The organism is Pseudomonas trutticola BRTCR10 (genome assembly GCF_056155105.1).
Genome location: NZ_CM149552.1, coordinates 2,320,073 through 2,374,317 on the forward strand (window position 1 = coordinate 2,320,073; position 54,245 = coordinate 2,374,317).

At 59.0% G+C, this 54,245-nt stretch carries 60 protein-coding genes, 1 tRNA gene and 1 pseudogene (2 of these 62 running past the window's edge); 35 read left to right on the forward strand and 27 right to left on the reverse strand.

The genetic code is table 11. The features are described 5' to 3' along the window. The 9 genes from thrS to ACVVH8_RS10380 form a co-directional block, all read left to right on the forward strand. On the forward strand, positions 1-133 hold the 3' portion of the coding sequence (thrS, locus tag ACVVH8_RS10340; RefSeq protein ID WP_103304894.1) for a threonine--tRNA ligase. It extends 1,790 nt beyond the left edge of the window; 133 of the gene's 1,923 nt are visible here — the last part of the coding sequence; its start codon lies off the left edge, out of view; it ends in the stop codon at positions 131-133. Then, on the forward strand, positions 133-684 hold the full coding sequence (gene infC / locus ACVVH8_RS10345; RefSeq protein ID WP_171057393.1) for a translation initiation factor IF-3: 552 nt from the start codon (positions 133-135) through the stop codon (positions 682-684). Before thrS ends, infC begins: the two co-directional genes overlap by 1 nt. Positions 685-744: 60 nt before the next feature. Then, positions 745-939, forward strand: coding sequence for a 50S ribosomal protein L35 (gene rpmI, locus ACVVH8_RS10350; RefSeq protein WP_002553160.1), 195 nt, complete (start codon positions 745-747; stop codon positions 937-939). Between the two features lie 28 nt (positions 940-967). Continuing rightward, complete coding sequence (gene rplT / locus ACVVH8_RS10355) at positions 968-1,324, forward strand: 50S ribosomal protein L20 (RefSeq protein WP_007913489.1); 357 nt, start codon at positions 968-970, stop codon at positions 1,322-1,324. A gap of 109 nt (positions 1,325-1,433) precedes the next feature. Next, a complete protein-coding gene (pheS, locus tag ACVVH8_RS10360; RefSeq protein WP_003226365.1) occupies positions 1,434-2,450 on the forward strand; it encodes a phenylalanine--tRNA ligase subunit alpha in 1,017 nt (338 codons plus the stop codon). A 26-nt stretch (positions 2,451-2,476) separates the two neighbouring features. After that, complete coding sequence (gene pheT, locus ACVVH8_RS10365) at positions 2,477-4,855, forward strand: phenylalanine--tRNA ligase subunit beta (RefSeq protein ID WP_475229853.1); 2,379 nt, start codon at positions 2,477-2,479, stop codon at positions 4,853-4,855. Between the two features lie 3 nt (positions 4,856-4,858). After that, positions 4,859-5,161: an integration host factor subunit alpha gene (gene ihfA / locus ACVVH8_RS10370; RefSeq protein ID WP_002553164.1), complete on the forward strand. Its 303-nt coding sequence runs from the start codon at positions 4,859-4,861 to the stop codon at positions 5,159-5,161. Beyond that, on the forward strand, positions 5,142-5,498 hold the full coding sequence (locus ACVVH8_RS10375) for a MerR family transcriptional regulator (RefSeq protein WP_003179985.1): 357 nt from the start codon (positions 5,142-5,144) through the stop codon (positions 5,496-5,498). Before ihfA ends, ACVVH8_RS10375 begins: the two co-directional genes overlap by 20 nt. A gap of 89 nt (positions 5,499-5,587) precedes the next feature. Beyond that, a tRNA-Pro gene (locus tag ACVVH8_RS10380) sits at positions 5,588-5,664 on the forward strand. Positions 5,665-5,733: 69 nt separating this feature from the next. Here the strand turns inward: ACVVH8_RS10380 and ACVVH8_RS10385 are convergent. The 7 genes from ACVVH8_RS10385 to ACVVH8_RS10415 all read right to left on the reverse strand — a co-directional run bounded on the left by ACVVH8_RS10385 (position 5,734) and on the right by ACVVH8_RS10415 (position 9,065). Further along, positions 5,734-6,915, reverse strand: a complete 1,182-nt coding sequence (locus tag ACVVH8_RS10385; protein ID WP_475231148.1) for a tyrosine-type recombinase/integrase — start codon at positions 6,913-6,915, stop codon at positions 5,734-5,736. Continuing rightward, entirely contained in the window at positions 6,801-7,202 is a 402-nt protein-coding gene (locus tag ACVVH8_RS10390) for a hypothetical protein (RefSeq protein WP_475229856.1), read from the reverse strand. Before ACVVH8_RS10390 ends, ACVVH8_RS10385 begins: the two co-directional genes overlap by 115 nt. Positions 7,203-7,246: 44 nt before the next feature. After that, a complete protein-coding gene (locus tag ACVVH8_RS10395) occupies positions 7,247-7,438 on the reverse strand; it encodes a hypothetical protein (protein ID WP_475229859.1) in 192 nt (63 codons plus the stop codon). Positions 7,439-7,489: 51 nt separating this feature from the next. Beyond that, entirely contained in the window at positions 7,490-7,807 is a 318-nt protein-coding gene (locus ACVVH8_RS10400) for a hypothetical protein (protein ID WP_475229861.1), read from the reverse strand. Further along, positions 7,804-8,067, reverse strand: coding sequence for a hypothetical protein (locus ACVVH8_RS10405; protein ID WP_475229864.1), 264 nt, complete (start codon positions 8,065-8,067; stop codon positions 7,804-7,806). Before ACVVH8_RS10405 ends, ACVVH8_RS10400 begins: the two co-directional genes overlap by 4 nt. Positions 8,068-8,125: 58 nt before the next feature. Next, the gene (locus ACVVH8_RS10410; protein WP_475229866.1) at positions 8,126-8,404 is read right to left on the reverse strand and encodes a phiTE_015 family protein; all 279 of its coding nucleotides are present in this window, start codon (positions 8,402-8,404) and stop codon (positions 8,126-8,128) included. Positions 8,405-8,477: 73 nt separating this feature from the next. Beyond that, positions 8,478-9,065 (reverse strand): hypothetical protein, encoded by a 588-nt coding sequence (locus tag ACVVH8_RS10415; protein ID WP_475229869.1) that lies wholly within the window; start codon positions 9,063-9,065, stop codon positions 8,478-8,480. A 446-nt stretch (positions 9,066-9,511) separates the two neighbouring features. Between ACVVH8_RS10415 and ACVVH8_RS10420 the strand changes: the two genes are divergently transcribed. After that, positions 9,512-9,904 (forward strand): hypothetical protein, encoded by a 393-nt coding sequence (locus ACVVH8_RS10420; protein WP_475229871.1) that lies wholly within the window; start codon positions 9,512-9,514, stop codon positions 9,902-9,904. Here ACVVH8_RS10420 and ACVVH8_RS10425 read toward each other — a convergent pair. Continuing rightward, complete coding sequence (locus ACVVH8_RS10425; RefSeq protein ID WP_475229874.1) at positions 9,890-10,546, reverse strand: phiTE_072 family protein; 657 nt, start codon at positions 10,544-10,546, stop codon at positions 9,890-9,892. The two genes, ACVVH8_RS10420 and ACVVH8_RS10425, sit on opposite strands and share 15 nt — an antisense overlap. Before the next feature lie 337 nt (positions 10,547-10,883). Between ACVVH8_RS10425 and ACVVH8_RS10430 the strand changes: the two genes are divergently transcribed. Further along, complete coding sequence (locus ACVVH8_RS10430; protein ID WP_475229876.1) at positions 10,884-11,060, forward strand: hypothetical protein; 177 nt, start codon at positions 10,884-10,886, stop codon at positions 11,058-11,060. A gap of 1 nt (position 11,061) precedes the next feature. On the opposite strand, the gene ACVVH8_RS10435 is transcribed toward ACVVH8_RS10430, so the two are convergent. Continuing rightward, positions 11,062-11,985 (reverse strand): DNA cytosine methyltransferase, encoded by a 924-nt coding sequence (locus tag ACVVH8_RS10435; RefSeq protein WP_475229878.1) that lies wholly within the window; start codon positions 11,983-11,985, stop codon positions 11,062-11,064. A 251-nt stretch (positions 11,986-12,236) separates the two neighbouring features. Then, positions 12,237-12,332 (reverse strand): annotated as a pseudogene (locus tag ACVVH8_RS10440) (DNA cytosine methyltransferase); the annotation flags it as partial. Positions 12,333-12,415: 83 nt separating this feature from the next. Here ACVVH8_RS10440 and ACVVH8_RS10445 point away from each other — a divergent pair. Next, complete coding sequence (locus tag ACVVH8_RS10445; protein WP_475229881.1) at positions 12,416-12,643, forward strand: hypothetical protein; 228 nt, start codon at positions 12,416-12,418, stop codon at positions 12,641-12,643. Here the strand turns inward: ACVVH8_RS10445 and ACVVH8_RS10450 are convergent. After that, positions 12,606-12,980 carry a hypothetical protein gene (locus ACVVH8_RS10450; protein ID WP_475229884.1) on the reverse strand — a complete coding sequence of 125 codons (375 nt, stop codon included), beginning with the start codon at positions 12,978-12,980 and terminating at the stop codon, positions 12,606-12,608. The two genes, ACVVH8_RS10445 and ACVVH8_RS10450, sit on opposite strands and share 38 nt — an antisense overlap. Before the next feature lie 181 nt (positions 12,981-13,161). Here ACVVH8_RS10450 and ACVVH8_RS10455 point away from each other — a divergent pair, with 181 nt between their 5' ends. After that, positions 13,162-13,881: a hypothetical protein gene (locus ACVVH8_RS10455; protein ID WP_475229887.1), complete on the forward strand. Its 720-nt coding sequence runs from the start codon at positions 13,162-13,164 to the stop codon at positions 13,879-13,881. Positions 13,882-13,995: 114 nt separating this feature from the next. Here ACVVH8_RS10455 and ACVVH8_RS10460 read toward each other — a convergent pair whose 3' ends face one another. Further along, complete coding sequence (locus ACVVH8_RS10460; RefSeq protein WP_475229889.1) at positions 13,996-14,301, reverse strand: hypothetical protein; 306 nt, start codon at positions 14,299-14,301, stop codon at positions 13,996-13,998. 16 nt (positions 14,302-14,317) lie between these two features. Between ACVVH8_RS10460 and ACVVH8_RS10465 the strand changes: the two genes are divergently transcribed. Together ACVVH8_RS10465 and ACVVH8_RS10470 are read left to right on the forward strand one after the other, a co-directional pair. Beyond that, positions 14,318-14,524 carry a YceK/YidQ family lipoprotein gene (locus tag ACVVH8_RS10465; protein WP_249412114.1) on the forward strand — a complete coding sequence of 69 codons (207 nt, stop codon included), beginning with the start codon at positions 14,318-14,320 and terminating at the stop codon, positions 14,522-14,524. Positions 14,525-14,624: 100 nt separating this feature from the next. Further along, positions 14,625-14,873, forward strand: coding sequence for a YceK/YidQ family lipoprotein (locus ACVVH8_RS10470; RefSeq protein WP_213028164.1), 249 nt, complete (start codon positions 14,625-14,627; stop codon positions 14,871-14,873). 104 nt (positions 14,874-14,977) lie between these two features. Here ACVVH8_RS10470 and ACVVH8_RS10475 read toward each other — a convergent pair whose 3' ends face one another. Both ACVVH8_RS10475 and rtcR read right to left on the reverse strand, forming a co-directional pair. Continuing rightward, positions 14,978-15,256 carry a hypothetical protein gene (locus ACVVH8_RS10475; RefSeq protein ID WP_475231150.1) on the reverse strand — a complete coding sequence of 93 codons (279 nt, stop codon included), beginning with the start codon at positions 15,254-15,256 and terminating at the stop codon, positions 14,978-14,980. 84 nt (positions 15,257-15,340) lie between these two features. Continuing rightward, the gene (gene rtcR / locus ACVVH8_RS10480) at positions 15,341-16,942 is read right to left on the reverse strand and encodes an RNA repair transcriptional activator RtcR (RefSeq protein WP_475229892.1); all 1,602 of its coding nucleotides are present in this window, start codon (positions 16,940-16,942) and stop codon (positions 15,341-15,343) included. A gap of 204 nt (positions 16,943-17,146) precedes the next feature. Here rtcR and ACVVH8_RS10485 point away from each other — a divergent pair, with 204 nt between their 5' ends. The 5 genes from ACVVH8_RS10485 (at position 17,147) to ACVVH8_RS10505 (ending at position 22,575) form a co-directional block, all read left to right on the forward strand. Further along, positions 17,147-18,694: an RNA-binding protein gene (locus ACVVH8_RS10485; RefSeq protein ID WP_475229895.1), complete on the forward strand. Its 1,548-nt coding sequence runs from the start codon at positions 17,147-17,149 to the stop codon at positions 18,692-18,694. A gap of 338 nt (positions 18,695-19,032) precedes the next feature. Beyond that, the gene (locus ACVVH8_RS10490; protein WP_475229897.1) at positions 19,033-20,259 is read left to right on the forward strand and encodes an RtcB family protein; all 1,227 of its coding nucleotides are present in this window, start codon (positions 19,033-19,035) and stop codon (positions 20,257-20,259) included. Between the two features lie 14 nt (positions 20,260-20,273). Continuing rightward, positions 20,274-21,062, forward strand: coding sequence for a nucleotidyltransferase domain-containing protein (locus ACVVH8_RS10495; RefSeq protein WP_103304910.1), 789 nt, complete (start codon positions 20,274-20,276; stop codon positions 21,060-21,062). 8 nt (positions 21,063-21,070) lie between these two features. Next, positions 21,071-22,096 (forward strand): RNA 3'-terminal phosphate cyclase, encoded by a 1,026-nt coding sequence (gene rtcA, locus ACVVH8_RS10500; protein ID WP_475229900.1) that lies wholly within the window; start codon positions 21,071-21,073, stop codon positions 22,094-22,096. 149 nt (positions 22,097-22,245) lie between these two features. Then, positions 22,246-22,575 (forward strand): hypothetical protein, encoded by a 330-nt coding sequence (locus tag ACVVH8_RS10505; RefSeq protein ID WP_103304912.1) that lies wholly within the window; start codon positions 22,246-22,248, stop codon positions 22,573-22,575. 56 nt (positions 22,576-22,631) lie between these two features. Here ACVVH8_RS10505 and ACVVH8_RS10510 read toward each other — a convergent pair whose 3' ends face one another. Together ACVVH8_RS10510 and ACVVH8_RS10515 are read right to left on the reverse strand one after the other, a co-directional pair. Further along, entirely contained in the window at positions 22,632-23,045 is a 414-nt protein-coding gene (locus ACVVH8_RS10510; protein ID WP_103304913.1) for a VOC family protein, read from the reverse strand. A gap of 164 nt (positions 23,046-23,209) precedes the next feature. Continuing rightward, positions 23,210-23,890, reverse strand: a complete 681-nt coding sequence (locus ACVVH8_RS10515; RefSeq protein WP_475229902.1) for a hypothetical protein — start codon at positions 23,888-23,890, stop codon at positions 23,210-23,212. A gap of 35 nt (positions 23,891-23,925) precedes the next feature. Between ACVVH8_RS10515 and ACVVH8_RS10520 the strand changes: the two genes are divergently transcribed. Then, a complete protein-coding gene (locus ACVVH8_RS10520; protein WP_475229904.1) occupies positions 23,926-25,737 on the forward strand; it encodes an ABC transporter ATP-binding protein in 1,812 nt (603 codons plus the stop codon). Here the strand turns inward: ACVVH8_RS10520 and ACVVH8_RS10525 are convergent. The 3 genes from ACVVH8_RS10525 to ACVVH8_RS10535 form a co-directional block, all read right to left on the reverse strand. After that, complete coding sequence (locus tag ACVVH8_RS10525; protein WP_213028172.1) at positions 25,734-26,678, reverse strand: alpha/beta hydrolase; 945 nt, start codon at positions 26,676-26,678, stop codon at positions 25,734-25,736. The genes ACVVH8_RS10520 and ACVVH8_RS10525 overlap by 4 nt on opposite strands. A gap of 112 nt (positions 26,679-26,790) precedes the next feature. Beyond that, complete coding sequence (locus ACVVH8_RS10530; RefSeq protein ID WP_475229907.1) at positions 26,791-27,789, reverse strand: NAD(P)H-quinone oxidoreductase; 999 nt, start codon at positions 27,787-27,789, stop codon at positions 26,791-26,793. A 60-nt stretch (positions 27,790-27,849) separates the two neighbouring features. Beyond that, positions 27,850-29,124, reverse strand: coding sequence for a YbfB/YjiJ family MFS transporter (locus tag ACVVH8_RS10535; RefSeq protein WP_213028174.1), 1,275 nt, complete (start codon positions 29,122-29,124; stop codon positions 27,850-27,852). Positions 29,125-29,235: 111 nt separating this feature from the next. Here ACVVH8_RS10535 and ACVVH8_RS10540 point away from each other — a divergent pair, with 111 nt between their 5' ends. Together ACVVH8_RS10540 and ACVVH8_RS10545 are read left to right on the forward strand one after the other, a co-directional pair. Beyond that, entirely contained in the window at positions 29,236-30,111 is an 876-nt protein-coding gene (locus ACVVH8_RS10540) for a LysR family transcriptional regulator (RefSeq protein WP_475229910.1), read from the forward strand. A gap of 184 nt (positions 30,112-30,295) precedes the next feature. Continuing rightward, positions 30,296-30,772 carry a hypothetical protein gene (locus ACVVH8_RS10545; protein ID WP_475229913.1) on the forward strand — a complete coding sequence of 159 codons (477 nt, stop codon included), beginning with the start codon at positions 30,296-30,298 and terminating at the stop codon, positions 30,770-30,772. Positions 30,773-30,821: 49 nt separating this feature from the next. Here the strand turns inward: ACVVH8_RS10545 and ACVVH8_RS10550 are convergent, their stop codons facing one another. Then, the gene (locus tag ACVVH8_RS10550; RefSeq protein ID WP_213028176.1) at positions 30,822-31,544 is read right to left on the reverse strand and encodes a pirin family protein; all 723 of its coding nucleotides are present in this window, start codon (positions 31,542-31,544) and stop codon (positions 30,822-30,824) included. A 221-nt stretch (positions 31,545-31,765) separates the two neighbouring features. Here ACVVH8_RS10550 and ACVVH8_RS10555 point away from each other — a divergent pair, with 221 nt between their 5' ends. Together ACVVH8_RS10555 and ACVVH8_RS10560 are read left to right on the forward strand one after the other, a co-directional pair. Next, on the forward strand, positions 31,766-32,716 hold the full coding sequence (locus ACVVH8_RS10555) for a GlxA family transcriptional regulator (protein ID WP_475229916.1): 951 nt from the start codon (positions 31,766-31,768) through the stop codon (positions 32,714-32,716). A gap of 90 nt (positions 32,717-32,806) precedes the next feature. Next, positions 32,807-34,276, forward strand: a complete 1,470-nt coding sequence (locus ACVVH8_RS10560) for an ATP-binding protein (RefSeq protein ID WP_475229918.1) — start codon at positions 32,807-32,809, stop codon at positions 34,274-34,276. Here ACVVH8_RS10560 and ACVVH8_RS10565 read toward each other — a convergent pair. Further along, positions 34,241-37,165: an ATP-binding protein gene (locus ACVVH8_RS10565; protein WP_475229920.1), complete on the reverse strand. Its 2,925-nt coding sequence runs from the start codon at positions 37,163-37,165 to the stop codon at positions 34,241-34,243. The genes ACVVH8_RS10560 and ACVVH8_RS10565 overlap by 36 nt on opposite strands. 354 nt (positions 37,166-37,519) lie before the next feature. On the opposite strand from ACVVH8_RS10565, the gene ACVVH8_RS10570 reads away from it, so the two are divergent. Beyond that, positions 37,520-38,089, forward strand: coding sequence for a flavodoxin family protein (locus ACVVH8_RS10570; RefSeq protein ID WP_213028768.1), 570 nt, complete (start codon positions 37,520-37,522; stop codon positions 38,087-38,089). Between the two features lie 34 nt (positions 38,090-38,123). Here the strand turns inward: ACVVH8_RS10570 and ACVVH8_RS10575 are convergent, their stop codons facing one another. Beyond that, on the reverse strand, positions 38,124-38,579 hold the full coding sequence (locus ACVVH8_RS10575; protein WP_213028179.1) for a helix-turn-helix domain-containing protein: 456 nt from the start codon (positions 38,577-38,579) through the stop codon (positions 38,124-38,126). Positions 38,580-38,831: 252 nt separating this feature from the next. On the opposite strand from ACVVH8_RS10575, the gene ACVVH8_RS10580 reads away from it, so the two are divergent. From ACVVH8_RS10580 to ycaC, 6 genes are all read left to right on the forward strand, one after another. Beyond that, a complete protein-coding gene (locus ACVVH8_RS10580) occupies positions 38,832-39,824 on the forward strand; it encodes an MBL fold metallo-hydrolase (RefSeq protein WP_475229923.1) in 993 nt (330 codons plus the stop codon). A 56-nt stretch (positions 39,825-39,880) separates the two neighbouring features. Continuing rightward, complete coding sequence (locus ACVVH8_RS10585; RefSeq protein WP_103304927.1) at positions 39,881-40,804, forward strand: LysR family transcriptional regulator; 924 nt, start codon at positions 39,881-39,883, stop codon at positions 40,802-40,804. A 207-nt stretch (positions 40,805-41,011) separates the two neighbouring features. Beyond that, positions 41,012-41,428, forward strand: coding sequence for a DoxX family protein (locus ACVVH8_RS10590; RefSeq protein ID WP_475229925.1), 417 nt, complete (start codon positions 41,012-41,014; stop codon positions 41,426-41,428). Further along, positions 41,421-42,047, forward strand: coding sequence for an antibiotic biosynthesis monooxygenase (locus tag ACVVH8_RS10595; RefSeq protein ID WP_103304929.1), 627 nt, complete (start codon positions 41,421-41,423; stop codon positions 42,045-42,047). The genes ACVVH8_RS10590 and ACVVH8_RS10595 overlap by 8 nt, the downstream gene beginning before the upstream one ends. Before the next feature lie 31 nt (positions 42,048-42,078). Beyond that, positions 42,079-43,917, forward strand: a complete 1,839-nt coding sequence (locus ACVVH8_RS10600) for an amidohydrolase (protein WP_103304930.1) — start codon at positions 42,079-42,081, stop codon at positions 43,915-43,917. A gap of 68 nt (positions 43,918-43,985) precedes the next feature. Beyond that, positions 43,986-44,609 (forward strand): isochorismate family cysteine hydrolase YcaC, encoded by a 624-nt coding sequence (ycaC, locus tag ACVVH8_RS10605; RefSeq protein ID WP_103304931.1) that lies wholly within the window; start codon positions 43,986-43,988, stop codon positions 44,607-44,609. A 209-nt stretch (positions 44,610-44,818) separates the two neighbouring features. Here ycaC and ACVVH8_RS10610 read toward each other — a convergent pair whose 3' ends face one another. Continuing rightward, the gene (locus ACVVH8_RS10610) at positions 44,819-46,246 is read right to left on the reverse strand and encodes a mechanosensitive ion channel domain-containing protein (RefSeq protein WP_475229928.1); all 1,428 of its coding nucleotides are present in this window, start codon (positions 46,244-46,246) and stop codon (positions 44,819-44,821) included. 237 nt (positions 46,247-46,483) lie between these two features. Further along, positions 46,484-47,506, reverse strand: a complete 1,023-nt coding sequence (locus ACVVH8_RS10615; RefSeq protein WP_475229931.1) for an alpha/beta hydrolase — start codon at positions 47,504-47,506, stop codon at positions 46,484-46,486. Between the two features lie 159 nt (positions 47,507-47,665). On the opposite strand from ACVVH8_RS10615, the gene ACVVH8_RS10620 reads away from it, so the two are divergent. Then, the gene (locus tag ACVVH8_RS10620; protein ID WP_475229934.1) at positions 47,666-48,565 is read left to right on the forward strand and encodes a LysR family transcriptional regulator; all 900 of its coding nucleotides are present in this window, start codon (positions 47,666-47,668) and stop codon (positions 48,563-48,565) included. A gap of 272 nt (positions 48,566-48,837) precedes the next feature. Here ACVVH8_RS10620 and ACVVH8_RS10625 read toward each other — a convergent pair whose 3' ends face one another. The 3 genes from ACVVH8_RS10625 to gspG form a co-directional block, all read right to left on the reverse strand. Then, positions 48,838-49,389 (reverse strand): hypothetical protein, encoded by a 552-nt coding sequence (locus ACVVH8_RS10625; RefSeq protein WP_475229936.1) that lies wholly within the window; start codon positions 49,387-49,389, stop codon positions 48,838-48,840. 73 nt (positions 49,390-49,462) lie between these two features. Beyond that, entirely contained in the window at positions 49,463-50,650 is a 1,188-nt protein-coding gene (locus ACVVH8_RS10630; RefSeq protein ID WP_475229939.1) for a type II secretion system F family protein, read from the reverse strand. 14 nt (positions 50,651-50,664) lie between these two features. Further along, positions 50,665-51,093, reverse strand: a complete 429-nt coding sequence (gspG, locus tag ACVVH8_RS10635) for a type II secretion system major pseudopilin GspG (RefSeq protein WP_103305781.1) — start codon at positions 51,091-51,093, stop codon at positions 50,665-50,667. Between the two features lie 206 nt (positions 51,094-51,299). Here gspG and ACVVH8_RS10640 point away from each other — a divergent pair, with 206 nt between their 5' ends. Together ACVVH8_RS10640 and mnxG are read left to right on the forward strand one after the other, a co-directional pair. After that, the gene (locus ACVVH8_RS10640; RefSeq protein WP_103305782.1) at positions 51,300-51,908 is read left to right on the forward strand and encodes a lytic transglycosylase domain-containing protein; all 609 of its coding nucleotides are present in this window, start codon (positions 51,300-51,302) and stop codon (positions 51,906-51,908) included. A 200-nt stretch (positions 51,909-52,108) separates the two neighbouring features. After that, positions 52,109-54,245, forward strand: partial view of a manganese-oxidizing multicopper oxidase MnxG gene (mnxG, locus tag ACVVH8_RS10645; RefSeq protein ID WP_475229941.1) — the beginning only. The gene runs 3,698 nt beyond the window's last position; 2,137 of the gene's 5,835 nt are visible here — the first part of the coding sequence; it begins with the start codon at positions 52,109-52,111; its stop codon lies off the right edge, out of view.

Genomic DNA, 54,245 nt, shown 5'->3' on the forward strand with positions numbered 1-54,245 from the left:
TAAGGAAGTCGAGATGCAGACTGTCGCTGTGCGTACTCGTGAAGGTGCTGACCTGGGCTCGATGCCCGTCGCCCAGTTCGCTGAGTTTCTCGCGCAAGCGGTTTCCCGGCGTGGTCGCCCAGATTCGGAGTAATTATTATTAAGCGTGAAATGAGACAAGATAAACGAGCTGCACCGAAAGCCCCGATCAACGAGAATATCTCGGCACGCGAGGTTCGGTTAATTGGCGCTGATGGCGAGCAGATTGGCATCGTCTCGATTGATGAAGCGCTTCGTATTGCTGAAGAAGCAAAGCTTGATCTGGTAGAAATCTCTGCCGACGCAATCCCACCGGTTTGCCGGGTGATGGATTACGGCAAATCTATCTTCGAAAAGAAGAAACAGGTTGCAGCGGCGAAGAAGAACCAGAAGCAGATTCAGGTAAAAGAAATCAAGTTTCGTCCAGGGACGGAGGAAGGGGATTACCAGGTAAAACTGCGCAACCTGGTACGTTTCCTGAGTGATGGGGACAGGGCCAAGGTATCCTTGCGATTCCGCGGCCGTGAGATGGCCCACCAGGAGCTGGGGATGGAACTCCTCAAGCGGGTTGAAGCTGACCTGCTCGAGTACGGTTCGGTCGAACAGCATCCTAAGATGGAAGGACGCCAACTGATCATGGTCATCGCCCCGAAAAAGAAGAAGTAATCAACAGGGCACGGCAGGCCTTCTGATTATGTTTATCAACTGAATGCGGAGTATCCGAACATGCCAAAAATGAAAACCAAAAGTGGTGCTGCTAAGCGGTTTCTGAAAACTGCTAACGGTATCAAGCACAAGCACGCTTTCAAGAGCCACATCCTGACTAAAATGTCGACCAAGCGTAAGCGTCAACTGCGCGGTAGCAGCTTGCTGCATCCGTCTGACGTGGCAAAAGTCGAGCGCATGCTGCGCCTTCGTTAATTTTAGTCAAGAATAGAGGAAGTAACTCATGGCTCGTGTAAAGCGTGGCGTCATTGCCCGTAAACGTCACAAAAAAATTCTGAAACTTGCTAAAGGCTACTACGGCGCACGCTCGCGCGTATTCCGTGTTGCCAAGCAAGCGGTAATCAAGGCAGGCCAATACGCCTACCGTGACCGTCGTCAGAAAAAACGTCAGTTCCGCGCTCTGTGGATCGCTCGTATCAACGCTGGTGCACGTGTTAACGGTCTGTCCTACAGCCGTTTCATCGCTGGCCTGAAAAAAGCGTCCATCGAGATCGACCGTAAGGTTCTGGCTGATCTGGCAGTGAACGAAAAAGCGGTGTTTGCTGCGATTGTCGAGAAAGCTAAAGCCACCTTGGCTTAAGTACCCCCGACAATCACCCGGTCTCACTTCCGTGGGGCCAGGTGGTAAACGTCTTAAATAGGGGAAGAGCCTTCAAGCTCTTCCCCTATTTTGTATCTGGAGTCTGTACATGGAAAACCTGGACGCGCTGGTCTCTCAAGCTCTAGAGGCTGTGCAAAGCGCTGAAGATATCAATGCCCTGGAGCAAATCCGGGTTCAATACCTTGGCAAAAAGGGCGAATTGACTCAGGTGATGAAGACCCTGGGGAATTTGCCGGCAGAAGAGCGTCCGCAAGTTGGCGCCCTGATCAACGTTGCCAAGGAACGTGTAACAGGCGTTCTCAATGCGCGCATGGCCCTGTTTGAAGAAGCCGAACTGGCTGCCAAACTGTCCGCCGAGTCCATTGATGTGACGTTGCCGGGCCGTGGTCAGACCTCCGGTGGTCTGCATCCGGTGACCCGGACTCTGGAGCGTGTTGAACAGTTCTTCACTCGCATTGGCTACGGCATCGCCGAAGGTCCTGAGGTCGAAGACGACTATCACAACTTTGAAGCGCTCAACATCCCAGGCCATCACCCGGCCCGGTCGATGCATGACACCTTCTATTTCAACGCCAACATGCTGCTGCGCACCCATACCTCGCCGGTACAGGTCCGCACCATGGAATCGAAGCAGCCACCGATCCGCATCGTCTGCCCAGGCCGTGTGTACCGCAGCGACTCCGATATCACCCACTCGCCGATGTTCCACCAGGTCGAAGGCCTGCTGGTCGATCGCGACATCAATTTTGCCGATCTCAAAGGCACCATCGAAGAGTTCCTGCGGGTGTTCTTCGAGAAAGAACTGGCCGTACGTTTCCGTCCTTCGTACTTCCCGTTCACCGAGCCATCCGCTGAAGTCGATATGGAATGCGTGATGTGTAGCGGTAAAGGCTGCCGCGTCTGCAAGCAGACCGGCTGGCTGGAAGTGATGGGCTGCGGCATGGTTCACCCGAACGTGCTGCGCATGTCCGGCATCGATCCGGAAGAGTTCTCCGGCTTTGCTTTCGGTATGGGCGTCGAGCGTCTGGCCATGCTCCGTTACGGCGTGAACGACTTGCGTCTGTTCTTCGACAACGACTTGCGGTTCCTCGCGCAATTTCGCTAGTCGTAACGAATTCTTAGGAGAGCAGGATGAAATTCAGTGAACAATGGCTGCGTGGCTGGGTTAGCCCGCAGGTAGATCGCGACGAGCTGGTTGCTCGTCTGTCGATGGCCGGTCTTGAGGTCGATAGCGTTACGCCGGCAGCCGGTGTATTCAGTGGCGTGGTGGTGGGCGAGGTGCTGAGCACCGAGCAACACCCTGACGCTGACAAGTTGCGTGTGTGCCAGGTCAGTAATGGTGCGGAAACCTTCCAGGTAGTATGCGGTGCGCCAAACGTGCGTCCGGGCCTGAAGATTCCGTTCGCCATGATCGGTGCCGAGTTGCCAGGCGACTTCAAGATCAAGAAGGCCAAGCTGCGCGGCGTTGAGTCCAACGGCATGCTTTGCTCGCAAGCCGAGCTGCAAGTCGGTGAAGGCAACGACGGTCTGATGGAGCTGCCGGCCGATGCGCCGGTGGGCGAAGATTTCCGCGTATATCTCGATCTGGAAGACGCCAGCATCGAGGTCGACCTGACCCCGAACCGTGGCGACTGCCTGTCCCTGGCCGGCTTGGCTCGTGAAGTCGGCGCACTGTACGCCGTTCCGGTCACCCGTCCGGTGGTGATGAGTATTCCCGCTGTGCACGATGAAGTGCGTTCGGTGGAGGTGCTGGCGCCAGCGGCATGCCCACGTTACCTGGGTCGTGTCATCCGCAACGTTGACCTGTCCAAACCTACGCCGCTGTGGATGGTTGAGCGTCTGCGCCGTGCTGAAGTGCGCAGCATCGACGCTGCCGTCGACATCACCAACTACGTGATGCTCGAACTGGGTCAGCCGCTGCACGCTTTCGATCTTGCCGAAATCAATGGCGGTATCCGTGTGCGCATGGCGGAAGAGGGCGAGAAACTGGTTCTGCTCGACGGTCAGGAAGTCAGCCTGCGTAGCGATACGCTCGTGATCGCTGACCACACCCGCGCTCTGGCGATTGCTGGTGTGATGGGTGGCGAACATAGCGGCGTGTCCGCGACCACTCGCGATGTATTCCTTGAGTCTGCGTTCTTCGACCAGATCGCTGTCGCGGGCAAGGCTCGTTCCTACGGCTTGCATACCGATGCTTCGCACCGCTACGAGCGTGGCGTGGATTGGCAGCTGGCCCGTGAAGCCATGGAGCGCGCCACCGGCCTGCTGCTCGAAATCACTGGCGGCGAAGCCGGCCCGATCATCGAGACCGTCAGCGAGCAACATCTGCCGTCGATCGCGCCGATCACCCTGCGTGCCCAGCGCATTACCCAGATGCTCGGCATGGAAATGGATTCAGCACAGGTCGAGCGTCTGCTCAGCGCCTTGGGTCTGAACATTTCCGCCGATGGTGCAGGCCAGTGGCGCGTAGAAGTGCCAAGCCATCGCTTCGACATCAGTCTGGAAGTCGATCTGATCGAAGAGCTGGCTCGCCTGTACGGCTACAACCGTCTGCCGGTTCGTTACCCGCAAGCGCGTCTGGCGCCACAAGCCAAGGCTGAAGCGCGTAGCGATCTGCCGGAGCTACGCCGTCTGCTGGTGGCGCGCGGTTATCAGGAAGCGATCACTTACAGCTTCATCGATCCAAAGCAGTTCGAGCTGTTCAATCCGGGCGTCGAGCCGCTGTTGCTGGCCAATCCGATCTCTAATGATATGGCCGCCATGCGTTCGTCGTTGTGGCCGGGTCTGGTCAAGGCGTTGCAGCACAACTTGAACCGTCAGCAGGATCGCGTGCGTCTGTTCGAAAGCGGTCTGCGCTTCGTTGGTCAACTGGAAGGTCTGAAGCAAGAGCCGATGCTGTCCGGTGTTGTCTGCGGTAGCCGTCTGCCGGAAGGCTGGGCGCAGGGGCGCGATACTGTGGACTTCTTCGACGTCAAAGCTGACGTAGAAGCTGTACTGGGTTTTGCCGGTGCGCTGGACTCGTTCACTTTCGCACCGGGCAAACACCCGGCGCTGCACCCGGGTCAAACCGCACGCATTGAGCGCGAAGGGCGTGAAGTCGGCTTCATCGGCGCCATTCACCCGGAACTGTCGAAAGCTTTGGGTCTGGATAGTCCAGTCTTTGTTTTCGAGCTGGTTCTGGCGGAAGTGGCACTCGGTAAAATGCCGAAATTCCACGAGTTGTCGCGCTTTCCTGAAGTGCGTCGTGACCTTGCACTGATCGCGTACAAAGACGTTGCAGCCTCGGCTGTATTGGACGTAATCCGTGAAAATGCAGGCGAATGGCTCACAGATCTAAGGCTGTTTGACGTTTATCAGGGTAAAGGCATTGATCCTGATAGAAAAAGCCTTGCAGTTGGCTTGACCTGGCAGCATCCATCGCGCACTCTTAATGACGATGAGGTGAATTCGACGACGCAAAATATCCTCACCTCGCTCGAACAAAGGTTGAACGCCACGTTAAGGAAGTGACGTATGGGGGCTTTGACGAAAGCTGAGATGGCGGAACGTCTGTATGAAGAGCTGGGCCTGAACAAGCGGGAAGCCAAGGAATTGGTCGAACTGTTTTTCGAGGAAATCAGGCACGCTCTTGAAGACAACGAGCAGGTCAAATTGTCCGGTTTCGGCAATTTCGACCTTCGGGACAAACGCCAGCGGCCTGGCCGCAACCCGAAAACGGGGGAAGAAATCCCGATCACGGCTCGCCGTGTGGTCACCTTTCGTCCAGGGCAGAAGTTGAAGGCCCGAGTTGAGGCTTATGCTGGAACCAAGTCATAACGACGAACTACCCGTCATCCCGGGCAAACGCTACTTCACCATTGGTGAAGTCAGCGAGCTGTGTGCCGTAAAGCCACACGTGCTGCGCTACTGGGAGCAGGAGTTTCCTCAACTCAACCCCGTCAAACGCCGCGGAAACCGTCGGTATTATCAGCGCCAGGACGTGCTGATGATCCGGCAGATCCGCGCGCTCCTTTACGATCAGGGTTTTACCATCGGCGGCGCACGTTTGCGTCTGTCCGGCGATGAAGCCAAAGACGACACCACCCAATACAAGCAAATGATCCGCCAGATGATCGCCGAGCTCGAAGATGTGCTGGTGGTACTCAAGAAATAAAAAGCTGCGTTTGAATACTTCCAGTTTTCAAAAGCTTGCGATATATTCTTGAGCGCTCTTAGAGGTGAAGAGCGAAATGCAACATCAGTCGGGGCGTAGCGCAGTCCGGTAGCGCACTAGCATGGGGTGCTAGGGGTCGAGTGTTCGAATCACTCCGTCCCGACCATATAATTCAATGACTTAGCCCAACTTTAGCGAGTTGGGCTTTTTCATGCGTAGGGACTTTTGCGGGGGTTCATCCCGTTTTTCTCCTCAAGATGGTCAGCGCTGGTCCTCGCGAATCGGTTGCCGACACTTTGTTTGCCGCCTCAATCAAATGCTCAAGCTCTGCGGTAGAATAGTGGCTCGTAATGCTGCCGTTCTTGTGCCCAAGTAATGCCTTTCGATCTTCCTCTGTCACGTTCGCTGCACGAAGCCTTCTGCCAAAGGTGTGCTTCAGATCGTGAACCCTGATCGACCGGAATCCAGGGTGCGCTGGCGACTTGTGTTCCTTCTCCCATTTCGCCGCCGCCCTGATCCTTGCGCTTTTCCATGCCGTGTCGTTCATGCGGTGCATCGCGGTTGGTCCGTATTCGTCCGGCTGTCCGTAAGGGAACACGTACTTTGTGTGAAGACCGCGCTGGCCGTCGATAATCGACATCGCAACCCGATTCAGCACCACCAACCTTTCATCCCTGTTTTTCACTCCCGCCTTTTCGTGCCTCCCACCAAATTCTGATGGGATCAGGAACACGCTCGTTCCCAATTCCGGCACCCGTATCTCCCAATCCCACTGAAGTTTGCAGACTTCCTGTTCCCGGCTTCCCGAGTTCACTTTGTAGAGTGCCATCCTCAGTAGGTGATCCGGGATCTCAGCGAACAACATCGACTGCTCTTCCCATGACAACGGGTAGGGCTTCCGGCTCGACCTCTTTTCCTCCAGCATCGAGATCATCGGCACGCTATCCAGCCACGGCCGTTTCTCTGCGTCTCGCCACTTCCTGTGGCACAGGTTCAATATCCGGACGACTCGCTGCAGAGCGATGTTCACCGTTCTGTTCGATACGCCTGGCTTTACTTTCCCATTCGCTGTTTTGGTTGGCTTCTGCCGATCTCGCTTGAAGGCTGCCAGAGTGCCGTCATCTATATGCGTGATCGGTAGGTCGCCAATGTACGGGTCAAGCTGTTCGATGTGAGACGCAGACAGGGCAATCGAGGCTTGATCCTTGAACTCCACCAAGAATCTGGTGGCAGCCTCCCGCCAGGTTCGCACCTCGCGCACTCCGTAAACCTTTTCCTGCCTGAGCTTTTCCAGGCGGTGGATCAGGTACTGCTCCGCTTCCTGCCTTTCGCTTGATCCAGTGCTTTCCTGAAGTCGCTGACCTCTGACGACTTTGTCGATGTGCCAAATTCCGTTCCTCTCATAGAGGCCGGAGATTGTTTTTCGCGCCATTTACTTGCTCCTTGGCGCCCACTGCGGGGCTGATTGTTGTCCTGATTGGCCGCTTTTTCAATTGCCATGGACTCGATGTAGGCGTCAGCCCACTGGTCAAGCTCAATCCGGTCGAACCCGATTCCCTGTTTCCCGATCGGGAATTCACGGACGTTCGGGCGGACCGTTTTGTTGAATTCATCTCGGCACATGCCGAGATAGCCGTATGCCTCACCGGCGCGAATGAAGCGCGGGAGGATTGGCGCGACCTGGGCCGCGCTGCGATTTGACATGGTGATGCTCCATGCCGCGCGTGGCGGCAGAAGGTGGTGATGGGTTACAGGTTCACTACCTGACTGTTCGGGTCGAAAGGTTTGCCATCAGGATCTACCACCAGGCGCGGCACGTTCTCCTGAATAAACTCATCGAAACACTGTGGGCAGTAACTCGCCTGAGTGGTCTGAAGCTGGGCGTGCCCGGTGTAGTTGCACTTCGGACATTTGAGTGCTGTGGGGACAATGAAAGCCATACGAATTCCTCGCCCGCCGTACACCGGCAGGCTGTTGAGTAGGGGGAGGGGTTACTGCTGAATGAGTTCGGCGGGAACTTTCACGGTTGCGCCGCGCTTGGCGAAGACCACGGCGCGGAAAACGGCGACCGTTCTGGTTTCGCCGGGCTGGCGGTTGAATGGATCGCTCGTGGCGTCGGCCAGCCACGGGGCCCGGCAGCCAACATCGACCCAGACGCCGTACTTCGTGATCAGTTGCTCGGCGTTGGGCAGGGTGAAGAGTTGAAGCTGACCGGTACCGGGTTGCTGATCACCCTCGATCGCGTTGATTGCCCAGTTCAGCGCCGGGCCGGTCAGTTCCTCGGTGCAGACGCTGACCATACGGCTCATGGGTAATTGTCGTAGTTGTCGAAGCAAGAGCCGCACAAGGGTCTCCATCCTTGGCTTATTGCTTGGGGGTGATCCTTTCGAACCCATCGCCATTTTTGGACGAATGATCCGCAGTCTCGGCAGCGGATGTAGTGGTCGACGGCTTTTCGCTGAGCGATTTCAATCTTCTCGCGCTCCAGCTCCAGACGGTGCGCTTCTTGTTGCTCGGCGAACCACTGCTTTTCCTGCTCCACCGTCATTTCCGGAAAGATTTCGCTCATCTGTGTCATCGCCACGGCCCCTTGTAGATGAGGTGGGCCATGTAGAGCGGGGCGAAGATCATGATTTCACCTTCAGCCCAGCGGCCTCAATGGCTTCTGCGCAAGCCTCGTTCATGTCGATTGCGGATTGGTCGTGACAGCACTCGCATGCACCGGGCAGCTCGATCACCAGTGCAGCGCGAGAAGCCTGCCAAGCCACCCATGCGGTCTGTGTCCAAATCATTGAATAACGGTCGTGGTGCTCATCCTTCATGAGCCCGAGAAGCGTGCCGACTCCGCGCACTTCGGCCTCCTCGGCGGCCCACTCCTCAAACTCATCACGCATTTGATTGCTCATCCGATCACCGCCTTTATGGTCAGTACCAATGGAAGACAGAAGAAGAGGGTGCAGCCGGCAATGCACTTGGTGATCATGGCGCGGCTCTCGCGGCGGTGACCTCGTCGATGAGCGATTGCGGAAGGCGTGCCGCGAATTCGCCTTCCGACCACGACAGCGGCTGAGACTGGCGAATCATCTCGTTCAGCAGCTCGAACGCCGCAAGCAGCTGGCCATCGTTGATCTCGCCGTCCTCCGGTAGGTCGTCGCAGAAATGGTCTACCGGGTCGATTTCGCGGGGATAGTTCGGCTCACAGATGCAGAGCTGCACGTCAGCCGGTTCGATATCGCTGTCGATCAGGTAGTCGCGCAGGCTGTCCTCGTCGAAGAAGTAGCGGTCGCCATCGAAGATAACCAGAGGCTCGCCGGCCCAGTCCTTGACTGGCATCGCCGCGAATTTTGCTTGACGCCGGACGTGTCGGCACTCTTTGCAGGAACTGTTCACCTCATAGATAGGGTGTTCGGGGTTCACGTCGCAGCGGCGGTGAGTTGCGCCGCAGTAGCGGGCAAGGTCTTCATCGTCGCCGAAAAATCGACCACCTGCGGAAACCCAGCCGGTTACCGTTTGGAGGCTGGCCGCTTCCGGAGCGTCGTACATGATGATTGGCTTTTGTTCAGGCATGACTTCGTCCTTGCCGCTGTAGCGGCTATCAAATTCATAGAGGGGAGAGGTATCTTTCCCACCTCAGATAGGGAGGTGCAATGTGGTAGTACACGGAGTCGAATATCGGTTTTGCTGCGCTTCAAGCGTCGTTGAAGGACACGATGGCCTTGCGCTTGAGTGTTGGAGAGGTAACAACGGGCTGTTATTTGAGATCTTTCGAAATGACGAGACACTCCGCTTTGAAGTGACCCTGTTCGTAGAGAATGTACCGCTTGAGCTGCTTGAATACGCCGTACCAATCGCCCGAGAACGCTTAGGGGATTTCGTTCCTTATTCCTGAAACTTCGTCCTTGCCGCTATAGCGGCTGACTTTGAGCGGGGAGGGAGTAGCGATTTAGGAGCGGCTTACTCTGGCCGATACCTTTCTACGTCAGGTTAAAAGTTCGTTGATTGGAGAAAGCGTTTTGAAGTCGCAAAACGGAACTATGAAGTTTTTTAGGCGCTATCAGCTGTTGTTACTGCTGTTGATGTCGACAGCCTCGCTTATAAACGTATTTGCTCGATTCGAAGGAGACTGGAAGAGCTTTTGGACAGTGCTTATTTTGCAGTTTTTTTTCGGTCAGGCAGTGTTTGCATACATTCGGGGGGCGACGATCCACGTTGCACCTGGCGGACGTCTCTCCAAAGACGCGGATCCCCTTGGGCGTGCGGGCGTTGCGGCGTTGTCACTGGCTATCTATTTTTTAGCTTTCTGTTACGAAACACCAAAGCCAGAACCATCAATCTACGAAAAAAGAGCCTCGGACTGGACAATGCCTACGCGTGAGGAGATTGGCAGATCTTCAGATCAGAAATGATTGATGCAGCCACTTACTGCTGCTCCGGACGCAGCGCTTCCTGAACCGCCTCGACAATGTGCTGTAGGACGTGAATTCGTGGTTTTCTTCGAAAGCCTTGTCACCGACGGGGTAGTGCCATTCATCACCGAAAAACGCGGTCAACAACTTGCTGTGATGCCAGCATTCGTTCGGTGACTCGACGCTTCGCAGAACATCGATGTCGTGCCAGAGGTCGCGGGCTTCACCCTTATTCAGCTCATCCAGTTCCCAGTCGTGACGGCCGGTCTGTTGCCGGCGGCGCTGGACAATGCACTTTCTCGCGAATGCGTGAAGCGCGTTCCCGCTGAACCGCGTGCTGCTAATCCCGCGATCCAGGCAGTTCAGGATGTAATGCCAGTCGCAGTCGGCGACAAACTCCGCGACCGTTCGCGGGCCCATACCTCCCCAGTAGGCGTTCCAGCTTTTGTCCCAGCAGTTGATGGTGATCTTGCCCTGGGCGGTCTGGTAGTTCGGATCTGACTCAGTCGGGCAGTCGCGCCGGCCGAAGTCCTCAAGGAATACGGTAATCGGGTCAAGCCGCGGCGCGCCGGTGATCACCAGCCTGGTCACAGTCGAGCGCTCAACCTTCAGCTGCTCTGCCGGTTTGTTTTCTGTGGGCATGGGGCGTCCTATGCCGGGGCATGCCCGGGCGGTGGAAGGGGGGGAGCCTAAGAGGATCGGCAGACCATCGAGTACTACCGTCAGTGCATCGTGTAATGGCTGAATAATTGCCGAGGCGCCGCCGAATGAAGAAACTGACTGACCTGTTAAACCTGATCGCCGCATTGGTGCGACTGATCGATGCGATTATCCGTACGGGTTGGGTATGATCTGTTTGAGGATGCGACGGCCGATCCAGCGCAACGACGCGCTGAGAAGTTCTGTTGGCATGGAGAGCTTCCTTGACGAGTGGAGGTCGTGTGCCATAGTCACTTCTCCATTTTTCAAGAAGGTAGATATGGCCGTTCAAATTGATTTGCACGATGGACGTTCTTTCGAATACGAGAATGCTGTGCGCGTGGTGGACGCAAAACACGAATACGTGCTGTTCGACGAGTCAGGCAACGTCGTTGCGCATGTTCATAAGTTCGATGTGAAGAACCTTCACACCAAAAATATTGATGAAAAGTACTGATCTAAGCCACTTTCATCAGTGCCTCGATAATTCGCTGTCCTGCCAAAGGTGGGACAGCGTTCCCGGTCATGTGCATCGTTAACTTGTGATTGTCCGGGCGGAGCGTGTCCTTTGGGAATGACTGCGCGGCCATGGCCTCGTCAGCGCTGATCATCCGCATCATGTCGCCGTCGACGACTGCCCAGCGGTCCAGCGTGGTGATAGTGCCGATCGGACGCTCAAGACTACGGCCGGTGAGGCCAGAGCCAGACCCGTAGTAGGGCATCACGAAACGATCACCGAAACGCTCGCGCCCATTCTTCACGCGAGTCAGCGTCGAGGCGGCGCGGCCTGGCTTGTTGATCGGCGACCACTTGCCTGCGTCGAAGTCGATAATCTCGCGGGCCGGTACGTGCTGATAGCGGGGGAGCTGCAGGTGCAAGGGGGCTTTGCTGCGCGAGCAGACCATGAAGAGGCGCACGCGGTGCTGCGGGACGCCGAGATCGGCGCAGTCCACGATGTGCGGTGCCAGCGAGTATCCCAGCCGCTGCATCGCGTCAGCCCAAGCCGGGTACAGGATCCAGTCCATGAACTCCGGTACGTTCTCGATCACCGCGAACTCCGGCCGGTTGACCTCGGCGTTCTGTACCGGCGCCCAAGCTGTCGATCGCGAGTTGTCGTGCTGAGGGTTGCCGGCAGCCTTGCCGCGAGCCTTGGTGTGCCCTTGGCAGCAGGGAGAGGCGAGCATGACGTCGTGCTTCGGCACGTCGGCCCAGTTCGCCTGGTGCAGATCCTGACACGCGTGAATCGTGTCCGGGTTGTTGCGGGTATGCCATTCGACTGCTGCGGGCCAATGGTTGGCGGCCCATAGGACATCAAGCCCGGCGTCCTTGCCACCGCGCGTCCAACCGCCGAAACCAGAAAACAAGTCAATTGCTGTGAGCATGCGGGATCCTTGCCGGGTCTTTCCGACCGGTTTAATGAATTTATGTGTTCGCGTTCGCCATTTCCCTACGCAAGGAGTCCAAACAACTATTGAGGTGTCGGATGGCGCAGGTTTGTGAATGGCTTGACGTGTTGATCGCTTTATTGGCTTTGATTGCTGCATTGCTCCGGCTTTGGTCCGGATGATCGGCAATAGCGCTGTTAGTTTTGACTGATACTTTGGGTCTTCCTTCGAAAGGGAAGGCCCATTCAGATCTCGATGAACCAGGTCTCCTGCATGCCGAGCGGCTTACATGCAAGCGTTGCAGCCTCTATGCCGGAGCAGACCGAGCCGTATTCGATTTTCATAGGGGATCCTCGCCGGCTGGCGTGATTCGTAGAAGTGGGGTATTTGTGTTCGTCCCGGCATTGGGCCGGTTCAAGGAGTTGTTATGTCGAAGGCTTTTCAAAACCCCGCAGCAGTCGCTCAGGCCGCAGTAGCACTGCTCTCCGAGCTGAAGAAATCAGGTGTAGATGTGTCGGCTGCTGCTGATGCTGCAAAGCATGGCATCATCAGTGGGGATCTCTACAAATGGGTCTCTGCCGATCTCGTTACCGAATCGCAGGACGCTGTAGACGAAATCATCCGCACGGTGAACGAGTCATCTCAGGCGAAATGATTTCATCGCCTGGGTCGGCCGCCAGTTCGGCCATGCTCTTCTCGTAAAATGCTCGCGACACCTTTTCGCTTGGCTCGTAAGGTGTCGTGACATTCCTCAGCATCCAAGCCTGCGTTTCGAAGTCCGCGCTGATCAGGTTCTTCAGCAGCCGCTGGTGAATGTCCTGCTGGTTGTTGATGCCGTGCGCTGCCATGACCCGCTTGAGATCGGGCTTGAACACGCCAGCCACTTCAACCGTAAATTTCTCGACGCCCAAAGCAGCGTCCTTTGCTGCCGCCTTCTCGCGCTTTTTCTTCTGCTTGATCGCTTCCTTCGTCGGCTCTTGCACTTCGGCCATGGCCTACCTCTTCAGTTCCGCTGGCCGGCATAGCAGCCAAAATGTTTACGTTTTTTTGGGGGGGAGCGGCTGGGATTGAACTTTCTGGGGAACGACTTAGGCCCAAGCGGCCCCGCCGCCTTTGGTGGCAATTTGCTTCTGATTGGTGTTTGATATGCCAATCTTTAACAAGGATGTCCAGATGAAAAAAATTGCGTTGATAGCTGTTAATATTAAAGAAGTTCCTAGTGGATGGACCTCGGTTGATTTTGTGGATAAAACCACGGGAAAGTTTCATCGGATTTATAAGTATAAGAATAAACCATGTAGAAGTGTGTATCTCAAGTCCCGCTTAAGTGAGCATATGGCGGGGTATGCGTTGATTGAAAAGGATATTCGAAGCTCATTGGTGTGGCTCCGCAAGATCAAGGATCTTGTCGGTGACTATGATGGTAAAAAAGACGGCGCATTTAGTATTAATAGGGATCGAGAAAAATTTAACCTTGTCAAAGGTTTGTTTGTCGCATCTTTAACGTTCTACGGAAAATGTTTTTCTAAGTGCGATGGACGACCAGTGAAGCTAGAGCGCAATCAACTGGATGAGAAGTATCGAGATATTCACGATGTGGCGATTTCTTATCGGCATAACTTTGCGGCGCATAGCGGTGCGAAGCGTTTGGAGTATGCAAAAATTGCATTGGTCGTTCCGTTGAAGGTCAAGCATGGAAGGGAAATACCTATAAATCTTTACACCGAAATTAATCAGCCAGATTTGGCGTGGCACAGCAAAGACGAGGAGCTTTGGTTTATAGAGCTTCTTGAGCATGTTCAGTCAATGGTCAAAGAAAAGATTAAGAAACTTAGTGATAAGATTCTCAACGAAGAGGTGCTACCGAAAGGCCCCGATCATTTCTTTAAATAGGTTGTTGTCTGCTCAGTACGTCTCACATAATTTCAAGTTGGGTTTGTCGTCTACGTTGCTGTGTGCGAAAACGTCTCACGCAGCTACCTTCACCTGATGCCAGGCGCCGGCGGCTTAGAACAGCTTCGCGGCTTCGGCTTCATCCATCGGAACTTCGTCCGGAATGGCGATCCAGCCTGATGCAACCATGTGGGTCGGGTTGCAGCTGTTGCGCAGCTCCAGGTAGTAGTGCTCGATGGCATCGGCAAGGCGCTCGACCTTGTAGATACCTTCGGCGGAGATCTCGACCGACTTGATGTACTCGGCGCCGCGCTCGTCTCGACACATGGCGCCGATGTAGATCGTCCAGCGGTAGGAGAAGTCGAATATCGCGTTGGCGATCGCCAGTCTGCGGATCTGCCGGCAGCTCTTCCAGTTCAAGTAATAAGGAAGTTAAGTGCTACGCCAGCTGATCTTGATTTTAGCTACCTCGCAGTTGAACGGCTGCGCATGGTTTGCCGCCAATTCCTATGGCCCTATTTCGTGCTTTAACGGAACGGAGTACGAGTTCAAGGAATTGATGCCAATCATCGGGCCTTTCATCATTATCGACCTGCCTTTTACGTTGGTTGCCGACACGCTGGCGGTTCCTGCTTGCTTGTAGGGCCTGCATAAAAACCACCAAAGCCCGCGCTTGGTGGTATTGCATCGGCTATTTGTTGTCGCGGGATGCGCAGTTTTTGAATGAGTGATAAGGACGTTACGTGTTGCGTAAAGTGATTTTGCTGGTTTTGAGTGCCAGTCTAAGTGGGTGTGCGGCAACTGCGATGCGGTTGGATTACGACGAGCATCGATGCCCCTACATTGGCCTGAGATTGGATTGGTGGCTAGTAGGTACATCCCACGGAAAGCTGATTCCTTTTTTGCTTATCGACGCGCCGTTTTCGTTTGTGGTCGATACAGTCTTTTTCCCCTTCGAGTATCAATATATCGACGACTGCCCAAGGCAGTGACGTCAATTTCGATCTACAGAGGGAGGCCTTGGCGCAGCATATCTCAGAGTACAAGAAGCCTTTAGCGCCAACGCTTCTTGCACGGCAATTGCCGGTAACGAGTGCTACTGTTTCGGCTCCTTCTTGATGTCCTCCGAATCGCTCGAAGTGGCTGCATCCTTTTCCGTCTCATGCGGCTGTGCCCCGGAATTACCTCCCGAGGATTCCTCACCTTTTTTGTTGGCCTTCTCATCATTGGCGCGCGAACTTTTGGACTGATTGACGCCTGGCAGAGCATTGGGCGGGGCGGCGGATTCTGCTGTTGTCTTTTCAGTTGCCAGGGCGTGGAGCGGGCCGAGGATAAGCAGGCTGGCGAGCGATAGGGCGGTCATGTTCTTGTTCATCATCTAAGCCTTCCACGCAGGGGGTGTACCGTATTGGAAGTGCGCCGAAGGCAAAGGTGCTCGGCGCTGGACGAGTGGTAGGCATTACGATTGGATTATGCCGCTCCACTCGAGCCCGAATCGCGTCAGATATTTCCTCAGTCGATCGGCATCATTCGGCTGCGCCTTGGCTTGTCGCGATACTCCAAACAGTTTTCGCCCGGCATCTGACAGGCTGTCGGCCTGTCGGCAAACCTCAAGCACACCCTTCAATTGCAGGCGATCAAACAGATCCATGCTCTCGCCATCTCCCGGCAAGTCATCAGTAATGCCTGCGGGTAGCGCCAGACCCCATGCGTAGCGCAACCGATCAATTTCTTCCTGTACCTGCGCCTCATCAATCCGTCCACTGTCAGCCAACGTCGCCATCCGCGTGATCGACGCCGATAGTTCGCGAAAATTGCCCAGCCATGCCGCTTCCCTGGAGCTGGCGAACGCCAGGTAACGACGGCGTGCTTCCAGATTGAAACGCACCAGTTGCCCATGTTCACGGGCGTGGCGCTCCAGCTCGAAATCGATGTTCGGCTCGATATCCTCGCGACGTCCCGCGAGACCGGGAAGGTCGAAAGTCCACAGGTTGATGCGCGCGTACAGGTCCTCGCGGAACAAGCCTTCAGCAACCCGGCTGCGCAAGTCGCGATGGGTGCCGGCGATGATCAGGAAGTCGCTGTCGACTTCCTTGTCCGAGCCGAGCGGGAAGAAGCGTTTTTCTTCAATCGCCTTGAGCAGCATCGCCTGTTCGTCTGCGCCCAGTTCGCCGATTTCATCGAGAAACAACATGCCGCCATCGGCCGCCCGCAGCAGTCCGTCGCGGGCGTTTTGTGCGCCGGTGAATGCGCCTTTGACGTGGCCGAACAATGCAGACATTGCGCCGTCGCCGCGCAGGGTGGCGCAGTTCACTTCGACAAAGCGGCCCTGCATCTGATGGCGGCTGCGCTTGAGCTCGAAGATGCGTCGGGCGAGAAAGGATTTGCCGGCGCCGGTCGGGCCGATCAGCAGCATCGGCGCTTTAGAGCGCACCGCCACGCGTTCGATCTGTTCGATGGAGCGGTTGAATGCGGCATTGCGCGTGGCGATGCCCGACTTCAAGAACTCGAGGCCTTCCAGGCGTTTGTTGGCGAAGCGCGAGGCGATGCGATCATAGCGCGACAGGTCGAGGTCGATCAGGGCGTGAGTGCCGGTGGCGTGTTCGTCTTCGCTTTTGCGTTTGGCGGGCGAAGTCTGGATCAGGCGTGCCGGCAGGTAGCGCGCTTCGGTCAGCAGGAACCAGCAAATCTGCGCGACGTGGGTGCCGGTGGTGATGTGAACCAGATAGTCCTCCTGCTCGGTGTCGAAATCGTAGGCGGTGGTGAAGTCGTGCAGTGCGCCGTAGACCTCTTCGAAATCCCACGGATTACGCAGCGACATCGGGTGCAGGCGCACTTCGGTTTCCGGGGAGATCTGTTGGATATCAGCGCGAACGCGCTCGGCGAGGCTGATATCGCGGGCATCGACACCGTGAATCAGTTCCAGGCGGTTGATCAGCACATCCGGCTGTTGGCACAACCCTACGCTGGGTCGCCAGTGGCTCCAGCGGTTGGCGCCTTTACCGACGCGATCAAGGGTGGCTCCGATGAAACCTATGGCGACTGTGCGTTTACTGGGCATGTTTATCTCAGAAGATAAAAGACGATATCCAATGATAGATTTTCGATGATGGGCTTGTCGCGAATTTAATCGGTAGAAACGCTCTAAAAAATAAAAACCGTTATAAATCAATAAGATAAAAATAATAAAAAAAACAAAAACAAAACTGGCACAGCGGCTGCAATACCTATCGCAACGAACAGGACAACACAGCGAGATGCCACGATGGCCAACCAGAATCTCTTCAGTACGCAATCGAATCACTTGCCAGCCTGCGACACTCTGAATGCCTCCGGTGCCTCGGCCTATGCCTACACACCCAGGCATCAACTGGCTCAATTGGCAGTGACCGGTTGCCTCAACCAGACCTTTTACGCTTCTGCTGAAAGCCAACTGGAGCAAGTGTTGAAACTGGTGGCCGAACTGGACAGTAGCTTCGTTGCCAAGGCGGCGATTTACGCTCGTAAAAAAGGCCATATGAAAGACATGCCGGCATTGCTGCTGGCCGCATTGACCGCTCAGCGTTCAATGCTGGTGCCACAGGTTTTCGAGCAAGTGATCGATAGCGGCAAAATGTTGCGCAACTTTGTGCAGATCCTCCGCAGCGGTGCCACCGGGCGTAAATCCCTTGGTTCGCAGCCGAAGCGATTGGTGCAGAACTGGTTGAACAGCGCGACTGAACGCCAACTCTTGCAAGCATCGATTGGCAATCAGCCTTCGTTGGCGGATGTAGTGAAAATGGTTCATCCAAAACCTGCCGAAGCCTGGCGCGAAGCGTTCTTCGCCTGGTTGATCGGTAAGCCGGTGGATGTACAGGCGCTTCCGCAATTGACCCGCGATCTGCTGGCGTTTCGCAGCGGCGCGATTGAAGAAGTGCCAGCGGTGCCGTTCCAGTTGCTCGGCAACGAAACCTTGAGCAAGGAACAATGGGCCGCTCAGGCTCGCAACATGGGCTGGCAGGGGCTGCGTATCAACCTCAACACTCTGGCTCGCCACGGTGCGTTTGAAGTGCCAGGTTGCGTCGAGTATGTGGCGGCGCGGTTGGCGGATCCGCAAGAAGTTGCCAAGGCGCGGGTGTATCCGTACCAGTTGCTGGCGGCCTATCGAATGATGGGTGAGGACGTTCCAGCGCGGATACGTGAAGCGTTGCAGGATGCATTGGAATTGTCGTTGGCCAACGTGCCACAACTGCAAGGTTCAGTGGTGGTTTGCCCGGATGTTTCGGGCTCGATGGGCAGCCCGGCAACCGGTTATCGCCAAGGCGCGACTTCGGTGGTGCGTTGCATCGATGTCGCGGCGCTGGTGGCAGCAGCCGTATTGCGCAAACAACCGCTGGCACGGGTGATGCCGTTCGAAGTGGGCGTGGTGGATATCCAGCTCAACCCGCGTGACAGCGTGATCAGTAATGCGGAGAAACTCGCCAGTATTTTTGGCGGTGGCACCAACTGCTCGGCACCGCTGGCGAAACTGGCCGACAGCAAGGCCAGGGTCGACACGCTGATTCTGGTATCGGACAACGAATCCTGGATCGACATACGACGTCGGGGAGCCAGTGAGACGATGCGTCAATGGGAGCGAATCAAGCAGATCAACCCGCAGGCGCGACTGGTGTGCATCGATATCCAGCCTGGCCATGCAACACAGGCAGCGGATCGCGATGACATCTTGAATGTCGGCGGTTTCAGCGATGCGGTGTTTGATGTGATCGAGCAGTTCACCAGCGGTCATTACGGTGCGCAGCATTGGGTTGAAGCGATCGAAAACATGCAATGAATTGATTTATCACAGGCGCTGAATGCCGATGGGACTACATCCAAGACGTCTCATCAAACCCTTGTCAGCGCGTGTGACGGCACGAATGCCGGGTGGCTGTACATTGGAGTCCGGTTAATCCCGGAGCGCGGCAACGCGCAACAGTCACCCACTTTTGTCGTGCCACCTTATTTGTAGTGAAGGCAGCGAATGCGACAGGTACTCCATAGGAAACGCGGGTTCGAATCCCGCCCCGGCAACGGGGGCTTAAATCAGGCGGAGCCACAGTGTCTGTGTTTTTGTCGCTGCGACAAACGGAACAACGCCGAATGATCGGCCAATGAATAAAGAATAGAGAAATGAAAGAACATACCTACCAACTGCTCGAAGTCGCCAACGGCAAGCCGATCAAGCTCTGGACCGAAGGCGTCCCGGTGGAAAACGAGGCACGCGAGCAGTTGATGAACACCGCGAAGATGCCGTTCATCTTCAAGCATCTGGCGGTCATGCCGGACGTGCATCTGGGCAAGGGCTCGACCATCGGCAGCGTGATTCCAACGGTTGGCGCGATCATTCCAGCTGCGGTCGGCGTGGACATCGGTTGCGGCATGATCGCGGCGCGTACGTCGCTGACCGCCGCCGATCTGCCGGACAATCTGCTCGGGCTGCGCAGTGCCATCGAGCAAGCGGTGCCACACGGCCGCAGTTCACCCCGGTCGCGGCGTGACAAGGGCGCCTGGGACGAGATTCCGCAACAGGCCGATCAGGCATGGGCGGCATTGCATCCGCGGTTCAAGTTGATCACCGACAAGTATCCGAAACTGGCCAACACCAACAACCGCGGGCATTTGGGCACTTTGGGCAGCGGCAACCACTTCATCGAAGTGTGCCTGGATGAAGCAAACCGCGTCTGGTTCATGTTGCACAGCGGTTCACGCGGTGTCGGTAACGCCATCGGCAACCTGTTCATTCAAATGGCCCAGGCGGATATGCGTCAGCACATCGCCAACCTGCCGGACCGCGACCTGGCGTACTTCGAAGAAGGCAGTCAGCACTTTGACGATTACGTGGAGGCAGTGGGCTGGGCGCAGGACTTCGCCAAACAGAACCGTGAGTTGATGATGCGAGCGGTGATTCAGGCGACGCGGCAGATCATCCGCAAACCGTTCGAAGTGGCGTTGGAGGCGGTCAACTGCCACCACAACTACGTGCAGAAAGAGCGGCATTTCGGCGAAGACATTCTGGTCACCCGCAAAGGTGCGGTGTCGGCGAAGAAGGGCGAGCTGGGGATTATTCCGGGCTCGATGGGCGCCAAGAGTTTCATTGTCCGCGGCCTGGGCAACGAAGAGTCGTTCAGCTCCTGCAGCCACGGCGCCGGTCGCACCATGAGTCGCACCAAGGCGAAGAACACCTTCACCGTCGAAGATCAGATCCGCGCCACCGCTCATGTGGAGTGCCGTAAGGATGAAGCGGTGATCGACGAAATTCCGATGGCCTACAAGGACATCGACAAAGTCATGCACGCCCAGCGTGAGCTGGTGGAAGTGCTGCACACCCTGCGTCAGGTGGTGTGCGTCAAAGGTTAAAAGGAAAAGATGTCATGGAATTCGAAGAGCGCCACCCGCTGTGCAGCACGATGCGCGCACGGGTGCTGGAAGAGCTGGCGCGCATAGAGCGCGAGCGCAACGTTACGGTGTTGTATGCCTGTGAGTCTGGAAGCCGGGCCTGGGGCTTTGCCTCGACCGACAGTGATTACGACGTACGGTTTGTGTACGTGGAGAAGCCTGACTGGTTTGTTCAGGTCGACACCCCGCGAGACGTGATCGAGCGACCGCTGGACGACGAACTCGACGTCAGTGGCTGGGAGCTGCGCAAGACCCTCGGGTTGCTGCGCAAGTCCAATCCGACGCTGCTGGAGTGGCTCGATTCGCCCTTGGTGTATCGCAGCGAAACGGCAGCGGTGGGGCAACTGCGCGAATTGGCGGAGGCGTTCTATAGCCCGCCGGCCGCCCGTAGCCATTATCTGTCGATGGCAAAGAAGAACTTTCGCGGCTACCTGCAAGGCGAAACCGTGCGGTTCAAAAAGTACTTCTACGTGCTACGGCCGCTGCTGGCGGTGCGCTGGATCGATCAGGGCCGCGGCCGGCCACCAATGACCTTCGCCGATCTGCTGACCACGGTCGATGATCGCGCATTGCTCGATGAAGTCGACGAACTGCTTGCGCTTAAACGCAATGCCGACGAGAGCGCCTACGGGCCACGGCGTTCGGCGCTGCACGGGTTCATCGCTGCTGAGCTTGAGCGCGAAGTGCCTGCATTAAAAAGAACTCAGGAAAACTCGCGACGGCTGGATCAGTACCTCAGGGATACCGTCGGGCTGTACGCATAAGGATTGCAATGAAACAGGAAGTGATTGAACTGGACGGCGCCATCGGTGGCGGTCAGGTGTTACGCAGTGCCTTGAGCCTGTCGATGGTGACAGGTCGGGCGTTTCGCATTAAGCGGATTCGCGCCAGACGCAGCCGTCCGGGACTTTTGCGTCAGCATTTGACGGCGGTGCTGGCGGCGGCCGAGGTGTGTGGCGCCAAGACCTTGGATGCGGAGTTGGGTTCGCAGGCATTGAGTTTCGAGCCGGGAGCGATTCGCGGCGGCGATTACCAGTTCGCGATTGGCACGGCTGGAAGTTGCACGCTGGTGTTGCAAACGCTGTTGCCTGCGTTGTTGCGCGCACCCGAGGCGAGTCGGGTGCGGATCAGCGGCGGTACTCATAATCCGCTGGCACCGCCGACGGATTTCCTGACCCGCAGTTGGTTGCCATTGCTGCGGCGTATGGGCGCCAACATTGAGCTGGATCTGCTGCGACACGGTTTTGTACCGGCAGGGGGCGGTGAGATCGAGGCAAGGGTGCAGCCGTCAGCGCTTGTCCGAATGGACTTGTGTGAGCGAGGCGCGGCCATTTCGTCCCGGGCTTCAGCACTGACGGCCGGGCTTGCACCGGTTGTCGCCGAGCGTGAGCTTGATCGAGTGTCCAGGCGTTTGAGTCTGCCGGCGGACGCATTGCAGCAGGTCACGCTCGATCCGGCGCGTGGGCCGGGCAACGTGCTGTTGCTGGAATACGCATTTGAGCATGTCACTGAAGTGTTCAGCGCATTTGGTCAGGTTTCACTCCGGGCGGAGAAGGTCGCAGACGCGGCGATCAACCAGGCGGCGGACTGGTTGCACAGCGGTGCGGCGGTGGCCGAACACCTCGCCGATCAGTTGCTGCTGCCGATGGCGCTGGCCGGTGGTGGATCGTTTACCACGCCGCGCATGACCGAGCATCTGCACAGCAACATTGCCGTTATCGAGCAGTTTTTGCCGATCAGCGTCGAATGTCTGGAGGAGGGGCCAGATCGTTTAAGGGTTGAGGTCAGTGCGATCTGACAAATGCAACGGGACAGCGGGATTTCATCATGACATCGCGCTGTCCCTTTTTTTGTAGCCGAATATTGCCAAAAAGCGGCAAATTGCTGGCCCCCGAGTGACTGCTTCGTCGGCAAAATCGCCTTTTTTCAAAAGGTTAGGTTGGCTATATGCGGACGATTGTCATAACCGTTGCAACGCTTTCCCTGGCTGTTCTTGCCTCGGGAGTCCAGGCAAAAGAGTTAAGCAAAAGCCATCGCTTTGCCTGTGCCTGGGGATCGGATATTGCCGCCGGTGCGCAACAGTCCAAGCTGTCAGGGATATCTTTGTATGGGGCGCGTAAACAATTGCAGGTGCGCAAATTCCAGCAACCGTGGATGCGCATGACTGCCATGGGCATTACCGAGCAGACCTACAACAGCGCCTCGAAGCTCAAACCGGCGGCGGTCAAGCAGACCTATTACGAGCAATGCGTCAGACACGAATTGGCCCAGCGCTGAACAAAAAGCCCAACCTGAACCGGTTGGGCTTTTTCATGCCTGACGAACCGCCAGCGTTATTTTTCACTTTCGCAATTGACCATCCACGACACGCCAAAACGATCTACCAGCATGCCGAAGCGTGCGGCCCAGAAGGTTGCTTCCAGTGGCATATCGACGCGCCCGTCCTTGGCCAATGCGTTAAATACCCGTTCGGCTTCAGCGATGCTGTCGACATTCAGTGAAATCGAGCATCCGCTCATGCCCTGAGTCGGCCGGTCGGGCGTAGTGTCCGAGGCCATGATCGACTGATCGCCGACTTGCAGTGACGTGTGAATGATCAGATGGTGATGCTCTTTCGGCACATGCTCGGCGGCCGGCGTTTCGCCGAAGGTCATCATGGCCTCAAGTTTCCCTTGCAAGGCTTGCTCGTAGAACGTGAAGGCTTCGCGGCAGTCGCCGTTGAAAATCAGGTACGGGTTGATTCTCATGTCTCTGCTCCCGGTGGTCAGACGCGGAGAGTGGCGACCGTTCGCCGGGTTCCGCGATGGGCGGTGAAAACATAGCAGAGCGTTGGACGCCGGGAAGTGCGAAGTCTTCCAGACGTTTTTCTCATGAAAAACGCACGTCTTAGCACGGCGCAGTGTTCTGACATTCAATCGACAATAAAGCGCTCGTCTTCATCACTCAGACATATCGTCAATTGATGGCCATCCTTGTCGAATGCACAGTTGGGCAATGAAAGCTGCATTGCGATCCGGATGGGCGCACCGATAAACACAATGGCGATCAGGGTGGCTACGATGGCTTTGCCGATCAATACAGGACGAGACCCAAGGCGGTTGTTCCTGAGCCGCGAACGCAGATACAGGCCAAGGGCAAGGAGAGCAGCGCCGATGAACATTGTGCTGCCGATTTCATGCGGGGTGATGCTGTAGATCTGCTGCTCTGCGTCGTCCGGATAATTGATCAGCCACCAAGTGCCTATACCCAGTGGCAAAAGTCCTGCGGCGATACAGGCAGGTATCGACCCGGGCAAGCGCAGCAGCAGGCTCAACAACAAGACCCCGGTGGTTATCATCCACGCGGAGGCAAACAGGGGGCCGTTCATGCCACCCATGAAAGTGCCGCCGACATCCCTGGGGGAGATCAGGTACACGTCATAAAAGGCGATGTGCAGTGTCAGTGCGAGTACAGCGAGCCAGCAGACAGGGTAGTAAAACCAGAAGAAATTGGCGCGGGATAACACACTCAGTCCTTTTCGTGGTGTTCGGGCGCGGCAGTATGCCGAGGAATACCCGACACTGGAAATCCAATCGCGGCGCTGGAGTACCATGGCGCACTCTCTTCCTCTGCCGAGCCCAATGCCCTATGCCTGTTCTATCGCGCTTCACGTCATTGCTCGACCAGGGACAGCGGGCCTTGCGACTGGTTTGGGGCACGTCGCGCGGCTTGTTCCTGGGGCTGGTACTGGCGACGTTGTTTGCCGGACTGCTGCCGGCGCTGGCGGCATGGCTGGGGCAACGGATTGTCGATGCGGTGGTCGCGGCGATGCAGCTGCACGCGCAGCACGGTACGGCGCCATTGTGGCCGGTGTTGCGTTATGTGTTGCTGGAGGCCGGGGTGTTGGCGTTGTTGTCCGGAACACAACGGGCGCTGTCCGTGCAGCAGTCGCTCTTGCGGGTGCAACTGGGGCAGAAGGTCAACACGCTGATTCTGGAGAAAGCACAGACCCTGTCGCTGGTGCAATTCGAGAATTCCGAGTTCTACGACAAACTGGTGCGCGTGCGTCGCGAAGCCTCGACCCGGCCATTGGCCTTGGTGATGAAGTCGTTGGGGCTGATCCAGAACCTGATCATGCTGATCAGTTTCGGCGTGCTGCTGGTGCACTTTTCGCCGTGGGCGCTGGTGTTGCTGGTGGTCGGCGCGTTGCCGGTGTTCTTCGCCGAGGCGCATTTTTCCGGTGACGCTTTTCGTCTGTTCACCCGGCGTGCGCCGGAAAGTCGCCAGCAGAATTACATCGAAACCCTGCTGTCCCACGAGGCCTACATCAAAGAGGTCAAGCTGTTCGGTTTCGCGCCGCTGTTGTTGCAACGCTATCGCGACACGTTCGCCAGGCTCTATGCCGAAGACCGCCGATTGACCTTGCGCCGCGATGGCTGGGGCTTCGGCCTCGGATTGCTGGGTACAGCGGCGTTTTACCTGGCCTATGCCTGGGTGGTGATCGATGCTGTGCATGGCAATATCAGCCTGGGCCAGATGACCATGTACCTGGTGCTGTTCAAGCAAGGGCAGGGCGCAGTCAGTAGCAGTCTGAGCGCGATCAGTGGGTTGTACGAAGATGGCCTGTACCTGACGAGTCTTTACGAATACCTGGCTGAACCGGTACTCGCCGACACCGGTCATCTGACCGTCGGCGCGCAACCGGGCGATGGTTTGCGCTTCGAGAACGTCGGGTTCCGTTACCCCGGTGCGAGTCGCGCGGCACTGCAAGGCATCGACCTGCATCTGGTGCCGGGGAAAAGCATGGCGCTGGTGGGGGAGAACGGCTCCGGTAAGACCACGCTGATCAAGTTGCTGACCCGGCTCTACCGTCCGGATCAAGGGCGGATTCTGCTCGATGGCAGTGACTTGCAGGATTGGCAGGAAACCACGTTGCGTCAGCGCATCGGGGTGATTTTCCAGGATTACATCCGCTATCAATTCAGCGTCGGGGAAAACATCGGCGTTGGCGATACGCTGGCGTTCAACGATCAGCAACGCTGGAAGGACGCCGCTGCCGAAGGCATGGCCGCGCCCTTTATCGAAGGCCTCGATCAGGGTTACGCAACGCAATTGGGGCGCTGGTTTGCCGGTGGTCAGGAGCTGTCTGGCGGGCAATGGCAGAAGATTGCCTTGTCCCGGGCCTACATGCGTCGTGATGCCGACATCCTGATTCTTGATGAACCGACCTCAGCCCTCGATCCGGCGGCAGAGGCGGCGGTGTTCGAGCATTTCAGTCAACACACCGAAGGGCGGATGACCTTGCTGATCTCTCACCGGTTTTCCAGCGTGCGCAATGCCGACCACATCATCGTGCTGGAACAGGGGCGGATTCTGGAGCAGGGCGATCATGACGAGTTGATCGCCTGTGCCGGGCATTACGCGCAACTGTTCGATTTGCAGGCTCGCGGCTACCGTTAGGAGTCCTGCGCGCTGCGCAGCATGGCCGGCCCGGCTACACGCGGCGCCGGTTTACTCTGCATCAATGCATCGATCGCCTTGCGATAATTCTGCCCACCCAGTGCCATGCTGTTGTTGTGCGTGGCACCCGGTACCAGCAACAGTCGCTTGGGTTGTTGCGCGGCGTTGAACAACTGCTCACTGAAGCGCGACGGCACGAACGCATCGGCCAGACCGTGCACCACCAGCAATGGCATATGAATGTCGGCGATTTTGTCGATGGAATCGAATTTCTGCGACAGCAGCCAGCGCACCGGCAGCGAGGTATTGGCCACGGCCGCAGTCACATCTGCCAGTGAAGTGAATGTGGATTCGATCACCAGCCCACGCACGGGGAGTGCGGCGTGATCACGGGCAGCATCCTTGCCGAGTTCGGCGGCCAGATCGATTGCCACGGCACCGCCCAGAGAGTGGCCGTAGATCAGGCGCTTGTTCGGGTCCGGCTGCAACAGTTTGAAACGCTCCCAGGCGACTCGCGCATCTTCGTAAACGCTGCTTTCCGAGGGCAGATCACCCTTGCTCTTGCCGAACCCACGGTAATCGATGGCCAGCACCGAATAACCCGCCGCGCGCAATTGCTCGATACGGAACAATTGCCCGGTGAGGTTCCAGCGCACACCGTGCAGATAAAGAATCGCCGGGGCATTGGCTTTTTCCGCCGGCCACCACCAAGCGTGGATGTTCTGCCCGGCCTTGAAACTCTTCGGTTGCAGATCGAGTTCCTGCACGCTGCCCGGCAAACCGTGGTACCAACCGGCCGTACCGGGCTCGATGCGAAACAGCAATTTGCGCTCGGCATGTTCCAGCACGGCACAGCTCGTCGGCACACCGATAATCAACGCGGCCATGCAGGCGAACGCCAGGCGGCGACGGCGCAGTCGAGTCATGAAGGAAAGGAACATTAAACGTTTCACCGCAGCGCAGACAAAGAAGGCTTTTTACCAGATGACTCGGTCTGCGCGCGATATTTTCGACCACCGTGCGAGGTCAACAATTACAAAATGCTGCGATGGTTCAGTTCACCTGCAGGACAATCTTGCCGATATGGTCACCGGCTTCCATGTGCGCATGCCCCTGAGCTGCGTCGGTGAGTGCGTAGACTTTGTCGATCATCGGCAGGCAGCGCCCAGCGTTCAGCGCCGGCCAGACGTGTTCGCGCAGTTGATCGGCGATGGCGGATTTCTCCGCCGTGGTGCGTGCACGCAATAGCGATCCGGTCACCACCGCGCGTTTACCAAGGATCGCCAGCAGATCGACATCGTTGGCCCGGGCGCCGCCGAGGAAACCGAGCATGACCACGCGTCCGTCCATCGCCAAGGCGCTGACGTTGCCGTTGAGGTACGAGCCACCCATGATGTCGAGAACCACATTGACACCTTGGCCAGCGGTTTTCTCGGCGATCACTTCAGCAAAATTCTGCTCGCGATAGTTGATCGCCTGGCCGCCCAGTTGACTGATCGCCGCGCACTTTTCAGGGCTGCCGGCGGTGGCGAAGGCTTCGATGCCAAATTCGCGGCAGAGCATCAGCGCCGTAGTGCCGATGCCGCTGGTGCCGCCATGAATGAGTACACGTTGCCCACGGCTGGCACCGCCGAGGCCAAACAGGTTGGCCCACACGGTAAAGAAGGTTTCCGGGATCGCGGCGGCGTGCACCCAGTCGAGTCCGTCGGGAATCGGTAGCGTCTGGCCCGCCGGAACGGTGCAGTATTCAGCGTAGCCGCCGCCATTGGTCAGCGCGCAGACTCGATCACCCACAGCAAACTGGCTGACCCCGGCGCCGAGGGCCACCACTTCGCCGGCCACTTCGAGACCGGGAATCGGGTTCATGCCGGGCTTCATCGGATACTTTCCGGCGCGCTGCAAGGCGTCCGGCCGGTTGATGCCGGCTGCGTGTACGCGAATCAGCACTTCACCTTCAGCGGCCACCGGCAGCGGTACGCGTTTGGGTTGCAGGACTTCGGGGCCACCGGGTTCAGTGATTTCGATGCGGGTCATTTCGTTGGGCAAGGTCATTTCAATTCCTGCTGATGAAGGTTCCGTAGATGGGAGGTCTGTGCAGTGCAAAAATTCCAGTCAATCGGCGCAACCCTGTGGGAGTGGGCTTGCCCGCGAAGGCGCCTGCACAGCCAATGCAGCGTTGTCAGGCAGGGCACTTGCGTGAGCAGGCCCACGCCCACCCTGATTTGTGCGGTACCAGAGGTTCATCGCCTGCTCCAGCAACAACGCCACCACGATCGCGCCAGCGGCGATCACGAACAGCAACGCGTGATGGCCGCCCGTGGCATTGAACACGGCTGAATAGGCAAACCCGGCCAGCGCCTGAAACGTAGCGAACGACACGGTGGCCCGGCTCCAGGCGATCTGCTGGCGATGATGCTCCGGCACCAGCTCATGCACACGGGCCAAGGCCAATGGCACGATGCCGGGCGGAAATGAGCCCAGCACCACTGCGAGCACCGCCAGCGCGATGAATGAGTGAGACGTCGCCAGCAGTCCAAGCGCAATCGCCTGCACCACCAGGACCAGACGAATGCTCGTCCGGGCGCCGAATTTGTCCGCCAGAAAGCCATAACTCACCGGCCCGACAATCGCCCCCAGGCCATACATCACCCACACCAGCGCGCCGATATGTGCCCCGGCACCGATCCCGCGTGCCACGTAATCCACCAGAAACACCATGGCTGGCACCAGTCCGGCGGCCATGAAAGCGTATTGAGCGAACAGTAAATACACGCCGGGCGGTGTCGGCTGGACCGCCGCGTTCGATTGAGCGGCCACCGTGTGCGGCAAGTCAGAAGGCCAGCCAAACCAGCTCAACGCGGTCAGCAGCAAGGACAATGCGCCCAGTCCCAACCAGGTGGCTTGCAGGCCCAGACTCAACAGCGGTGGCACGATGGTCCCCGAGCCGGCGATGCCCAGCCCGATGCCCAGGAAGATCGCGCCGCTGGCCAAACCTTTGCGGGACGCTGGCACGTGGGGCAACACCGTCGCGGCCACCAGCACCATGATCGCGCCACCGGTGATCCCCGACAGCAAGCGCCAGCCGAAGAACCAGCTCACCGACAACGGAAACGCACAGGCAAAAAAAGCGGCGGTGACGAGCAACATCATCAAGCGCAGGGCGTTTTTGTTGCCGAGTTGGCGTGCGAGCGGCCGACCGAGCAGGGCGCCGATCAGATAGCCAACCAGATTGGCCGCGCCGAGGTAGACCACGTCGTTGGCGGAGAACCACTGCGCCTGAATCAGTTCGGGAATCAGCGGTGTGTAGGCAAAGCGTGCCAGACCAATACTGACCAGGCTGGCGCAAAGTCCGGCGAAGATGGCTAGTGCTGAAGATGACGTACGCATGGGAGCGTTCCTTGGGAAGGTGTATGGCGCTGAGCATATCGGCTATCGTTGCTGCTTTAACGCAGCGATTAGGCGGCGCAGTGATGCATATTTGCATCGGTAGAGGGCGGTATGAATTGGGATGATGCACGGGTGTTTCTCGCTGTTTGCCGCGAGTCTTCGCTACGGGGTGCAGCGCGGGTTCTAGGCGTGGATCAGGCCACCGTCGGGCGGCGTATAACCGCGTTGGAAAAGTCCCTGAGCGCGACATTGTTCTTGCGTACGTCCGATGGGTACGCGCTGACGGCGGTTGGCGAAGCGGCGCTGAAAAACGTAGAAAAAATGGAGCATTCGGCGCTGGAGCTGGAGCGGCAGATCCAAGGTCTGGATGATCGCCTGACAGGCACCGTGCGGGTCAGCACCACTGATTCGCTGGCCATCGACTTCCTGATCCCGGCCATCGCGCGCCTGCACCGGCAGCACCCGGACGTGCGCGTGGAACTGGATGCGTCCACGCAAATTCTCAGTCTGGCCAAACGCGAAGCGGACATCGCCGTGCGCAACACCCGACCGGACAACCCCGACCTGATCGCCCGGCGGATTGCCCGCTGGCCGGTAGGGTTGTTCGCCTCACAGGCCTACATCGACGCCAAGGGGATTCCGCAGCAGGGCACGGCGTTCGAAGGCCATGACCTGGTGGTCTATCAACCTTACTTGCAGAGTCGCAAGGACCTGACACTGGTCAGCGAGCCCATCTATCTTGGGCGAATCGTCGCCAGTCTCAGTTCCAGCCTCTTGGTGCGCCGCTCGATTGCGGCCGGAATCGGTGTAGGAGAAATGACCGCTTACATGGCCGAACGCGATGGCTTGGTCAGGCTCTGGCCGGAGCGCAGTTGCCCGCAACCCTATGAGGTGTGGCTGGTGACTCATGCGGATTTGCGCCATACCGCGCGCGTGAGGGCGGTAATCGAACAAATTGTCGAGGTGTTTGCGACAGAGAATGAGTGAGTGCGACGACTGCTTTGGCAAAACTACGCTGCCTGACGAAAAGGCCTACACCCCGAGCAGAATCCGCTGGCTTGTGGGCTTTGGGGGAGGGCTCTATTGTTTCTACAGCTGGGTGAGAGACGTAGCGCTTACACCCAGGTGATCGACCAGGGAAGGTATCGGTAACCCAAGGAAGGGGATCGGATTGAACGCCAGGGAAATTGAGCAATACCAAAACATGAACGCTTCGAGTAAAGGTCAGAGCACTCCCGCCATGAACACTATCAGCCGTGAAGAATTCAACGCCAGAATCGAGACCATTGAGACAAGGATGGATGCTCGGATGGAGGCTGTATCAGGGAGGATCGATGCGTTTCTTTTAGCTCAGGCAGCCAGGGACAAAGCGAATGAACGCATTCGGATCGAGCGCGATAAACGCCTCGACTCAATTGCCGTAGAGTCGAAAGAAGCGCTCAGACAAGCAAGTACCGTGAAGGCGAATGTCTGGATGGCAACGGCTGTGCATTTATTTGGCGTGGTCAGCATTGTCATTGGTGGCTACTTCGCCAGTCAGGCCAATCTGTATGTTGCGATACAAACAACCCAGACGGCGGTTCAGGCGGGCAAGGATGTCGGCGTACCAAAGCCTGCCGAGCTGCCATCGTCCGAGTCGCCACAATAAAAAACGGCCTTCAAAAGAAGGCCGTTTTTACGCGCGTTGGAGCACTGCCTCATGGCATCTGCGGCAACTCCTGCGGCCGCAAGTCAAACACCAGTACCTCGGCATCCACGCCATTGTTCAAGGTCAGCGCCTGTTCTTCGCGAACCCGCACGCCGTCACCTTCCTGCAACCGCTGACCGTTCAGTTCAACACTGCCGCGAGCCACGTGGACATAAGCGTAGCGATTGGCCGGCAGTTTCAGCGTGGCGCTTTCCTTGCCATCGAACAGCCCGGCATAGACCCGCGCATCCTGGCGCACGGTCAGCGAGCCGTCGCTGCCGTCCGGCGAGATGATCAATTGCAGCCGGCCGCGTTTTTTCTGCGGGCTGAAATGCTCCTGTTGATAGCGTGGTTTGGCGCCGCCAACGTCCGGCACGATCCAGATTTGCAGAAAGTGCACAGGCTTGGTCGCCGAATGGTTGAACTCGCTGTGCGCCACGCCGCTGCCGGCACTCATCAGTTGCACATCGCCGGGGCGGATCACCGAACCGGTGCCCAGGGTGTCCTTATGCTCCAGCGCACCTTCCAGCACGTAGGAAAAGATCTCCATGTCGCGATGCGGGTGCTGGCCGAAACCTTTGCCGGCGGCAACGCGGTCATCGTTGATCACCAGCAGGTCGGAAAACCCCTGCTCCCGCGGATCGCGATAGCTGGCGAAAGAAAAGGTGTGGAACGACTTCAACCAGCCATGATTGGCGAGGCCACGATCGGAGGCTTTGCGAAGAGTCAGCATGATGAAATCTCCTTGGGGGACGTTGATTCGTCCGAGTGAGGAGAAGCTTACTGGTTACCTTTCGATGCAATAAGTAGGTGGAAATTGAAAGACTGTCGCAATCAGGTTGACAGTTTTGCGCGGCAGTTCACGCAACTTTTTCCGACACTCATCGCACGCTTGGCCATAATGTCCAACCTGTCTCATGCGTTTACTTTCTTTGATCTCAGTGATGTCTCCCCATGAAAACCGTGGCAATGGTGTTGTTCCCCGATTTTCTCCTGCTCGACATGGCCGGGCCGATGGAAGTGTTTTCGGTGGCCAATCGTTTCCTGAAAGCAGAATCACATTATCAATTGGTCACCCTCGGCACTGAGCGCGGCAAGTTGCGCGCCTCCAATGGTTTATGGGTGCACGCCGATCGGCCTGTCGAAGACGACCGTGAGCACTATGACTTGCTGCTGGTACCCGGCGGCCCCGGTGCTTACAACGAGAAATTCCCGGCGCTGTTCGACTGGTTGCCGGACGCCGTGCAGCGCGCCGAACGCTATGGCTCGATCTGTACCGGCGCCTTCGTGCTGGGCCATGCCGGATTACTCGACGGCTTTCGCGTGACCACCCACTGGAATTACACCGAACGCCTGATCAAGGGCTTCCCGAGAGCCACGGTCACGACCGACCAGATCTACGTTGAAGATCGCAATTTGATCACTTCCGGGGGGGTTACCGCGGGCATCGATCTGGCGCTGGCCGTAGTCGCACGGGACCATGGCAAAAAACTCGCGCAGGATGTGGCCAAAGTGTTGCTGGTGGTAATGAAGCGCCAGGGCGGGCAGGCCCAGTTCAGCCCATTGATGGCCGCCGTCGCGCCGCAGGAGACTCCGATCACCCGGGTGCAGAATTACGTGCTGGAACACCTCGACGAAGCGTTCACCGTGGAGCGCATGGCGGGGCTCGCGAACATGAGTGCGCGGCACTTCGCGCGCTTGTTCAGCCGTGACGTCAACATGACGCCTATGGAGTTTCTGCAAAGTGCGCGTATCGATTGCGCGCGCAGCTTGCTCGAAACCAGCGATCTGCCGATGAAAACCGTGGCTTATAAAAGCGGCTTCGGCAGCGTGCGGCACATGCGCTCGTTGTTCGCTGAAAAGCTCTGTCTTACCCCTGCGCAGTACCGCGAACAGTTCAGCTAGAGCGGTTCTGTCCGTCTGGCGCACCCGGATGTCCGTGCTGCGCCCTGTACGGAGGTTGTGCCGTCATCGCAGGCTGCCAAGATAGTTGGCATGAACAGCCTCAACGATTTGAACGCGGCGTCGGTGCTGTATTTCGGCCCCTATGCCTTTCATTTGCGCCAACGGTTGATCCTGGAAGGGGATCGACCATTGCGCATGGGCGGGCGTGCGCTGGACATTCTGCAAGTGCTGGTCGAGCGCGCAGGCAGAGTGGTCAGAAAGGAGGACTTGATTGCACGGGTCTGGCCGACGTCGGTGGTTGAGGAGATCAATCTGCGCGTGCACATCGCCGCTCTGCGACGGGCACTCGGCGATGGTGAAAACGGCCAGCGCTACATCGTCAATGTGCCGCAATGCGGCTACTGCTTCGTTGCTCCCGTGCAGGGCGACAGCACCGCGCAGGAAGTCCTGGAAAACCTGCAGGCGCCGCAACACAACTTGCCGGTGCGGCTGACGCCGGTCACCGGTCGCGATTCACTGGTCGGCGCAATGGTGCGGCAATTGCCGCTGTGCCGATTGATGACGGTGACGGGGCCTGCGGGTGTTGGCAAAACCACGGTGGCGTTGCGCGTTGCAGAATTGCTGTTACAGCATTTTCGTGACGGCGTGTGGTTAGTGGATCTGTCGATAGTCAGCGACTCCACGTCGTTACTCGATCACCTCTTGCATACCCTCGATACCAATCTCGCCACGCTGTCTGCCCGCCACACTTTGTTGGTGCTGGATAACTGCGAGCATCTGCGTGAGGCCAGCAAGGCTTTGGCTGAGCGTTTATTGGCGAGCGCGCCAAGGCTGTCGATTCTGGCCACCAGTCGCGAAGCGTTGCAAGCCAGTCTGGAGACCGTACAGCAACTGCCGCCACTGGCCATTCCCAAGTCCTCAGCGTTGAGCAGTGTCGAAGAAACCATGGGCTATTCGGCAGTGCAGTTGTTTGTGAGTCGCGCCCGCGCCCGCCAGCAAGGTTTTACCCTGCGCAAACAAGACCTCAACGCGGTGCGGGACATCTGTCGACGGCTCGATGGATTGCCGCTGGCGATTGAACTGGCGGTGGCGCAAATCGACGCTTTGGCGATGGTCGGGTTGCAGTCCCAACTCGACAACTGTTTGCAGTTGCTCAGTCAGGGCCGGCGTACGGCCGTGCCCCGCCATCAGACCTTGAAAGCCGCGCTGGACTGGAGCTATCAGCACTTGAGTGAACAGGAACAGCAGGTGCTGCAACGGCTGTCAGTGTTCAAAATGGCGTTTGCCATGGACGCCGCAATGGGCGTGATCAGTTGCGCGCAATTGCCTCCCTCGACGCTGGCCCTGATCATCGAGCGATTGGCGCAGAAGTCCTTGCTGGCGGTGGAGCGGGGTAGCGCAGGGTTGCGCTATCGCATGCTCAACACCACCCGTGGGTATGCCCGCGAACAACTGGAGCGCAGTGGTGACTCGAACGATTACGAGCGCCGGCATGCGCGCTACGTCAGTCGTACTCGTTGGGTTTCAGGTCCGCAATTGACTGCCCAACTCATCGAGTAACTCGCGCACCTTGCGCAAGTCCGGGGTGGCGTAGCCTTCGGTGAAGCGTTGATAGATCGGGTTCAGCAGATCCAGCGCTTCGCGGTGGCGATTTTGCCGTTGCCACAGCCGGGCCAGTGAAGTGGCGCTGCGCAGTTCCCAGGCCAGGGCGCCTTGGGCTTGGGCGATTGCGAGTGCCTGGTGCAACACCTCCTCTGCCCGACAGGTATTGCACGTGTCTGCGCTGACGCCTTCGCGGGCCGGCCCGCTCCCACAGGGTTCGGCGGTGCATTGCGGATGTTTGTCCAGCACGCCGAAACTGTGGGAGCGAATTTGCTCGCGATGGCGTCGGCTTGGGCAACCCGATGCTTCAATCAACAACCGTTCAGCCCGAGCTCGCAGAATCTCTGCCGTGCTCCAGCCTGCTGCACCGCTATGTGCGCGTTCAAGCAACGCGTCATCAACAAAACCGCTGTCCAGCGTCACCATGATTTCCCGGATCAGGCCGCTGTCATCAGCCGGCATCGGCACGGCGGTATCGGCGTCAATGACCTGCGCGTAGTGCCGTGCCCATTGATAGAACAGCAATACGGAATGCTTCTGTGCCTGCTCCAGCAACAGATGCAACAAAGCACGGGCGTTCGGTTGGTCACCGTTGTAATGAGCGATCAGGCAACTGGCCAATGCCAGGGTGTAGCAGATCGAGGTGCCATGGTTGATTTGCACGGCGATGTCCAACGCCTGCCGGGCCGTGCGCCATGCTTGTTCCGGAAAACCTTGCAGCCACAACACCCGGGCAAGCACCGTCAGTGAGGCGACGCTCTGGTCGTACTGCACGCCGAAGCCATGGGTGAAGCGGTTGGGATTGCCACTTTGCGCCATGCGCTGAATCACCTGTTCGGCATGCAGCCGCGCCTGCTGCTGGTCGCCGGCATAATGCAGTGCCAACACGCGCAGGCGGTGGGTACTCAGCGACAACTGCGGGTCGCCGTGCAGGCCGAGTCGATCGAATTGCTCGCTCTGTTCCAGCGCCAATCGATAGTGGCCACAGCTAAGGTTGACCGCCATATGCCCGGACACCGCACGCAGTTGCCCGGCCACATCGTCGTGCTCTAGCGCCAGCGTGTGGGCGTCGACGAACGCCGCGATGGTTTCCGGGGTACCGCCCCAGGTGTGGTAGCAGGCGCTGCCGAGCGCCAGCTTCAGAGCGATTTTCACTCGCGGGCAGGGTTCGGCAGCGTTATCGAGCACGGCCAGTGCCCGACGCACGTAACCGCCGTACTCCTTGAGCAGCGACAACTCTTGCCACAGCGGGGCCGAGGTCGCGGCCAGATAAATGCCCACATCGTTGGGGCCGGCACCGTTCAGGCTCCAGTCGAGCGCCGCACGCAAGTCTTCCAGACCGCGCGCATAGCGTTCGATCCATAGGGCGGTTGAGGTGTTCTCCCAGTCAGTCTGCCCCTGATACATCAGCGCCAGACAGCGTTCAGCGTGGCGTTCACGGGTTTCGGCGAGTTCGCCGCACTGGTCGAGTTTTTCCAGCGCGTAGCGGCGGGTGGTGTCGAGCAACCGATAGAACACCTCTTCATCACCGACTTCGACGTTGAGTAACGACTTGGCGACCAGTTGCGTGATTGAGCCGAACACCTCTGCGGGCTTGATGTGCTGACCAACGATCACGGCGGCGGCAGACTCCAGCGTAAAACCACCGCGAAAAACGCCGAGCCGACGCAGGCAGGTCTGTTCACAGTCGGTGAGCAGGTTGAAGCTCCAGTCCAGCGTGGCGCGCAGGGTGAGGTGGCGCTCCACGCTGCTCTGAGTGCCGGTGGCCAGTGCCGGTAAACGGCCCTGGAGCTGGCTGAGCAGGCCGTGCAGGCCGAGCCCGCCAACCTGCGCCGCCGCCAGCTCCAGGGCAAGCGGAATGCCGTCCAGACGTCGGCAGATTTCAATGGCATCGGGCAACTCGGCGTCGCTGAGTTCAAAGCCCTCGTGAGCGGCCAAAGCGCGTTCGGCAAACAGTTGCAGTGCAGAAAAACTCAGCGCCTGCGTGCGATCGAGCGCAGCAATCGGCGGTGGGTAATCAAGGGACTCAAGGCGCTGCACATATTCGCCTTCGGCCCGCAGGCTCTCGCGACTGGTGGCCAGAATGTGCACATGCGGTGCACCGCGCAAAATGCGCTCGCTGAGCAGGGCCACGGCGTCGATCAGGTGTTCGCAATTGTCGATCACCAGCAGCATCTGTCGCTTGCGCAGGACGTTGACCAGACTGGTCAGCGGCTCATTGTCATGCAACACCACGTCCAACAGGGCCGCCAAATGCGAGCAGATCATCCGGGCGTCGTTGATGGGCGTCAGGTCCAGCAGCCTGATGCCGTCCCGATAGTGGCCGATCATCTGCTCGGCAACGCGCAGGGCTACGGTGGTTTTGCCGATGCCGCCAGGACCGACCAGCGTGATGCAACGCTGGCGCGGCAACTGCCTGATCAGGTTGTCGACCAGCGGCTGCCGGCCGATCATTCGCGTGCGGCGCAGTGGCAGGTTATGCCGGGTGCCGGTTTCGGCGCAGGTGGGTTGTTCGATCGATTGCACCGCGATCGGTGCGACAAAACTGTAGCCGCGCTGCGCAACGGTGACGATGAACCTCTGCCCGGCCTGACCATCGCCCAGCGCTTTGCGCAACGCCGCCATGTGCACCCGCAGGTTGATGTCTTCGACCACACTGTCCGGCCAGACCCCGGCAAGCAATTGCTGCTTGCTCACAACTTCGCCGGCATGCGCCAGCAGGATCAGCAGAATGTCCATGGCACGTCGACCCAGACGCAACGGCTGCTCGCCCTCAAGCAGCAGCCGTTTTCCAGGCTGAATCCGATAGGGGCCGAAACCGAGGGCCTGATTCGGGGAAAGACTCAACAGCTCACTCCTGCGATGTTTTTATAATCCTGCCCAGGGTTTGTGAAGTATTAGTGAGGGCAGGGCGGATGACGGCGTCAGCGGCACGCAAGCCTTCTAATCCGCAGTTTTCAGACATATTCCTCAGGTTCTGGCGTCAGTGCAACGTGCAGATTGCCGGAAACCTGTACAACGCTGCGCATAACCGCTGTTTTTACCCGCTGCGCTGCTCGAATCAGCGCGCTGTTCCACAGACAATTAACAACGATTAACTCGTCTGCATCTGCGCCAGCCCCAAAAATCCCTTGAACAAGTTCAACCTCAGGCACAGACCTGACGGCTGCAATGGAATGCACACGTCCGGAGGACGGCGCAATGAGCAACGTGGTGGTGGTCTATCACAGCGGCTACGGCCATACACGCGTCATGGCTGAAGCAGTGGCGCAGGGCGTCGAGCGACACCTGGGCAGTACCTGTCGGTTGGTGACGGTAGAGGAAGTCGAACTCTATTGGGATGAGTTGCACCGCGCCGATGCGATCATCTTCGGCGCGCCGACCTACATGGGCAGCGCGTCGGCGGGGTTCAAGCAGTTCATGGAGGCCAGCGCGGCGTTCTATCTGGCCAAGCCGTGGCGCGACAAGGTGGCCGCCGGGTTCACCAATTCCGGCAGCCTGTGCGGCGACAAGCTCAATACGCTGCTGCAACTTGCGGTGTTTGCCGCGCAACATTCAATGATCTGGGTCGGTCTCGACTTGCTCCCGGCGCGTTCGGCGGCCGGGTTCTTTGATGGGCAATTGAATCGTCTGGGCAGCTCGCTCGGTGCCATGTCCCAATCTAATGTCGAACAGACGCCCGAGCAGGCGCCGCCGCTCGAAGACCGGCGCACGGCGGCCCATCTGGGCGAGCGGGTGGCACAAGTGGCGCAGCGTTTGCGACAGAAGTGAAACAGGACCGATTGCGCGTTATCGGCGCCAGCGCTTACACCGCCAGGCGCATGCCCAGCGGCAATGCCGATGCTTGTGACCTTTTGAGTTTCATTTCCGGCACTTCACGACAGCGCCAGGCGAACGGGCTGATCCCTTCGCTGCGGGTGAAGATGTGGCAGAAGTGCGCCTGATCACAGAAGCCGCATTCCAGGCTGATCTGCGTCAGGCTCAAGTGCGTGAGCTGGATCAACTGCTTGGCGCGGGCGATGCGCTGGGTGCGGATCCAGTCTTGTGGCGAGAGCCCGGTGCTGCACTTGAATGCCCGGGAAAAATGACTGCGTGACAACGAACATGCCTCTGCCAGTTCGGTGACTTCCAGGCTTTCACCGAGGCGATCGAGGATCAACTGTTTGACCCGCCGTTCGCGCTGCGGACTGAGGCCGCCGATGCGCGGTGTGCGAGATTCGCTGGCGGGGGCGAGGGCGACTGTTTGTTGTAAGTGAGCCATGGCCAATGTCCGTGTCGGGGGGGAAGGCACGCTCGGTACTTTCCCCTCAGGTCAAAAAAACAATGTTGCGCAGAGGGTTTCATTGTTCGACGGGACCGAAAGGCTGACGAGTTAAACGTTGTTAATTGCGCCGCGAAACGTTGAACTCAGCACATCGCTGCAAGTCGGCGAGGGGGCGGATCGGCGAGGATGGCTAATATCTAGAGGCGCACGTTCGGTGCCGTCGAAGATCGATCAAGCAAGGGGATTGGCATGACAGGTTCGTTACACGCTGCGTGGGGCACACTCGGATTGGCGCTCGCGCTGGCGGCCACAAGTGCTCTGGCACAGGCGCCGCAGGTCGGTACGCAGGCCCCCGGCTACTTTCGTTTGGCGCTGGGCGACTATGAAGTGACGGCACTGTTCGACGGTTATAACGATCTGTCACCCAAATTGCTTCAGGGCATGAGTCAGGGGCAGATCCGTGCATTGCTCGCTCGCCGTTCGATTGAAACCCCGGGCGTGCAAACGGCGTTTAACGCTTTTCTGGTCAACACCGGCAAGCAGTTGATCCTGGTCGACACCGGTGCCGGGCAGTGCATTGGCGCTACCGCCGGCCAACTTTCGGCGAACATGCAGGCTGCGGGTTACCAACCGGAACAGGTCGATACCATTCTGCTGACGCACCTGCATCTGGACCACGTTTGCGGACTGGTCGACGCTGAGCAAAAACCGGTTTTCGCCAATGCCACAGTCTATGCAGCCAAGGCTGAGGCCGACTATTGGCTCGATCCGCAGGCGTTGGCCAAAGCCCCGGCCGGGGCGAAAGAATTCTTCAGGATCGCTCAGGATTCCACCGCACCCTACGTGGCCGCGGGCCGCTTCAAGACCTTCACGCCGGGGCAGTCGCCGCTGCCAGGTGTGGTCGAGGCTGCACTTGAAAGCGGGCACACCCCAGGCAGCACCACCTACCGTTTCACTTCTCAGAACCAGAGCATCGTGTTCATGGGTGACCTGGTGCACAACCTCGCCGTGCAGTTCGACCACCCTGAAGTGTCGATCAGTTTTGACGTCAACGGTCAGCAGGCGATCAAAAGCCGTAATGCTGTGTTCAGCGCTGCGGCCGCCAGCAAAACCTGGGTGAGCGCCGCACACCTGCCGTTTCCGGGGATCGGTCACATCACCGCCATCGATAAGCACTTCCAATGGGCGCCGGTGGAATACGGCCCTTACAAACGCGCGGCCAAAGTACCGTTGATCGAGTAAAGTACGGCGCTCTCGCACCTGACTGAACAAGACTTCCAAGCAAGGAACACGAGCCGATGAACCGTAACGATCTGCGTCGCGTCGACATGAACCTGTTGGTGATTTTCGAAGCGCTGATGTTCGAAAAGAACCTGACCCGCGTCGCCGAGAAACTGTTCATGGGCCAACCCGCCGTGAGTGCGGCGCTCGGCCGTCTGCGCGATCTGTTCGATGACCCGTTGCTGCTGCGCAACGGTCGCAGCATGGAACCGACAGCCCGCGCCCTGGCGATTCTCAAGGAGCTGCAACCGGCGATGGACGTCATTTCCGGGGCCGTCAGCCGCGCCAAGGAATTTGAACCGGCGAGCAGTTGCGACGTGTTCCGCATCGGCCTGTCGGACGATGCCGAGTTCGGCCTGTTTCCGCCGTTGTTGCGCAAGCTTCAGCAAGAAGCACCGGGGATTGTCGTGGTGGTGCGCCGCGCCAATTACCTGCTGATGCCGGCGCTGCTGGCGTCCGGGGAAATCTCGGTGGGCGTCAGCTACACCACCGATCTGCCCGCCAATGCCAAGCGCAAGAAACTGCGCGACATTCCCTGCAAAGTCCTGCGCGGTGACGATCGTCCGGGGCCGCTGACACTGGATGAATACTGCGAACGCCCGCACGCGATGGTGTCGTTTTCCGGTGATTTGAGCGGCAACATCGATCTGGACCTGGCCAAGCTGGGCCGCACTCGCCGCGTGGTCCTCGGCGTGCCGCAGTTCAGCGGCTTGCGCGCCTTGCTCGCCGGCACCGAAATGATCGCCACCGTCCCGGACTATGCCGCGTGCGCTCTGGTCGAGGGCTGTGCCTTGCGCGCAGAAGATCCACCGTTTCCTATCGAGGCGGCGCAGTTGTCGATGGCCTGGAGCGGGGTGCATGACAACGACCCGGCGGAGAAGTGGTTGCGGTCGCGGATCAGTCAGTTCATGTCGGTGTCGCTGGATATCCCCTCGGTCTGACGAAACAACACAGTTCCCCCCATGTGGGAGCGAGCCTGCTCGCGATGGCGCCCGGTCAGTCGACATCCCTGTTGAATGACACACCGCTATCGCGAGCAGGCTCGCTCCCACAGGGGTTTTAGGTGAAAGAAAGAGAGCACATCCATCCAATTTCCCCGCGCCCGGCATCGGCATTATTCAGGCCAATGACATTTCAAGGGTCGGGGCATGAGCGCGATACACAATGATGAACGGGCGCGCGACGTCGGTTTGCTGTTTCTGCGGGTCAGCGGCGGGTTGTTTCTGCTGTGGGTGCACGGTTTGCCCAAGTTGCTCGACTTCACCGCGCAATTGGCGCTGATCGAAGATCCTTTCCGCCTCGGCGCCCACCTGACCTTGTGTCTGGCGATCTTCGCCGAAGTCCTCTGTCCATTACTGATCGTCGCCGGGTTACTGGTGAGATTGGCGTGCTTGCCTATTCTGTTTGTGCTGCTGGTGGCGCTGTTGGTTGTGCATCCGCAATGGAGTGTGGCTGAGGGGCAGTTCGGCTGGTTGCTGTTGATCCTGTTTACCACTGTGTTTATCGCCGGGCCGGGACGGCTGGCGCTCAATGTCCGTTTGTCCGGAGTGCTGCGTTATGCCTGAAGTCCTGAGTCCAAAAGCACCGGGGTCCGATGAGACTGTCACGCTGATCGTCAAGCACCGGGTCAAGGCCGGCTTTGAGTCGGCGTATGAAGCGTGGCTACGCAATATCGTCCGGGTCGCGGGGCAGCGCGAAGGGCACTTGGGGGTGGACGTGGTGCGCGGCAAGCTCGCCGGGCTCGACACTTACACCTGCGTGCTGCGCTTTTGCTCGACCGAGGCGATGCAGCAGTGGCTGGAATCGCCGCAGCGTCAGGCGCTGGTCGATGAAGCCGCGCCGATGCTCGCCGACGGCGACCAGACCGAGGTCGCCCCCGTCAATGAATTCTGGTTCGCGCCGCTGGCTGATGCCGCTTCGCCGCCACCGCGCTGGAAGCAAGCGGTGATCACCTTGCTGGTGATTCTGCCGCACACCTTGCTGGTGCCGCTGATCTGGGGGCCGCTGCTCAAGCTGCACCCGCTGCTTTCCAACTACGTGGTTGCGACGTTCCTGATCACCCTGACCATCGTGCTGTCGGTGGTGTACGTGTTCATGCCCCGCGTGACCCGTCTGTTCGCGCCGTGGCTGGAAGCCAGCCAGGCGCATACCCACGTCGAACCCACCGAACACCCGTCACGCTGAATCCCATTCATTTTTTCTCGAAGGAACTGCGATGAGCGCCGATCTGATTCTTTTCAATGGCCAATTCCATACCGTAGACCGCACCAAACCACTGGCCAGCGCCGTGGCGATCAAGGACGGCCGCTTCGTGGTCGTCGGCAATGACACCCAAGCCATGTCCTTGCGCGGCCCGGCCACGCAAGTGATCGATATGCATGGTCGCTGCGTGATTCCCGGCCTCAACGACTCGCACTTGCACTTGATCCGTGGCGGTTTGAACTACAACCTCGAACTACGCTGGGAAGGCGTGCCGTCGCTGGCCGACGCGTTGCGCATGCTCAAGGACCAGGCCGACCGTACACCGACCCCGCAATGGGTGCGCGTGGTCGGCGGCTGGAACGAATTCCAGTTCGCCGAAAAACGCATGCCGACCCTCGAAGAACTCAATCAGGCGGCGCCGGACACCCCGGTGTTCGTCCTGCACCTCTACGACCGTGCACTGCTCAACCGCGCGGCGCTGCGCGTGGCCGGCTACACCCGCGACACGCCGAACCCGCCGGGCGGCGAGATTGTGCGTGACGCCAATGGCAACCCGACCGGCATGCTGGTGGCCAAACCCAACGCGATGATTCTCTATTCGACGCTGGCCAAGGGGCCGAAGCTGCCGCTGGAGTATCAGGTCAACTCGACCCGCCAGTTCATGCGTGAACTCAACCGCCTCGGCCTGACCAGCGCGATCGATGCCGGCGGTGGTTTCCAGAACTATCCGGACGATTATCAGGTGATCGAGCAACTGGCCAAGGACGACCAGTTGACCGTGCGCATCGCCTACAACCTGTTCACCCAGAAACCCAAAGAAGAACTGACCGATTTCCAGAACTGGACCGGCAGTGTCAAGTTGCATCAGGGCGACGACTTCCTGCGGCACAACGGTGCCGGCGAGATGCTGGTGTTCTCGGCGGCGGATTTCGAAGACTTCCTCGAACCGCGTCCGGACCTGCCGCAAACCATGGAGGCTGAGCTGGAACCGGTGGTGCGCCACCTCGTCGAGCAGCGCTGGCCGTTCCGTCTGCACGCCACTTACAACGAGTCGATCAGCCGCATGCTCGACGTGTTCGAGAAGGTCAATCGCGACATTCCGTTCAACGGTCTGCCGTGGTTCTTCGACCACGCCGAAACCATCACCCCGCAGAACATCGAACGGGTGAAAGCCTTGGGCGGCGGCATCGCGATTCAGGATCGTATGGCGTTCCAGGGCGAATACTTCGTTGATCGTTACGGTTCGAAAGCTGCCGAAGCGACGCCGCCGATCAAACGCATGCTCGCCGAAGGTGTGCCGGTTGGCGCGGGCACCGATGCGACGCGGGTTTCCAGCTACAACCCGTGGACGTCGCTGTACTGGATGGTCAGCGGCCGCACCGTCGGTGGCCTGGCGTTGTACGAAGAAGGTTTGCCGCGCACCACCGCGCTGGAACTGTTCACTCACGGCAGCGCCTGGTTCTCCTCGGAGCAGGGCAAGAAGGGCCAGATCAAGGTCGGGCAACTGGCGGATCTGGCAGCGCTGAGCGCGGACTTTTTCCACGTCGAAGAAGAAGCGATCAAGTGGATCGAGTCGGTACTGACCGTGGTGGGCGGCAAGATTGTCTACGCCGCCGGCGACTTCGCAGACCTCGGCCCGGCCAGCGTTCCGGTGCTGCCGGACTGGTCGCCGGTGGTGAAAGTCCCCGGCCACTGGCGGCCTAACTCGCCTTTGCAGGCGCAGGTTCACCAATGCGTCGGCGCCTGCGCCGTGCACTCGCACAGTCATGAAAAAGCGCGATTATCGAACGCACCGGTCAGCGATTTCGCCGGTTTCTGGGGCGCGTTCGGTTGTTCCTGCTTCGCTTTCTGATTTCCCCAAAAGCGCCGGCCACGAGGCACGGCGCTTGACATCACATCCATCCAACCAGGAGTTTCCCCATGAGCGTTCCTTACAAGCGTCTGAACAAAGATGATGCGGTCGTGTTGCTGGTCGACCACCAGACCGGTCTGATTTCGCTGGTACAGGATTTCACCCCGAACGAGTTCAAGAACAACGTGCTGGCACTGGGCGACATTGCCAAATTCTTCAAGCTGCCGACCATCCTCACCACCAGTTTCGACGCAGGCCCGAACGGCCCGATCGTGCCTGAACTGCTGGAACAGTTCCCGGATGCACCGTTTATTCAACGTCCAGGCCAGATCAACGCCTGGGACAACGAAGACTTCGTCAAAGCCATCAAGGCCACCGGTCGCAAGCAACTGATCATCGCCGGTGTGGTGACTGACGTGTGCGTGGCGTTCCCGACCCTGTCGGCCATCGCTGAAGGCTTCGAAGTATTTGTGGTGACCGACTCGTCCGGCACCTTCAACACCACCGTGCAACAAGCGGCGTGGGCGCGGATGTCGGCGGCCGGTGCGCAACTGTTGAACTGGTTCTCGGTGGCGTGCGAGCTGCAGGGCGACTGGCGCAACGACATGGAAGGCCTGGCGAATCTGCTGTCGAACCGCTTGCCGAACTACCGCAACCTGATCAACAGCTACACCAAGTTCACCGCCAAGTAATTAGATGTGAGTTTGAAAAGCCCCTCACCCTAGCCCTCTCCCAGAGGGAGAGGGAACTGACCGAGGGGCTCTTTAGAAGTACGCCGACGTGCAATACCGAGCCGAACTTCAGTTTTGAACAGCTTAAAGATCGGCTCCCTTTCCCCCTCGCCCCCGTGGGGGGAGAGGGCTGGGGAGGGGGTAAAGCTCTTGATCTTAAGATCTTCGCATCAACGCTTTTGCAGCCAACCGAGAAACCCACCTTTCTTGATCGGTGTTGTTTTCGCCAACAACGCGAGATGACTGTTCTGCTGCCGCACCGCCTGCAATTTATTCAACGCCCGCCCCACCTCCGTGCGTTGCTCCATGCACTGGCGGGTCAGCCCCTTGTCGAGACGGTAGATGATGCTCGATGTCAGCGCCGTAAACGTAGCCTGCGACGGCGTATCGGCGAGAATGCTCTGTTCGCCCATGACCTCACTCGGCCCCATTCGCCCGGCTTCGGTCTGCCGGTCGCCGTCCGGCACAGTCGCACTGACCACGCCCGTGGCGATCACAAACAGGCTGTCCGGCACTTCATCCAGATCCAGCACTACCTGGCCCGCCGCGTACTGCTGCGCGACCATCGATTCAGCCAGACGGTCACGTTCCTCATGGCTCAGCGAGCGGAAAATTTTCACCTCATCCAGCAACGCGCGGGCGCGGGTCGAAGGCTCGATCACGCCATCCGGATGCCGCGAAATCCCGGCCGCTTCGAGATGACGGTGGGCGAGGTCGAACAGTTGATTGCGCACTTCGCCTTTCTTGCCCAGTTCGGCGATGAAACCACTGGCCACGTATTCCGACATCTCTTCGCCGGCTTCTTTCAACACGGCTTTGGGCGCCGGGTTGAGCAGCAGACTGCTGCTGCCTTGCAACGTACGGTCGAGGGCGTCGAGTACCCGGCGTGGGCGAATGTGGTTGGGCACCTGAATGCTGATCGACACGCCATGCATGTTGCTCGGGCGGCTGAGGTTGACGATTTTCGCCTTGGCCGCCACCGAGTTTGGCACCACGGCCATGGTCCCGGCGCTGGTCAACAGATGCGTGGCGCGCCAGTCGATGTCGAGCACTTTACCTTCGACGCCGTCGATCACTACGAAGTCGTCCACTTGGTAGGGCTTGGTGGTGTTGAGGACGATCCCGGAAAACACGTCGGCCAGGGTACTTTGCAGCGCCAGACCGACGACGATGGCGACCACACCGGACGTGGCGAGCAGGCCTTTGACCGGCAACTCCAGCACATAACCGGCTGCCGCAACGATGGCCGCCAAAAACACCAGCGCGCCAATCACGTCCTGCAGCAAGCGCCCGCTGTGACCAATGCGGCGCATCAGGATCAGGCCGATGACTTCGGTGAGGACCCTCGCGGCGTACAACCACCAAAGAATGCCCAACGCCGTCGCGCCGAGTTGCGCCACGCGATCATCGGCAAACAGCGGCGCCTGCAACGGGCTGACGCCGGCGTTGATCACCAACGCACTGAACGCCAGAAACAGCACCAGGCGAATGCCGACTCGCGGTGCACGATGGTTGAATGGCGTGAAGTGCCAGAGCACGGCGTCAACCAACAGCAGAACGGCGCTCAGGGACAGCAGGTGGGTGAGGAGGAAGGACATGATGTGCTCCGGATTGGCACGAGCCTTGGTGATGAAGGACTTTTTGTGGTGAGGGGATTTATCCCCGATGGGTTGCGAAGCGACCCCGCTCTTATCCAGAAGAAGCAGGGGACTGCTGCGCAGCCCATCGGGGCGGTGCGACGTTTCGCTAAATCCCCTCGCCACAAGATCAATGGAAAAGATCGCCGCCTGCACGTGTCCGATGTGGGAGCCGCTGCAGGCTGCGATCTTTTAACGTCAAGGCTGCAAATGCGTCTTCAGCTCAGCCGCCGCCTGCCGCACGGCCGCTTTCACTTCCGGAATCTGACTCAGCGGGTTGAGCAAACCAAAGTCATGAATCATCCCGTTGTAGCGCACCGAGGTGACCGCCACACCGGCCGCATCCAGGTGCCGCGCATAGCCTTCGCCCTCGTCACGCAACACGTCGAATTCGGCGGTCTGCACCAGCGCAGCAGGCAGGCCTTTGAGCTGTTCGGCGCTGGCGTTCAGCGGCGAGGCATGGATCTGCGCACGCTCGGCGGAATTGGTGGTGTAGCTGTCCCAGAACCACTGCATCATGCCCTTGGTGAGGAAGTGGCCCTCGGCAAATTGCTGGTACGAGCCGTCGTCGAACTGCGCGTTGGTCACCGGCCACATCAGCAGCTGGAAGCGCAGGGCCGGGGTTTTCTGTTCTTTGGCCATCAACGCGACGACGGCCGCCATGTTGCCGCCGACGCTGTTGCCGGCTACCGCCAGACGCTTGCCGTCGACGCCGATGTCCTTGCCGTGATCGGCCACCCATTTCGTTGTGGCGTAGGCCTGGTTGATCGCGGTCGGGTACTGCGCTTCCGGCGACGGCGTGTAATCGACGTACACCGCGACGGCGCCGGAGCCCACCACCAAGTCACGAATCAGGCGCTGGTGAGTCGGATAATCGCCCAGCACCCAGCCGCCACCGTGGAAGAACATGAACACCGGCAACTCACCTTTGACCTTGGCCGGACGCACCACTTTCAGGTTGAGGGTCTGGCCGTCCAGCGTGATCGCCTTGTCGCTGACTTCCACACCGGACAGATCAACCTTCACCGAAGCCTGCGCACCTGTAAGTACTGCACGGGCATCTTTCGGGCTCAGCTGCTCAAGCGGTTTGCCACCGCCAGCTGCGAGGGCTTCGAGGAAGGCCTGTGTGTTGTGCTCGACGCCCGGGCTGCCGGCTGCGAAAGCGTTGCCGATGGACAGGGCGAGGAGGGAAGCGGTCAGGGTTTTCTTGACGATGTTCATGTGCAATTCCTTTTAATCCGTTTGATTTTTTATGCCTGGGTTGCGGGCTGCTGTGGCGCTGGGCTTCAGGCCTCAGCAACACCGTGAGCACAGATTAATGAGCTGCCGGAAAGTGAAAAAGCGGCTATAAAGCGTTTAACTGTCCACCAGAGAGTGACAATGAACCCGTTCGAAGACATGCGTATTTTTTGCCAGGTCATGGACTCCGGCAGCTTCACCGCCGCCGCCGATCAACTAGGGCTGTCCAAGCAATTCGTCAGCCGTCGCTTGATGCAACTCGAAGAGCGTCTCGGCGTGCGTTTGCTCAATCGCTCGACCCGGCGCCTCGACGTCACGCCACTGGGCCAGAGCTACTACGAGTCGGCACTGCGCTTGCTCGGTGAAGTCGAACAGGTCGAGCAGGGTATCGCCGGGCAAACTGCCGAGCCGCGCGGGACGATCCGCATCAGTGCGCCGCTGTCGTTTGCCGTGGCGCATCTCGGTTGCCTGTTGCCGATGTTTTTGCAGCGCTATCGCGAGGTCACGGTCGAGGTGGATTTGAGCGACCGTCCAGTAGATCTGCTTGGCGAAGGCTATGACCTGGCGCTGCGCATCGGCGTGCTGGAAGACTCGACGTTGATCGCGCGTCGTATCGCCAGCATCGAGCGGGTGTATTGCGCCAGCCCGGCGTATCTCGCCGAGCGCGGCACACCGCTCAAGCCTGAGGATCTGCTCAGCCATGACTGTTTGCCCTATGGCCACGGGCGCTCGGTGCAATGGCGGTTCAATGCGGGACAGGGCAAGCCGCAGTTGGTGAATGTCACCGGGCGCATGCGCGTGAACAACGGCGAGTTGCTCAGGGATGCGGCGGTGCAGGGGATGGGGATTACCTATTTGCCGACGTTCATTGTCGGTGCGGCGCTGAAGGATGGCCGGCTGGTGCCGGTGCTGGATGATTTGCGCCCGGAGCCGCTGACGTTATCGGCGGTGTATCCGCAGCATCGACAGGCCTCCCGACCCGTGCAGGCGTTGGTCGAATTCCTGCGCGAACGGCTGAACCAGAGCAACGTCGCTCTCTGAGTGGATCTTTCAAACACTGCAAAACCCTGTGGGAGCGAGCCTGCTCGCGAAAGCGGACGGTCAGTCAAAACATCATTGGCTGACCCACAGCATTCGCGAGCAGGCTCGCTCCCACATTGGGTTCATGGTTGTCTGCGGAATTTGTGCACACTGCATAACCCTGTGGGAGCTGGCTTGCCAACGATAGCGGTGTGTCAGGCAATACAAGGTTGCCTGATCCGGCCTCATCGCTGGCAAGCCAGCTCCCACAGGTTTTGTGGCGTTTCTGAAAATCAGTTGGCGCGCTTGTCATCGCCGGGCTCGCCGCCGACATGCACGCCGCGATCATCGCCCGGTTCGCCCGCAGCATGCAGACCGCGATCATCGCCGACTTCACCGGCGCGGTGGACGCCGTGGTCATCGCCGACTTCACCGGCGCGATGGACACCGTGATCATCGCCTGGCTCAGCGTGCGTGCCGCTGCGTCCTGACGAGGACGCGGAGTCGCCCGAGTGTCCGGAGCCTTGGCCGCTGCCGCTGTGACCACCGCCGCCATCACCGTGTCCACTGCCACCGTTGCCACCGTTGCCACCGTTGCCACTGCCGCCATGACCGCCACCATTGCCGCCACCGCCACCGCCACCGCCACCGCCACCGCCACCGCCATGCCCACCACCGTTTCCGCCGCTACCCCCTCCGCCGTGTCCACCGCCGCCACTCCCTCCACTGCCACCTTCCTTGGCCTGAACACTGGAAACGCCTGAAAGATTGTCCGGAATCAACACGGTAGACGCCGACAGTACTGCGCCAATGGCCATTGCGAGCACGAGCTTTTTAATGTGCATATCGTTCTCCGTCTTATTGTCTGGTTGGGAACGTCGATGAGCGTTGTTGCGTCGATCCGACCCGTTCCCGGGGTCAGTGGATACTGGAAGCCAGTTCGAAAATCGGGATGTACATCAGGATCACGATGACCCCGATGAGCAGGCCGATGAAGGTCATCAGCAGCGGTTCGAACAGGCGCACGAACCATTCGATCCAGCGGCTGATCTCCTCGTCGTAGAAATCGGCGCTGCGTTCCATCATCTGCCCGAGGTTGCCGGATTGTTCACCGGCCCGCAGCAGGCGCAGGGACACTGGCGTCACCAGCCGATTGAGCTCCAGCGCGGCGGACAATGACTGACCTTCGCGCACGCGCTCGCAGGCCTGATCCAGCCGCGCCCGAGAGGCGACGGTGAGCAGGCCGCGAACCATGCCCATGGCGGTGACCAGCGGAATTCCGCCTTGCAGCAAGATTCCCAGCGAGCGATAGAAGCGCGCCAGTTCATACATGAAAATCCGTTGATGCACGGCCGGCAGTTTCTCCACCAGCCGATCCAGTCCACGGCGAAATGCCGGTTGTTTTTGCAGCACGGCGAGGGCGATGACAATGGCCGCCAGCGCACCGAAGAATTCACCCTGATGCGCATGCAAGAACATGCCGCTGCTCATCAGGATCTGCGACAGCCACGGCAGGTTCGACCCCAAACCTTCGAACACCAGGCTGAAGCGCGGTACCACATAACCCATCAAGAACAGCACCACGCCACCGCCGACCACCAGCAACAGCAGCGGATAGATCGAGGCGCTGACGATCTTCTGCCGCACCTCGTCCATGCGCTGGCGATAACTGACGTAACGGCCCAGCGCATCACCGACCGCGCCGGTTTTCTCGCTGGACTGTACCAGCGCCACGTACAGCGGCGGGAATACTGCCGACAACTGGCCGAGTGCCTGAGAGAAGGATTTGCCTTCGTAGAGCAGGCGCACCAGCTCAGTCAAGGTTTTGCGGGCGGCGGGGGCGGTTTCTTTTTCGGCGAGGCTTTCCAGCGCATCGATCAACGGCAGGCCGGCATTGAGCAGCGTGGTCAGCTCCTGGCTGAACAACACCAGATTGAACGTTTCGCGTTGGCGCAGGCGCAACGAGCGCCAGTGTTTCTCGGCATGCAGGCTGAGCACGCGCAGACCTTGATCTTCGGCAATACGCCGCGCTTCGCCGTGTCCCGACGCCTCGATGCTCAGCGCCACCACACCGGTCTTGCCGACCGCCTTCAGATGAAATCGCATGGGCCGCGCTCCGCTTACTGCCAGTTGGTCACTTCGGCGTTTTCACCTTCACCGCCGGGCTGGCCGTCCTTGCCCATCGACAGCAAGTCGTACTCGCTGTTTTCGCCAGGATAGCGGTAGGTGTAATTACGTCCCCACGGATCCTGCGGCAGTTTTTTCTGCAAGTACGGGCCGGTCCATTTCGCTTCGTCACTCGGTGCGGCGACCAAGGCCTGCAAGCCCTGTTCGGTGGACGGGTAGTGACCGACCTCCAGTCGATAGATGTCCAGTGCCTTGCTCAGCCCTTCGATCTGCGCCTTGGCCACTTTCACTTCCGAGCGACCGAGTTGGGCGAAGTATTTCGGCGCGACGATCCCGGCCAACAGGCCGAGTACCACCAGCACCACGAGCAATTCGAGCAGGGTGAAACCGCGTTGGTCACGCGGACGAAATTGCAGCTTCATGATGACCTCCCGTGAGTGGCAGTCGAGTCGCCACAAAGGCTTATGCAATTGCCATGCTCAGCCCCCACTGAAAACTACCGACTAGGCTGAAACCCTTGTAATCCGGGCTTTTCAACAGTCGGCACAGTGCTTGCGTATGGCTCAAGCGTGATCGGCCATTGGGGCATTTCCCCCAATTTATCGGGGTCGATCCGGGGAGGCCCGACATGAAATTTCTCGCCAGCGGATTGCTCGGTTGTGTGCTGCTCAGCGGTGCCGTGCAAGCCGATGTATTCATCTCCGTGGACGCCAAGGGCAGCTATGTCCTGTCCAACGTCCACCGGCCCGGACGCACGTACGAACGGGTGATCCACGAGGCTGAATTGCCCGTGGCCAGCCTCGACCAACAGCCGCAAATGATCGCCAATCAGCCCTACGCGGAACTGGTGTCGGCGGCGGCCACGGCCAATCAATTGCCCGAAGCGCTGTTGCACGCGGTGATCAACGCCGAGTCGCATTACAACCCCGGCGCGACCTCAGCCAAAGGCGCGGGCGGGCTCATGCAGTTGATGCCCGACACCGCACGCGAGCTGGGTGTAACGGACGTCTACGACCCCAAGGCCAACATTCAGGGCGGGGCCAAATACCTCAAGCGCCTGATGACCCTGTTCGACAACGACATTGCCCTCGCGGTGGCGGCTTACAACGCCGGGCCGGACGCGGTGCTCAGCCGTGGCCGGGTGATTCCGCCGTTCGCTGAAACCCAGCGTTATGTGCCGAATGTATTGCGTCAGTACCGGCGTTTGCAGGGCCTGGCGATGGATGCGCCGTTGTGAGCCCAACCCGGTTTTCCCCACTTTCGGGGCAAACCGATAAGGCCCGAAATGTGGGGGAAACGGGTGGGGAATATCCCCCGGATTCTCAAGTCGTTGCGGTAACTAGCTGAACGGTAATGCATTTTTTTGTGGCACAGGGATTGCTCCGAGGCATTTGTCGAGAAGTGTTCCCAAGAGCACCCACTACGAGGTTACTGATCATGGTTGGCATTCATCACGCTCCGTCTCTGCTCAACTGGCTGCTGATTCTGGCCTCGATGCTCAGCGTCGAGCTGGCCGGCGCGGCCGTACGTTGCGAGCGCAACCTGGTGGCCAACGTCGTCGCCTTCGATCAACCGCTGATGTTCAACCGCCTCGGTGCGCAGAACATCAACGGCATGATGTTCGCCCTGCGCCGCGATGTGGTCGATGAACATGAGCAGTCGCTGGCTTACGGTGGCGCTGCGGTGCCGGGCAAAGTTTCGCTGCGCCCGGACAAGCGTCCACGGCCATTGGTGCTACGCGTGGCCGCCGGGGATTGCCTGACGATCAATCTGCAGAACCTGCTCGACTATCAGGCCAACCCGAACAAGCACTTTGAAAACGAGGGCGAAGAGGAGGGCGCCGAGAACGCCGATGGCGCCGACGACTTTAAAGTCGATGAGCAGGTGGCTGACCGTCACGTCGGATTCCAGGTCAACGGCCTGCAAGCGGTGAACAGCATCGATGACATTTCCTCGTTCACCGGGCGTAACGCCAACAGCCTGGTGCCACCGGGCGCGAGCCGTTCCTACACCTTGTTCGCCGAACGCGAAGGCGCGTTTGCCGTCAGCAGCCGTGGCGCGACTTTTGGTGGCGAGGGCGCGGCCGGCAACGTTGCCAACGGCCTGTTCGGCCAGGTCGTCGTCCTGCCCAAGGGCGGTCGCAGCTATCGCAACACCCTCACCGAAGAAGAAATGCGCCTCGCCACTACGGGCCGCACGCCGGCCGGCCAACCGATCGTCGACTACCAGGCGCGCTACCCGCAACGCGAACCGTGGTTGCACGAAGGCAAGGCCGGCACGCCGATCATCAACATGGTTGACGGCAATGAAATCATTTCCAGTGAAAGCGATGCGATTGTCATGGGCAGCAACGCCGACGGCAGTTTCCCGTCAAGTACCTATCCGCTGGAATCGATGGGCAAACGCAATCCGGCGATCCCCAACCGGTTGGAACCGTTCCGCGATTTCGCTTCGCAGTTCCAGGATGAAACCGCTGCCACCCAAGCGTTCCCCGCGTACTGGGCCGATCCGGTGATGGCCCATGTGCTGGAGCCGACCCGCGACTCGTTCATGATCAACTACGGCTCCGGCGGCATGGGCGCCGAAGTGGTCGCCAACCGCTTGGGCGTGGGGCCGATGCACGATTGCCTGTCGTGCGCCTATGAAGAATTCTTCCTCAGTTCCCACACCGTCGGCGATGTGGCGATGCTGGTGGATGTGCCGGCCAACACCGGGCTTGAGAACATCGCCCCCGGCCAGACCCCGCGCGCTGATCAGATCGGTGTCAAAGCCACCATGGCCCTGTATCCGTCGGAGCCGTCGAACGTCAACCACAGCTACATCGGTGACTTCGTCAAATTCCGCAATACTCACAATGGCCACGAACAGCACATCTTTCACCTGCACGGCCATCAGTGGCTGTTCAACCCCAACGACGACAACTCCGATTACGTCGACGCCCAAGGCATCGGTCCGGGCGCCGGTTATACCTATGAAATCGCCAACGGTGGTTCGGGCAACCGCAACCGCGTGGCCGGTGATGCGATCTATCACTGCCATTTCTATCCGCACTTCGCCCAAGGCATGTGGGCCATGTGGCGGGTCCACGATGTCTTCGAAGAAGGCACTCGCCTCGACGTTTCCCAGCAGGGCGCCGACGGCTATCACCGCGAACCGTTTGCCTTGCGCAGCGGCAAACCGGCGGCCGGGGCGCGGGCCTTGCCCGATGGTGAAATCGTCGCCGGTACACCGATTCCGGCCATTGTTCCGCTGCCGGGCAAAGCCATGGCGCCGATGCCCGGCAAAGTCGTGGTGGTGCCGAAAATCGGTGAAACCCTGGTCGCCGGTCCTGATGACGACGATGACGAAGAAGAGGGCGATGATGACGGTGAACACCATGGCGGCAACGCTGCCGGTCAAGCCATCGGCTCGCTGGCGCTGGTCGATCGCAGTGAAGCCAACCGAAATGCCGACGGCAGCCTGAAAAACCCCGGCTATCCGTTCTGGATTGGCGGCATGGAAAGCTCCGTGGGCCAGCGTCCGCCAACGCCGCCACTGGACATGCTCGACGCCGCCACCGCGCAATCGCTCAAGG

What these genes read in the sequence shown, in the direction of transcription:
- ACVVH8_RS10515 (WP_475229902.1), bottom strand. Translation starts at nt 23,890, where the DNA reads ATGGTACTCCAGCGCCGCGATTGGATTTCCAGTGTCGGGTATTCCTCG.
- ACVVH8_RS10445 (WP_475229881.1), top strand. Translation starts at nt 12,416, where the DNA reads ATGTCGAAGGCTTTTCAAAACCCCGCAGCAGTCGCTCAGGCCGCAGTA.
- ACVVH8_RS10560 (WP_475229918.1), top strand. Translation starts at nt 32,807, where the DNA reads ATGAACAGCCTCAACGATTTGAACGCGGCGTCGGTGCTGTATTTCGGC.
- ACVVH8_RS10375 (WP_003179985.1), top strand. Translation starts at nt 5,142, where the DNA reads ATGCTGGAACCAAGTCATAACGACGAACTACCCGTCATCCCGGGCAAA.
- ACVVH8_RS10415 (WP_475229869.1), bottom strand. Translation starts at nt 9,065, where the DNA reads ATGCCTGAACAAAAGCCAATCATCATGTACGACGCTCCGGAAGCGGCC.
- ACVVH8_RS10390 (WP_475229856.1), bottom strand. Translation starts at nt 7,202, where the DNA reads ATGTCAAATCGCAGCGCGGCCCAGGTCGCGCCAATCCTCCCGCGCTTC.
- ACVVH8_RS10400 (WP_475229861.1), bottom strand. Translation starts at nt 7,807, where the DNA reads ATGAGCCGTATGGTCAGCGTCTGCACCGAGGAACTGACCGGCCCGGCG.
- ACVVH8_RS10630 (WP_475229939.1), bottom strand. Translation starts at nt 50,650, where the DNA reads ATGCGATTTCATCTGAAGGCGGTCGGCAAGACCGGTGTGGTGGCGCTG.
- ACVVH8_RS10620 (WP_475229934.1), top strand. Translation starts at nt 47,666, where the DNA reads ATGAACCCGTTCGAAGACATGCGTATTTTTTGCCAGGTCATGGACTCC.
- ACVVH8_RS10535 (WP_213028174.1), bottom strand. Translation starts at nt 29,124, where the DNA reads ATGCGTACGTCATCTTCAGCACTAGCCATCTTCGCCGGACTTTGCGCC.
- ACVVH8_RS10405 (WP_475229864.1), bottom strand. Translation starts at nt 8,067, where the DNA reads ATGAGCGAAATCTTTCCGGAAATGACGGTGGAGCAGGAAAAGCAGTGG.
- rtcR (WP_475229892.1), bottom strand. Translation starts at nt 16,942, where the DNA reads ATGCCCAGTAAACGCACAGTCGCCATAGGTTTCATCGGAGCCACCCTT.
- pheS (WP_003226365.1), top strand. Translation starts at nt 1,434, where the DNA reads ATGGAAAACCTGGACGCGCTGGTCTCTCAAGCTCTAGAGGCTGTGCAA.
- ACVVH8_RS10600 (WP_103304930.1), top strand. Translation starts at nt 42,079, where the DNA reads ATGAGCGCCGATCTGATTCTTTTCAATGGCCAATTCCATACCGTAGAC.
- ACVVH8_RS10555 (WP_475229916.1), top strand. Translation starts at nt 31,766, where the DNA reads ATGAAAACCGTGGCAATGGTGTTGTTCCCCGATTTTCTCCTGCTCGAC.
- ACVVH8_RS10585 (WP_103304927.1), top strand. Translation starts at nt 39,881, where the DNA reads ATGAACCGTAACGATCTGCGTCGCGTCGACATGAACCTGTTGGTGATT.
- ACVVH8_RS10475 (WP_475231150.1), bottom strand. Translation starts at nt 15,256, where the DNA reads ATGAACAAGAACATGACCGCCCTATCGCTCGCCAGCCTGCTTATCCTC.
- ACVVH8_RS10610 (WP_475229928.1), bottom strand. Translation starts at nt 46,246, where the DNA reads ATGTCCTTCCTCCTCACCCACCTGCTGTCCCTGAGCGCCGTTCTGCTG.
- ihfA (WP_002553164.1), top strand. Translation starts at nt 4,859, where the DNA reads ATGGGGGCTTTGACGAAAGCTGAGATGGCGGAACGTCTGTATGAAGAG.
- ycaC (WP_103304931.1), top strand. Translation starts at nt 43,986, where the DNA reads ATGAGCGTTCCTTACAAGCGTCTGAACAAAGATGATGCGGTCGTGTTG.
- rtcA (WP_475229900.1), top strand. Translation starts at nt 21,071, where the DNA reads ATGAAACAGGAAGTGATTGAACTGGACGGCGCCATCGGTGGCGGTCAG.
- ACVVH8_RS10570 (WP_213028768.1), top strand. Translation starts at nt 37,520, where the DNA reads ATGAGCAACGTGGTGGTGGTCTATCACAGCGGCTACGGCCATACACGC.
- ACVVH8_RS10425 (WP_475229874.1), bottom strand. Translation starts at nt 10,546, where the DNA reads ATGCCCACAGAAAACAAACCGGCAGAGCAGCTGAAGGTTGAGCGCTCG.
- ACVVH8_RS10510 (WP_103304913.1), bottom strand. Translation starts at nt 23,045, where the DNA reads ATGAGAATCAACCCGTACCTGATTTTCAACGGCGACTGCCGCGAAGCC.
- ACVVH8_RS10595 (WP_103304929.1), top strand. Translation starts at nt 41,421, where the DNA reads ATGCCTGAAGTCCTGAGTCCAAAAGCACCGGGGTCCGATGAGACTGTC.
- ACVVH8_RS10485 (WP_475229895.1), top strand. Translation starts at nt 17,147, where the DNA reads ATGGCCAACCAGAATCTCTTCAGTACGCAATCGAATCACTTGCCAGCC.
- gspG (WP_103305781.1), bottom strand. Translation starts at nt 51,093, where the DNA reads ATGAAGCTGCAATTTCGTCCGCGTGACCAACGCGGTTTCACCCTGCTC.
- ACVVH8_RS10430 (WP_475229876.1), top strand. Translation starts at nt 10,884, where the DNA reads ATGGCCGTTCAAATTGATTTGCACGATGGACGTTCTTTCGAATACGAG.
- ACVVH8_RS10640 (WP_103305782.1), top strand. Translation starts at nt 51,300, where the DNA reads ATGAAATTTCTCGCCAGCGGATTGCTCGGTTGTGTGCTGCTCAGCGGT.
- ACVVH8_RS10410 (WP_475229866.1), bottom strand. Translation starts at nt 8,404, where the DNA reads ATGAGCAATCAAATGCGTGATGAGTTTGAGGAGTGGGCCGCCGAGGAG.
- ACVVH8_RS10495 (WP_103304910.1), top strand. Translation starts at nt 20,274, where the DNA reads ATGGAATTCGAAGAGCGCCACCCGCTGTGCAGCACGATGCGCGCACGG.
- pheT (WP_475229853.1), top strand. Translation starts at nt 2,477, where the DNA reads ATGAAATTCAGTGAACAATGGCTGCGTGGCTGGGTTAGCCCGCAGGTA.
- ACVVH8_RS10525 (WP_213028172.1), bottom strand. Translation starts at nt 26,678, where the DNA reads ATGTTCCTTTCCTTCATGACTCGACTGCGCCGTCGCCGCCTGGCGTTC.
- rpmI (WP_002553160.1), top strand. Translation starts at nt 745, where the DNA reads ATGCCAAAAATGAAAACCAAAAGTGGTGCTGCTAAGCGGTTTCTGAAA.
- ACVVH8_RS10590 (WP_475229925.1), top strand. Translation starts at nt 41,012, where the DNA reads ATGAGCGCGATACACAATGATGAACGGGCGCGCGACGTCGGTTTGCTG.
- rplT (WP_007913489.1), top strand. Translation starts at nt 968, where the DNA reads ATGGCTCGTGTAAAGCGTGGCGTCATTGCCCGTAAACGTCACAAAAAA.
- ACVVH8_RS10615 (WP_475229931.1), bottom strand. Translation starts at nt 47,506, where the DNA reads ATGAACATCGTCAAGAAAACCCTGACCGCTTCCCTCCTCGCCCTGTCC.
- ACVVH8_RS10395 (WP_475229859.1), bottom strand. Translation starts at nt 7,438, where the DNA reads ATGGCTTTCATTGTCCCCACAGCACTCAAATGTCCGAAGTGCAACTAC.
- ACVVH8_RS10520 (WP_475229904.1), top strand. Translation starts at nt 23,926, where the DNA reads ATGCCTGTTCTATCGCGCTTCACGTCATTGCTCGACCAGGGACAGCGG.
- ACVVH8_RS10625 (WP_475229936.1), bottom strand. Translation starts at nt 49,389, where the DNA reads ATGCACATTAAAAAGCTCGTGCTCGCAATGGCCATTGGCGCAGTACTG.
- ACVVH8_RS10490 (WP_475229897.1), top strand. Translation starts at nt 19,033, where the DNA reads ATGAAAGAACATACCTACCAACTGCTCGAAGTCGCCAACGGCAAGCCG.
- ACVVH8_RS10505 (WP_103304912.1), top strand. Translation starts at nt 22,246, where the DNA reads ATGCGGACGATTGTCATAACCGTTGCAACGCTTTCCCTGGCTGTTCTT.
- ACVVH8_RS10550 (WP_213028176.1), bottom strand. Translation starts at nt 31,544, where the DNA reads ATGCTGACTCTTCGCAAAGCCTCCGATCGTGGCCTCGCCAATCATGGC.
- ACVVH8_RS10455 (WP_475229887.1), top strand. Translation starts at nt 13,162, where the DNA reads ATGAAAAAAATTGCGTTGATAGCTGTTAATATTAAAGAAGTTCCTAGT.
- ACVVH8_RS10540 (WP_475229910.1), top strand. Translation starts at nt 29,236, where the DNA reads ATGAATTGGGATGATGCACGGGTGTTTCTCGCTGTTTGCCGCGAGTCT.
- ACVVH8_RS10580 (WP_475229923.1), top strand. Translation starts at nt 38,832, where the DNA reads ATGACAGGTTCGTTACACGCTGCGTGGGGCACACTCGGATTGGCGCTC.
- ACVVH8_RS10450 (WP_475229884.1), bottom strand. Translation starts at nt 12,980, where the DNA reads ATGGCCGAAGTGCAAGAGCCGACGAAGGAAGCGATCAAGCAGAAGAAA.
- ACVVH8_RS10575 (WP_213028179.1), bottom strand. Translation starts at nt 38,579, where the DNA reads ATGGCTCACTTACAACAAACAGTCGCCCTCGCCCCCGCCAGCGAATCT.
- ACVVH8_RS10530 (WP_475229907.1), bottom strand. Translation starts at nt 27,789, where the DNA reads ATGACCTTGCCCAACGAAATGACCCGCATCGAAATCACTGAACCCGGT.
- ACVVH8_RS10435 (WP_475229878.1), bottom strand. Translation starts at nt 11,985, where the DNA reads ATGCTCACAGCAATTGACTTGTTTTCTGGTTTCGGCGGTTGGACGCGC.